Annotated in this window: 52 protein-coding genes and 1 riboswitch (2 of these 53 running past the window's edge); of the genes, 28 read left to right on the top strand and 24 right to left on the bottom strand. The window is 74.4% G+C overall.

The window, feature by feature from the left end:
- Positions 1–119 carry the 3' portion of a nucleosidase gene (locus tag ACIQD7_RS25520; RefSeq protein ID WP_402444526.1) on the top strand. The gene continues 466 nt to the left of window position 1, outside the view, so the window shows 119 of its 585 coding nt (coding positions 467–585); its start codon lies beyond the left edge, outside the window; the stop codon is at positions 117–119.
- Positions 120–150: 31 nt separating this feature from the next.
- Here ACIQD7_RS25520 and ACIQD7_RS25515 read toward each other — a convergent pair whose 3' ends face one another.
- Positions 151–1,332: an alpha/beta hydrolase family protein gene (locus ACIQD7_RS25515; RefSeq protein WP_402444524.1), complete on the bottom strand. Its 1,182-nt coding sequence runs from the start codon at positions 1,330–1,332 to the stop codon at positions 151–153.
- A gap of 688 nt (positions 1,333–2,020) precedes the next feature.
- On the opposite strand from ACIQD7_RS25515, the gene ACIQD7_RS25510 reads away from it, so the two are divergent.
- Together ACIQD7_RS25510 and ACIQD7_RS25505 are read left to right on the top strand one after the other, a co-directional pair.
- Positions 2,021–3,145, top strand: a complete 1,125-nt coding sequence (locus tag ACIQD7_RS25510; protein ID WP_402444522.1) for an LLM class flavin-dependent oxidoreductase — start codon at positions 2,021–2,023, stop codon at positions 3,143–3,145.
- Entirely contained in the window at positions 3,142–4,506 is a 1,365-nt protein-coding gene (locus ACIQD7_RS25505; protein ID WP_402444520.1) for an NtaA/DmoA family FMN-dependent monooxygenase, read from the top strand. The genes ACIQD7_RS25510 and ACIQD7_RS25505 overlap by 4 nt, the downstream gene beginning before the upstream one ends.
- 9 nt (positions 4,507–4,515) lie before the next feature.
- On the opposite strand, the gene ACIQD7_RS25500 is transcribed toward ACIQD7_RS25505, so the two are convergent.
- The 3 genes from ACIQD7_RS25500 to ACIQD7_RS25490 are packed head-to-tail and all read right to left on the bottom strand — an operon-like array spanning position 4,516 to position 7,995.
- On the bottom strand, positions 4,516–5,628 hold the full coding sequence (locus tag ACIQD7_RS25500) for a PP2C family protein-serine/threonine phosphatase (protein WP_402444519.1): 1,113 nt from the start codon (positions 5,626–5,628) through the stop codon (positions 4,516–4,518).
- A 1-nt stretch (position 5,629) separates the two neighbouring features.
- Complete coding sequence (locus ACIQD7_RS25495; protein WP_402444517.1) at positions 5,630–7,291, bottom strand: MFS transporter; 1,662 nt, start codon at positions 7,289–7,291, stop codon at positions 5,630–5,632.
- Positions 7,288–7,995 carry a TetR/AcrR family transcriptional regulator gene (locus ACIQD7_RS25490; protein WP_402444516.1) on the bottom strand — a complete coding sequence of 236 codons (708 nt, stop codon included), beginning with the start codon at positions 7,993–7,995 and terminating at the stop codon, positions 7,288–7,290. Before ACIQD7_RS25490 ends, ACIQD7_RS25495 begins: the two co-directional genes overlap by 4 nt.
- 297 nt (positions 7,996–8,292) lie before the next feature.
- Between ACIQD7_RS25490 and ACIQD7_RS25485 the strand changes: the two genes are divergently transcribed.
- The 6 genes from ACIQD7_RS25485 (at position 8,293) to ACIQD7_RS25460 (ending at position 14,823) form a co-directional block, all read left to right on the top strand.
- Positions 8,293–8,877 carry a TMEM165/GDT1 family protein gene (locus ACIQD7_RS25485; RefSeq protein WP_402444515.1) on the top strand — a complete coding sequence of 195 codons (585 nt, stop codon included), beginning with the start codon at positions 8,293–8,295 and terminating at the stop codon, positions 8,875–8,877.
- A 144-nt stretch (positions 8,878–9,021) separates the two neighbouring features.
- On the top strand, positions 9,022–10,359 hold the full coding sequence (locus ACIQD7_RS25480) for a S1 RNA-binding domain-containing protein (RefSeq protein ID WP_402444513.1): 1,338 nt from the start codon (positions 9,022–9,024) through the stop codon (positions 10,357–10,359).
- A gap of 46 nt (positions 10,360–10,405) precedes the next feature.
- A complete protein-coding gene (locus ACIQD7_RS25475; RefSeq protein ID WP_402444511.1) occupies positions 10,406–11,023 on the top strand; it encodes a TetR/AcrR family transcriptional regulator in 618 nt (205 codons plus the stop codon).
- Complete coding sequence (locus ACIQD7_RS25470; RefSeq protein WP_402444509.1) at positions 11,007–12,656, top strand: acyl-CoA dehydrogenase family protein; 1,650 nt, start codon at positions 11,007–11,009, stop codon at positions 12,654–12,656. Before ACIQD7_RS25475 ends, ACIQD7_RS25470 begins: the two co-directional genes overlap by 17 nt.
- 153 nt (positions 12,657–12,809) lie before the next feature.
- Positions 12,810–13,343: a VOC family protein gene (locus ACIQD7_RS25465; protein WP_402444507.1), complete on the top strand. Its 534-nt coding sequence runs from the start codon at positions 12,810–12,812 to the stop codon at positions 13,341–13,343.
- A 133-nt stretch (positions 13,344–13,476) separates the two neighbouring features.
- Positions 13,477–14,823 carry a M20 family metallopeptidase gene (locus tag ACIQD7_RS25460; protein WP_402444505.1) on the top strand — a complete coding sequence of 449 codons (1,347 nt, stop codon included), beginning with the start codon at positions 13,477–13,479 and terminating at the stop codon, positions 14,821–14,823.
- On the opposite strand, the gene ACIQD7_RS25455 is transcribed toward ACIQD7_RS25460, so the two are convergent.
- Positions 14,753–15,682: a LysR family transcriptional regulator gene (locus ACIQD7_RS25455; protein WP_402444503.1), complete on the bottom strand. Its 930-nt coding sequence runs from the start codon at positions 15,680–15,682 to the stop codon at positions 14,753–14,755. The two genes, ACIQD7_RS25460 and ACIQD7_RS25455, sit on opposite strands and share 71 nt — an antisense overlap.
- Before the next feature lie 229 nt (positions 15,683–15,911).
- On the opposite strand from ACIQD7_RS25455, the gene ACIQD7_RS25450 reads away from it, so the two are divergent.
- Together ACIQD7_RS25450 and ACIQD7_RS25445 are read left to right on the top strand one after the other, a co-directional pair.
- Positions 15,912–17,171 (top strand): MFS transporter, encoded by a 1,260-nt coding sequence (locus tag ACIQD7_RS25450; protein WP_402444501.1) that lies wholly within the window; start codon positions 15,912–15,914, stop codon positions 17,169–17,171.
- On the top strand, positions 17,168–17,488 hold the full coding sequence (locus tag ACIQD7_RS25445) for a cupin (RefSeq protein WP_383403420.1): 321 nt from the start codon (positions 17,168–17,170) through the stop codon (positions 17,486–17,488). The genes ACIQD7_RS25450 and ACIQD7_RS25445 overlap by 4 nt, the downstream gene beginning before the upstream one ends.
- 21 nt (positions 17,489–17,509) lie before the next feature.
- On the opposite strand, the gene ACIQD7_RS25440 is transcribed toward ACIQD7_RS25445, so the two are convergent.
- Positions 17,510–18,019: a tetratricopeptide repeat protein gene (locus ACIQD7_RS25440; RefSeq protein ID WP_402444499.1), complete on the bottom strand. Its 510-nt coding sequence runs from the start codon at positions 18,017–18,019 to the stop codon at positions 17,510–17,512.
- 169 nt (positions 18,020–18,188) lie between these two features.
- On the opposite strand from ACIQD7_RS25440, the gene ACIQD7_RS25435 reads away from it, so the two are divergent.
- Entirely contained in the window at positions 18,189–19,799 is a 1,611-nt protein-coding gene (locus tag ACIQD7_RS25435; protein ID WP_402444498.1) for a poly(3-hydroxybutyrate) depolymerase, read from the top strand.
- A gap of 93 nt (positions 19,800–19,892) precedes the next feature.
- On the opposite strand, the gene ACIQD7_RS25430 is transcribed toward ACIQD7_RS25435, so the two are convergent.
- The gene (locus tag ACIQD7_RS25430; protein WP_402444495.1) at positions 19,893–21,308 is read right to left on the bottom strand and encodes an Ig-like domain-containing protein; all 1,416 of its coding nucleotides are present in this window, start codon (positions 21,306–21,308) and stop codon (positions 19,893–19,895) included.
- A gap of 136 nt (positions 21,309–21,444) precedes the next feature.
- Positions 21,445–21,930: an SRPBCC family protein gene (locus ACIQD7_RS25425; RefSeq protein ID WP_121828516.1), complete on the bottom strand. Its 486-nt coding sequence runs from the start codon at positions 21,928–21,930 to the stop codon at positions 21,445–21,447.
- A 229-nt stretch (positions 21,931–22,159) separates the two neighbouring features.
- Here ACIQD7_RS25425 and ACIQD7_RS25420 point away from each other — a divergent pair, with 229 nt between their 5' ends.
- The 6 genes from ACIQD7_RS25420 to ACIQD7_RS25395 all read left to right on the top strand — a co-directional run bounded on the left by ACIQD7_RS25420 (position 22,160) and on the right by ACIQD7_RS25395 (position 26,596).
- Positions 22,160–22,771, top strand: coding sequence for a PadR family transcriptional regulator (locus ACIQD7_RS25420; RefSeq protein ID WP_402444493.1), 612 nt, complete (start codon positions 22,160–22,162; stop codon positions 22,769–22,771).
- Positions 22,772–22,873: 102 nt separating this feature from the next.
- Positions 22,874–23,323 carry a peroxiredoxin gene (locus ACIQD7_RS25415; RefSeq protein WP_121828514.1) on the top strand — a complete coding sequence of 150 codons (450 nt, stop codon included), beginning with the start codon at positions 22,874–22,876 and terminating at the stop codon, positions 23,321–23,323.
- Positions 23,324–23,416: 93 nt separating this feature from the next.
- The gene (locus ACIQD7_RS25410) at positions 23,417–23,815 is read left to right on the top strand and encodes an SHOCT domain-containing protein (RefSeq protein ID WP_402444490.1); all 399 of its coding nucleotides are present in this window, start codon (positions 23,417–23,419) and stop codon (positions 23,813–23,815) included.
- Positions 23,816–23,952: 137 nt separating this feature from the next.
- A complete protein-coding gene (locus ACIQD7_RS25405) occupies positions 23,953–24,396 on the top strand; it encodes an RrF2 family transcriptional regulator (RefSeq protein WP_402444488.1) in 444 nt (147 codons plus the stop codon).
- 87 nt (positions 24,397–24,483) lie between these two features.
- On the top strand, positions 24,484–25,671 hold the full coding sequence (locus ACIQD7_RS25400; RefSeq protein WP_402444486.1) for a globin domain-containing protein: 1,188 nt from the start codon (positions 24,484–24,486) through the stop codon (positions 25,669–25,671).
- A 157-nt stretch (positions 25,672–25,828) separates the two neighbouring features.
- On the top strand, positions 25,829–26,596 hold the full coding sequence (locus tag ACIQD7_RS25395; RefSeq protein ID WP_121828510.1) for a rod shape-determining protein: 768 nt from the start codon (positions 25,829–25,831) through the stop codon (positions 26,594–26,596).
- A gap of 115 nt (positions 26,597–26,711) precedes the next feature.
- Here ACIQD7_RS25395 and ACIQD7_RS25390 read toward each other — a convergent pair whose 3' ends face one another.
- The 6 genes from ACIQD7_RS25390 to ACIQD7_RS25365 form a co-directional block, all read right to left on the bottom strand.
- Positions 26,712–27,083 (bottom strand): peptidase inhibitor family I36 protein, encoded by a 372-nt coding sequence (locus tag ACIQD7_RS25390; RefSeq protein WP_121828509.1) that lies wholly within the window; start codon positions 27,081–27,083, stop codon positions 26,712–26,714.
- Positions 27,080–27,802, bottom strand: a complete 723-nt coding sequence (locus ACIQD7_RS25385) for a hypothetical protein (protein WP_402444484.1) — start codon at positions 27,800–27,802, stop codon at positions 27,080–27,082. The genes ACIQD7_RS25390 and ACIQD7_RS25385 overlap by 4 nt, the downstream gene beginning before the upstream one ends.
- 471 nt (positions 27,803–28,273) lie before the next feature.
- Entirely contained in the window at positions 28,274–29,059 is a 786-nt protein-coding gene (locus tag ACIQD7_RS25380) for a polysaccharide deacetylase family protein (protein ID WP_402444482.1), read from the bottom strand.
- 255 nt (positions 29,060–29,314) lie between these two features.
- Positions 29,315–29,692 (bottom strand): hypothetical protein, encoded by a 378-nt coding sequence (locus ACIQD7_RS25375; RefSeq protein ID WP_383410126.1) that lies wholly within the window; start codon positions 29,690–29,692, stop codon positions 29,315–29,317.
- 182 nt (positions 29,693–29,874) lie between these two features.
- Positions 29,875–31,092, bottom strand: a complete 1,218-nt coding sequence (locus ACIQD7_RS25370; RefSeq protein ID WP_402444598.1) for a DUF6397 family protein — start codon at positions 31,090–31,092, stop codon at positions 29,875–29,877.
- Positions 31,093–31,267: 175 nt separating this feature from the next.
- The gene (locus tag ACIQD7_RS25365) at positions 31,268–31,681 is read right to left on the bottom strand and encodes a roadblock/LC7 domain-containing protein (protein WP_402444479.1); all 414 of its coding nucleotides are present in this window, start codon (positions 31,679–31,681) and stop codon (positions 31,268–31,270) included.
- Positions 31,682–31,833: 152 nt separating this feature from the next.
- On the opposite strand from ACIQD7_RS25365, the gene ACIQD7_RS25360 reads away from it, so the two are divergent.
- Entirely contained in the window at positions 31,834–32,259 is a 426-nt protein-coding gene (locus ACIQD7_RS25360; protein WP_402444477.1) for a PPOX class F420-dependent oxidoreductase, read from the top strand.
- A gap of 30 nt (positions 32,260–32,289) precedes the next feature.
- On the opposite strand, the gene ACIQD7_RS25355 is transcribed toward ACIQD7_RS25360, so the two are convergent.
- The 5 genes from ACIQD7_RS25355 to ACIQD7_RS25335 form a co-directional block, all read right to left on the bottom strand.
- Positions 32,290–32,907, bottom strand: a complete 618-nt coding sequence (locus tag ACIQD7_RS25355) for an ATP/GTP-binding protein (RefSeq protein ID WP_053641109.1) — start codon at positions 32,905–32,907, stop codon at positions 32,290–32,292.
- On the bottom strand, positions 32,888–33,304 hold the full coding sequence (locus tag ACIQD7_RS25350) for a DUF742 domain-containing protein (protein ID WP_390756369.1): 417 nt from the start codon (positions 33,302–33,304) through the stop codon (positions 32,888–32,890). Before ACIQD7_RS25350 ends, ACIQD7_RS25355 begins: the two co-directional genes overlap by 20 nt.
- A gap of 13 nt (positions 33,305–33,317) precedes the next feature.
- Entirely contained in the window at positions 33,318–33,752 is a 435-nt protein-coding gene (locus ACIQD7_RS25345; RefSeq protein ID WP_121828501.1) for a roadblock/LC7 domain-containing protein, read from the bottom strand.
- Positions 33,749–36,763: a nitrate- and nitrite sensing domain-containing protein gene (locus tag ACIQD7_RS25340; protein ID WP_402444474.1), complete on the bottom strand. Its 3,015-nt coding sequence runs from the start codon at positions 36,761–36,763 to the stop codon at positions 33,749–33,751. The genes ACIQD7_RS25345 and ACIQD7_RS25340 overlap by 4 nt, the downstream gene beginning before the upstream one ends.
- Positions 36,764–36,840: 77 nt before the next feature.
- A complete protein-coding gene (locus ACIQD7_RS25335) occupies positions 36,841–37,680 on the bottom strand; it encodes an MHYT domain-containing protein (RefSeq protein WP_402444472.1) in 840 nt (279 codons plus the stop codon).
- A 196-nt stretch (positions 37,681–37,876) separates the two neighbouring features.
- On the opposite strand from ACIQD7_RS25335, the gene ACIQD7_RS25330 reads away from it, so the two are divergent.
- The 3 genes from ACIQD7_RS25330 to ACIQD7_RS25320 all read left to right on the top strand — a co-directional run bounded on the left by ACIQD7_RS25330 (position 37,877) and on the right by ACIQD7_RS25320 (position 39,923).
- Positions 37,877–38,482, top strand: coding sequence for a class I SAM-dependent methyltransferase (locus tag ACIQD7_RS25330; protein ID WP_402444470.1), 606 nt, complete (start codon positions 37,877–37,879; stop codon positions 38,480–38,482).
- Positions 38,483–38,602: 120 nt separating this feature from the next.
- Positions 38,603–38,914, top strand: a complete 312-nt coding sequence (locus tag ACIQD7_RS25325; protein WP_121833375.1) for a hypothetical protein — start codon at positions 38,603–38,605, stop codon at positions 38,912–38,914.
- A gap of 172 nt (positions 38,915–39,086) precedes the next feature.
- Positions 39,087–39,923: a hypothetical protein gene (locus ACIQD7_RS25320; RefSeq protein WP_402444467.1), complete on the top strand. Its 837-nt coding sequence runs from the start codon at positions 39,087–39,089 to the stop codon at positions 39,921–39,923.
- Positions 39,924–39,954: 31 nt separating this feature from the next.
- On the opposite strand, the gene ACIQD7_RS25315 is transcribed toward ACIQD7_RS25320, so the two are convergent.
- Entirely contained in the window at positions 39,955–40,551 is a 597-nt protein-coding gene (locus tag ACIQD7_RS25315) for an HD domain-containing protein (RefSeq protein WP_402444465.1), read from the bottom strand.
- A gap of 172 nt (positions 40,552–40,723) precedes the next feature.
- On the opposite strand from ACIQD7_RS25315, the gene ACIQD7_RS25310 reads away from it, so the two are divergent.
- Positions 40,724–42,100, top strand: coding sequence for a tannase/feruloyl esterase family alpha/beta hydrolase (locus ACIQD7_RS25310; protein WP_402444463.1), 1,377 nt, complete (start codon positions 40,724–40,726; stop codon positions 42,098–42,100).
- Between the two features lie 55 nt (positions 42,101–42,155).
- Here ACIQD7_RS25310 and ACIQD7_RS25305 read toward each other — a convergent pair whose 3' ends face one another.
- A complete protein-coding gene (locus ACIQD7_RS25305; RefSeq protein ID WP_402444461.1) occupies positions 42,156–43,232 on the bottom strand; it encodes an acyl-CoA desaturase in 1,077 nt (358 codons plus the stop codon).
- 252 nt (positions 43,233–43,484) lie between these two features.
- On the opposite strand from ACIQD7_RS25305, the gene ACIQD7_RS25300 reads away from it, so the two are divergent.
- Both ACIQD7_RS25300 and ACIQD7_RS25295 read left to right on the top strand, forming a co-directional pair.
- Positions 43,485–46,481 (top strand): SNF2-related protein, encoded by a 2,997-nt coding sequence (locus ACIQD7_RS25300; RefSeq protein ID WP_402444459.1) that lies wholly within the window; start codon positions 43,485–43,487, stop codon positions 46,479–46,481.
- Positions 46,478–47,803 carry an SWF or SNF family helicase gene (locus ACIQD7_RS25295; RefSeq protein WP_402444457.1) on the top strand — a complete coding sequence of 442 codons (1,326 nt, stop codon included), beginning with the start codon at positions 46,478–46,480 and terminating at the stop codon, positions 47,801–47,803. Before ACIQD7_RS25300 ends, ACIQD7_RS25295 begins: the two co-directional genes overlap by 4 nt.
- A gap of 54 nt (positions 47,804–47,857) precedes the next feature.
- Here the strand turns inward: ACIQD7_RS25295 and ACIQD7_RS25290 are convergent, their stop codons facing one another.
- Both ACIQD7_RS25290 and ACIQD7_RS25285 read right to left on the bottom strand, forming a co-directional pair.
- A complete protein-coding gene (locus ACIQD7_RS25290) occupies positions 47,858–48,760 on the bottom strand; it encodes a hypothetical protein (protein WP_402444455.1) in 903 nt (300 codons plus the stop codon).
- Between the two features lie 7 nt (positions 48,761–48,767).
- Positions 48,768–49,622 carry a bifunctional 5,10-methylenetetrahydrofolate dehydrogenase/5,10-methenyltetrahydrofolate cyclohydrolase gene (locus ACIQD7_RS25285; protein WP_402444453.1) on the bottom strand — a complete coding sequence of 285 codons (855 nt, stop codon included), beginning with the start codon at positions 49,620–49,622 and terminating at the stop codon, positions 48,768–48,770.
- 28 nt (positions 49,623–49,650) lie between these two features.
- A riboswitch (ZMP/ZTP riboswitch) is annotated at positions 49,651–49,758 on the bottom strand.
- A gap of 272 nt (positions 49,759–50,030) precedes the next feature.
- On the opposite strand from ACIQD7_RS25285, the gene ACIQD7_RS25280 reads away from it, so the two are divergent.
- The gene (locus ACIQD7_RS25280; RefSeq protein WP_402444451.1) at positions 50,031–50,969 is read left to right on the top strand and encodes a terpene cyclase; all 939 of its coding nucleotides are present in this window, start codon (positions 50,031–50,033) and stop codon (positions 50,967–50,969) included.
- A gap of 48 nt (positions 50,970–51,017) precedes the next feature.
- On the opposite strand, the gene ACIQD7_RS25275 is transcribed toward ACIQD7_RS25280, so the two are convergent.
- Positions 51,018–51,848, bottom strand: a complete 831-nt coding sequence (locus ACIQD7_RS25275) for a DUF1206 domain-containing protein (protein ID WP_402444449.1) — start codon at positions 51,846–51,848, stop codon at positions 51,018–51,020.
- A 176-nt stretch (positions 51,849–52,024) separates the two neighbouring features.
- Between ACIQD7_RS25275 and ACIQD7_RS25270 the strand changes: the two genes are divergently transcribed.
- Both ACIQD7_RS25270 and ACIQD7_RS25265 read left to right on the top strand, forming a co-directional pair.
- Positions 52,025–52,834 carry an alpha/beta fold hydrolase gene (locus tag ACIQD7_RS25270; protein ID WP_402444447.1) on the top strand — a complete coding sequence of 270 codons (810 nt, stop codon included), beginning with the start codon at positions 52,025–52,027 and terminating at the stop codon, positions 52,832–52,834.
- A 40-nt stretch (positions 52,835–52,874) separates the two neighbouring features.
- On the top strand, positions 52,875–53,838 hold the 5' portion of the coding sequence (locus ACIQD7_RS25265; protein WP_402444445.1) for a glutathione S-transferase family protein. It continues 29 nt past the right edge of the window; the window shows 964 of its 993 coding nt (coding positions 1–964); its start codon is at positions 52,875–52,877; its stop codon lies beyond the right edge, outside the window.

The raw sequence follows: 53,838 nt of genomic DNA, 5'->3' as shown, positions 1-53,838 counted from the left end.
TGAAGCACGTCAGCGACGAGGCCGGCGAGGGTGCCGCGCGCACCTGGCGGGAATCGGTCGCCGGGTGCGCGCGGGTCCTGGCCGACTGGGCGTCGGCGAACGTCCCGTACCGCTCCTGAGGGTTACCGCATCTGAGGGTTCCGGCCCCGGTCAGGGGTTCTGGAAGTGGGCCTCCGGGTTGGCCGTGGTCGGGCCGTTCAGGACCGGTCGCGGAAGTCCGCGCAGGTGCCGGTCGAAGAAGGCGGAGACGTACGTCCGGGTGAGGGCGACGGCGCGGTCGGCGGGCAGCTGCGGCTCGGGCAGGCCGAAGTGACGTGAGATCACGGGGCCGTCCGAGAAGGAGAAGTGGTCGGATCCGGCCAGTGTGATCCAGCGCTTCCAGCCGTCGAGCGCGGTCCACGTCCGGTCCCAGCTGGTGTCGATCCCGCCTGGCAGGTGCATCTCGTCGTGGGTGCCGAGCATCATGAACGGACGGCCCCGCAGGCCCTCCGCCGGAAGCTCCTCCCAGAAGGCGCCGTCCATGTTGATCCCGGCGTCGATGCGCCGGTCGGCCGCCATCGCGGTGGCCGCGCTCGCCCCTCCGATGGAGTGGCCCGCCATGCCGATCCGGCGCGCGTCGATCACGTCGGCGTACCGCCAGACGGACCGGGGGCCGACGAGCCGGTCCAGGACGTACCGCATGTCGGCGGCCCGGGTCGAGGTGACAACGCTCCCGTGCACCCCGTCCTCGTCCAGGGCCTTGCAGGCGACACAGGTGAGGGTGCGGCCGCCGGGGAGGCTGATCCCGAACGACTCGTAGGCGTGGTCGACGGAGGCGACGACGTAGCCGCGCGAGGCGAGGTCCTCGGCGAGGGCGGTGAGCGTCCAGCGGGAGACGCTGAAGCCCGGCGAAAGCAGCACCAGGGGGCGGTGACCCGGCGCGGGCCGGACGTCGGCCCTGCTGTGGGTGCGCGTCCGGGCGAGCACGTCGCCGGAGACCCCGGGCCCGAGCTGCTCGGCGAGCAGCCGCGCCTCCTCCCGGGTGGCGTACGGGGCGGGGCTGCCGCCGCCGGAGCGCGCGGCCGGATAGTGGAGCGTGACCATGAGCGCCCGCCCGTCGGCGGTGGGCACCCAGGGGTCGGTGCGGGACCGGTCGACCAGCGGCAGGACCGTGCTGCCGACGGAATGCGGTCCGGTGGGCGCGGGGAGGACGGCGGGCCGCGCCGGCTGTGCGACCGCCGTGCTCGCGCCGGGGACGGGGGTGTCGGGGGCGGCCGCGGTGGCGACTCCTGCCGTTAAGGCGAGGGAACAGGCGAGAACGGTGGCCGCGACGGCTCTGGTGAGTCGAGTCATGCGGGCACGGTAGGCGCCCCGGACGGTCCCGCGCGTCCGTCCGTGGGCTCACTTTCGATCAACCTCGGGTCTGAGACGGCTCCTTGCCCCGGTCCGCCCAAGGAGCATCCGTACCGCCGCTCATGGGTTCCGACGTCCGGCGCCCACAGGTTCCGACGTCTGGCGCCCACAGGTTCCGGCGCCCGCTGCCCACGGATTCCGGTGCCCGGCGCCCACGGGCACGCTCAACTCGGCTCCCCCGCACCCGTCCTGACGTACCGGCCGACCAGGGGAATCCGCGGGGAATCCATGGGGAATCCGGGCGGCAAGACGACCTTGACAGCGTGGAAGGCCGCCTGCCTATGGTGAGGAGACCCCGCCCGCGTCCGGGCGGGTCCGGGACCCGGGGGAGGCGCACGTGCTCGCAGTGACCACCGCGCCGTACGCCCCGGTCCGGGCGGGTGCCCGGCTCGTCTGCCGTCGGCACGTCGACTTCTGCCGCACCGCCTCGGCCATCTGTCCTTCCCTTCGCGCCTGACCCCGCCCCACGGGTCCGCGCGTCCCGTGCCCGTCCGGCGCGGGGCTTCGCGGCGCTCCCCGTGCCGCCCGGGTCCGCGCGCCTCGTGACGTCCCGTCGCCCGGTCCCGCGCAGCCGTGCCCCGCACCGCTGCCGTGCCGCCGTGCGCCCCCGCCGTTCGGAAGGACTCCCATGCCCCGCCCCGCCCTGCACCTGGCCGTCGAGATCGACGGCGACGGTGCCCATCCCGCCGCGTGGCGCCGTGCCGCGCACGCTCCCGGAGAGCTGCTGAGCCCGCGCCGGCTCGCCCGGACCGCAGCCGCCGCCGAGAACGCCGGGTTCACCCTGGTCACCCTGGAGGACTCGATCCTGCCGCCCGGTTCCGCCGACGGCACCGGCCCGGTGGGCCGGATCGGCGCGGTGGAACGGGCCGCGTTCGTGGCCGCGTCGACGAGTGTCCTCGGCGTCGCCCCCGTCCTCGCGACCACGTACGCCGAGCCGTTCCACGTCTCCTCGCAGATCGCCTCGCTCGACCACGTCTCGACCGGCCGGGCCGGCTGGGTGGTGGGGACCGAGGAGGACCCGGCCGCCGCGCGCGCCTGGGGCCGGGCGGTCGTCGAGGGCGCCGACGCGATCGCCCGCGAGGCCCGCGACGGGGTCCGGGTCGTACGGGACCTGTGGGACTCGTGGGAGGACGACGCGGTGATCCGGTCGGTGGCCACCAGCCGCTACCTGGACCGGTCGCGGCTGCACTACGTGGACTTCGAGGGCGAGACGTACACGGTGAAGGGGCCGTCGATCGTGCCGCGTCCGCCGCAGGGCCGGCCCGTGGTCCTGGCCCCCGCCGGTCTCGTCCCGGCGGAGCTGACCGACGTGGCGCTCGTCGGCGGGCCGACTCCGGCCGAGGTCGGCGCGGCGGGCGCGGCCGCCGGTGCGCCGCTCGCCTTCGCCGAGGTCGAGGTGGCCCTCGACACCCCGCGCGAGACGGCCCGGGAGCGGATCGCCGACCTGGAGCGGTACGCGCCGTGGGAGGAGCGCCCCGACCGGCTGCGGTACACCGGCCCGGCCGCCGGTCTGGTGGAGCTGCTCACGGAGCTCGGCGGGCACGTCGACGGGGTGCGGCTGCGGCCGCTCGTCCTCGACGAGGACCTCTCCGTGCTCTCCCGGCTCGTCCTGCCCGAGCTGTTCGTGCGGCGGCTCGCGGCCCGGCCGCTGCCGGGCACCACCCTCCGCACCTCCCTGGGCCTCCCCCGGCCCCTCAGCCGCTTCACGACCGCCGGCGCCGCCGCCACGCCCGTTCCGGAGGAGACCCGATGACCCGCACCGATCCGCACGACGTCCCGCGCCCGGACGCGCAGCTGCACTTCGGGGTGTTCTTCCAGGGGGTCAACCACTGGACGATCTGGTCGGACCCGTCCAGCGGCTCCCAGATCGACCCGGCCACCTTCCTGCGGGTGGCCAGGACCGCCGAACGCGGGCTCTTCGACGCCTTCTTCCTCGGCGACGGCCTGCGGCTGCGCGAGTCGGCGGGAGGCGTCCACGAGCTGGACGTGGCGGGCCGGCCCGACTCGATCACCCAGCTGTCGGCGCTCGCCGCCGCGACCGAGCGGATCGGGCTCGTCTCCACCTCCAACACCACCTACAACGAGCCGGGCGACCTCGCCCGGCGGCTCGCCGGCCTCGACCTGCTCTCCGGCGGCCGGGCCGGCTGGAACGTGGTGACCACGCACAACGCCTGGACCGGCGAGAACTTCCGGCGCGGCGGGTTCCTCGACCACGCCGACCGTTACCGGCGCGCCGAGGAGTTCCTGTCCGTCGCGCGGGCCGTGTGGAACGGCTGGGCGGAGGGCGCGGTGGCGGATTCCGCCGAGGCCCGTTCCTGGTCGGTGCCGGGGACGGTGGGGCGCGTACGGGTGGAGGGCTCCCAGTTCGACGTCGACCTGGTGCCGACCCTGCCGCGCAGCGCCCAGGGGCATCCGGTGATCTTCCAGGCGGGCGACTCGGGGACCGGCCGGGACTTCGCGGCCCGCAACGTGGACGTCATCTTCTCCGCGCACGGTACGGACTTCGACGACGCGCTCGCCTTCGCCGAGGACATCCGGGGCCGGTTGCGGGCGGTGGGCCGGGCCGAGGACGCGCTGCGGATCCTGCCGGGCACGGAGATCGTGATCGGGGCGACCGAGAAGGAGGCGGAGGAGAAGTCCCGCTGGGTGCGCCTGGAACAGGTCACTCCCGCGGTGGCGCTCGGCATCGCGAGCCGGCTGTGGGGGTTCGACCTGTCCGGCCGTGACGCCGACGGTCCGCTGCCCGCCGAGGATCCGGTGGTCGCCGAGGACAAGGGGAAGTTCGGGACGCGCTGGGTGGACGACCCGCGGGCGGTGGTGGCCGAGTGGCGGGCGAAGGCCGAGGCCAACGGCTGGTCGCTGCGCGAGACGGTGATCGAGCTGGGTCCGCAGCGCGGGCACGTGGGGACGCCCGCCGGGCTCGCCGAGAAGTTCGCGCGGTTCGTCCGGCACGGGGCCCTGGACGGTTTCAACGTCTCGCCGTATCTGGTGCCGGACGGCCTCGACGACATCGTGGAGCTGCTCGTGCCGGAGCTCCAGGAGCGGGGCGTGTACCGGACGGCGTACACGGGGACGACGCTCCGGGAGCACCTGGGACTCGCCCCCGTGGTGTGATCCCGGCGGTCAGGGGGCGTCGGGCGGGCGGACCACCAGGAGGGCGGCCACGTCGTCGTCGGGTCCTTTGCCGCCGTAGGCCGTGAGGTCGCGGTGGAGGAGTTCCAGGAGGCCGTCGGAGGGTTCCCGGCCCCACCCGCGCAGCCGCGCCTCCAGCGGGTAGAAGGTGCCCGTCCGGTCGCGGGTCTCGCTGACGCCGTCGGTGTAGAGGAGCAGCCGGTCCCCCGGGCCGAAGGGGACCTCCTCGATCCGGTGGCGGTTGTCGGCGAGGCCCGCGAGGTTGACGGGGAGCGAGGGGTCGGCGAAGCGCACCGGCGCGACCCCGGGCCCGTGCTGGAGGAGCGGGGCGGGGTGGCCACAGCTGAGGAGGCGTGCGACGTCGCGGTCGTCGGGGAGTTCCACGAGGACGACGGTGGCGAAGCGTTCGGCGGCGTCGGAGTCCGGGTCCCAGGCGCCGTACCGGGCGAGGCCCTCGTCGAGCCGGTCCGCGAGGACGGCCAGGTCCTCGGCGTCGTGGACGGCCGCGCGGAACGCGCCGAGCAGGACGGAGGCGGTCTCGACGGCACCGAGGCCCTTGCCCTGGACGTCGCCGAGCATGACGCGCACGGCCCCGGGGACCTTGACGGCCTCGTAGAAGTCGCCGCCGATCCTGGCCTTGGCGGCGGCCGCGACGTACAGCAGGTGGAGTTCGAACCGGCCGAGGCGCCGGGGCAGGGGGCGCAGCACGACCCGCTGGACGACCTCGGCGACGGCGGTGAGTTCGCGCAGGTCGCGCTCGTAGCGGGTGCGGACCCGGCTGATCCAGGCCGCGGCGGCGGTCACGCAGGCGATGACGGTCTCGCTGGTGAGGAGTTCGGGCAGGGGGTCCCCGCCCCGGTCGAAGCTGAGCAGCACGCGGACCGCCATGGTGAGCAGTCCGATGCCGAGGGTCCCGCGCACGCTCCAGGTGACGGCGGCGAGCGCGGGTGCGGCGACGAGGAGGCGGTCGAAGCGTTCCTGGTCGGAGGTGAGCAGGTCGGCGAGGGCCGTCAGGAACAGGACCAGGAAGGGCAGGGCGCGACCGATGTTGAGCTGGGTGCGCGTCGCCGTGCCTGGGCTGCTGCGGGGACCGGCTGCGGGCATTTCATGATCGTACGCAGGGCTCTCGGCCGGGCCGGGGTGGGGCCGGCTCCGGGCGTGTCCTCCGGCGGGCGCCGCCGGGCAGGGCGAGGGCGGCGGGCAGCGCGAGGGCGGCGATCGCCGCCAGGGCCGGGAGCGCGGCGCCCCGGGCCGGTACGAACCCTCCGTCCGGTACGAGGGCGAGCAGGAGGGTCGCGGTGGCGACGCCGAGCACCGGGCCGACGTTCATCGCGGTCTGCTGGAGTCCCCCGGCGACTCCGGCGTGGGCCTCGGGCGCGCGGTGCACGACGACGGAGGTCGCGGTGACCATGAGCGTGACGAAGCCTGCGCCGAGGAGGCCGGAGCAGACGCCGACGGGGAGGGCGCCGGCCGTGGTGTCCAGGCGGGAGAACAGCAGGACGCCGAGCGCGAGCAGGACGGCACCGGCCGTCGCCGTGCAACGGGGCCCGAAACGGCGCTGGAGGGGCGGGCAGAGCGGTGCGCCGAGGACCATGAGGAGGGCTAGCGGCAGGAAGCGCAGCGCGCAGGCGAGGGGGTCGAGCCGCTGGACGTCCTGGAGGAAGTACGTCGCCACGAACAGCGAGCCGAAGAGGGCGGCCGAGGCGGCGAGGAGCACGGCGATCCCGGCGACGACGGGCCCGCTCCGGAGCAGTTCGGGAGGCAGCAGGGGGCGTGCGGCGCGGCGTTCGTGCCAGGCGAGGACGATCCCGGCGACGACGACCCCGACGCACGCGAACGCCCCGGTCCGGGCACCGCCGGGGCGGGCGGCCTCGACGAGCCCGTGGACCAGCAGGCCCAGGGTTATGGCGAGCAGGAGGGCACCGAGGGGGTCGAGCGCGGTGAGGGCGGGGGTGGTGCGGGGCGGAGGGTCGGTGCGGCCGGGGACGGGGCGGTCGGGGACGGTCCGGCCGGAGGCCGTTCGGCCAGGGACGGTCTGGTCGGAGACGTCCGGGCCTGGGGCCGTTCGGCCAGGGACGGCCCGGTCAGGAGTGGTCCGGCCAGCAGCGGATCGGCCGGGGACGGGGCGGTCAGGAATAGTCCGGCCAGCAGCGGATCGGCCGGGGACGGGGCGGCTGGGTACGGGTCGGTCAGAGGCCCCCGTTTCCCATGGGCGCGACTCCCGGGTCGTCAGGGCCAGGAGGCCGATGGCGAGGGTCGGGGGGACGCTCAGGAGGAAGACCGAGCGCCAGCCGTACGCGGAGACCAGCGCGCCGCCCACGAGCGGTCCGGCGGCGGCCGCGAGGCCGATGACGGCGGTGCGGACGGCGATCGGGGTCGCGAGCCGGTCGGGCGGGAAGGCCGTGCGCAACATGCCGAGGGTGGCGGGCTGGAGGAGCGCCCCGCACACCCCCTGGAGCACGCGCAGCGCGATCACGGCCCCGATGCCGGGGGCCAGGGCGATGCCCGCGGAGGCGGCGGCGAACCCGAGGGCGCCGACGGCGAAGACCCGGAGGTGGCCGTGGCGGTCGCCGAGGCGGCCCGCGAAGACCAGGAGGCTCGCGACGGCCACGAGGTAGCCGGTGCTGGTCCACTGGACCTGGCCGACGTCGGCGTGCAGGTCGCGTTGGAGGGCGGGTTGGGCGACGGTCAGGACCGTGCCGTCGAGGGCGACGACGGCGGCTCCGACGACGCTGCAGGCGAGGACGGGGACGCGGCGCCGGTTCACGGGGCCGGCTCCGCGGGCCCGAGGTGGGCGTCGAGGGCGGCCGCGAGCAGCGGGGCGGGATCGGCACCGCCGGTCGCGAGCCGGAGGCTGCCCCAGTGCCAGAGCTGGGCGATGCCGTGCAGGTTGGCCCAGAGGGCGCCCGCGACGACGACGGGGTCGGCGCCGGGGCGGACGCGGGCGACCAGCTCGGTGAGCCGAGCGAAGAGCGGCAGGCTCGTCTCGCGAAGCCCGAGCCGCCCGCTCTCCAAGAGGTCGTGCCGGAACATCAGCTCGTACATGCCGCGCCGCGACCCGGCGTAGTCGAGGTAGACGCGGGCGAGGAGCGCGATCCGCTCGCGCGGCCCCGCCTCCTCCCGGTCCTCGGCGGCGACGCGGGCGGCCAGTTCGGCGAAGCCCTGCCGGGCGATGGCCGACAGGAGGTCGAGGTGGGTGGGGAAGTGACGGCGGGGAGCGCCGTGGGAGACGCCGGCGCGGCGGGCGATCTCGCGCAGCGAGAGGGCCTGGGCGCCCTCGGCGTTCACGAGCCCGACGCCGACCCGGACGAGCCGCCCGCGCAGCCCGTCGTCGCCGTGGTCGTCGCGCGGCCCGCCGAGCCGCCCGTCGCCCTCGCCCTCGCAGTCGTCACGCGATCCGTCGTCCCCCTGTTCGTATAGCTCCTGATCCTGTCCCTCGTGACTCTCGCGACTCTCGTGATCTCTCCGCATAGACACTGTCTACCAAGTCCGAGTAGACAGTGTCTACCCACTCCCGCGCCCTGGTCCGTTACACTGGACGGCAGCGAAGGGGAGTAGCCCTGCGAACCGGTCGTCGACACACTGGAACCCCCGGGTTCCCGGTGACCGGGTCCACGGACGACGTGGACGGGCGAGACCTTCGGCCAGGCATCAACCGTGTCCGCGCATCCGTGGGCGCGGTCCGTCATGCCGGGCCGAGTGGTCCTCCCGTCGCCACCGAGGTGTCGTGCGGGGCCCGGCGGCCCGGACCGAGCAGAGAGCCCCGGTATGCACCTCGACCCCTTGGCGATCCTTACCGCCTTCGGGCTGATCTTCCTCGCCGAGCTTCCCGACAAGACGATGTTCGCGTCCCTCGCCATGGGCACGCGTATGCGTCCCCTGTACGTGTGGTTCGGCACCTCCACCGCCTTCCTGGCGCACGTCGCCATCGCGGTGGGCGCCGGCAGTCTGCTCGGGCTGCTGCCGGGCTGGATCGTCAAACTCGTCTCGGCGCTCCTGTTCGGCTTCGGCGCCTTCATGCTGCTGCGCGGCGGGGGCGACGACGAGAACGACGACACGGGCGGCCGGACGGTCACCGGCTTCTGGCCCGTCTTCTCGACCGCCTTCACGGCCGTGTTCATCAGCGAGTGGGGCGACCTGACCCAGATCACCACCGCCAACCTGGCCGCCACCAACGGCACCTGGTCGACGGCGATCGGTTCGTTCGCCGCCCTGACGAGCGTCTCCGCCCTCGCCCTGGTCGCGGGCCGCTTCATCGCGAAGCGCGTCCCCCTCAAGACCGTTCAGCGCATCGGCGGCGTGTGCATGGCGGGGCTCGCGATCTGGTCCCTGACCGAGGTCTTCACCGGCTGACGCCGCCCCGCCGCTCCTCTCGTCCCACGGCTCCTCCCGCCCCGTCGCCCCGAAGGGCGGCGGGGCAATTCGTTTGCCCCCGGACGATCACGGAGGAGAGGCTCGCCGGGCGGCGAGGCCTCGTCGCAGACCCCAGGGAGCAGAGTGCCGTCCTTCACCTACCGGATCACCAAGTACGACCCCGCCGACCGCGACGAGCACGGTTCCTACGTCGGCGCCGAGGACACCGTCAGCGACCACGGCCCGGTGGAGGCGGCCTATCTGGCGGCCGTGACCGCCTTCGCGGAGGCGACGGGGGTCGACCGCCTGGACGTTCGCGAACCGCAGGTCGCCGGCCCCGTCTCCTTCGGCCGGGAGCCGGCGGTCGAGGGCGACGGCCTGGCCGGGCTGTTCCCGCCCGACCTCGAAGGCTTCCACGACGGAGCCACGGTCCCCCTGGCCGTGGCGCTGGAGCTGATCCGGGCCATGCTGCGCGACAACGGCGTCTGGTGCCGTCTGGAGGTGGAGGACGCGTTCACCGTGCACGTCGGATGGGACCAGTACCTCTACGTCGGCAGCGACCGCCCCTGCGAAGAGGCCCTCACGCGCACGCGTGCGCTCGGCCTCTTCCCCGAGCGCCTGCCGGTGTCGCCCTACGCGGCGGAGCTCGACGAGGAGCCCGGCGAACAGCGTCCCGCCGACGGCGACTTCTGGGAGCTCGTGCGCCGGCGCGTCGGCGAAGGCCGGGCGGCCCTCCTGGAGGAGCGCCACGTCGCCAACGCGTCCCGGTGGCACCGACTCAGGGAGCACAACCTCGACGAGGTGCGCGCCCGGCTCGCTCCCCGCGCCTGTGTGGCGGTGTGGCCGGACCTGTTGACCGACATCGACTCGGTTCTCGCCGATCTGCCGGACGAAGGCCTGGTGGAGTTCGTACGGGAAGACGGGAAGGACGAGGGCGGGAGGATCACCAGCGCGATCGCCGACGCATCGGAGTACGAAGCCGCGGCCGCGTGGCTCGCGGGCGCCCGGGCAGCCGCCGCCCTGCGCCCGTACGAGGACGGCGACCAGCCCCTCCTCACCGCCGTCCTGCCCGACGCCGACGGCGTCCTGCGGGCCCGGTGGAGGACCGAGCAGACGCCCGGCGACCGGGACTGGGCCTTCCTCAAGAAGCTCCGGCGCGGCCAGGTCGTCACCGGAACCGTCGCGCACATCGCCTCCTTCGGCGTCACGTTCGTGGACATCGGCGGCTTCACCGCGATGATCAACCTTCCCGAACTCTCCCGCGACCACGTCGACTACCCGTCCGACGTGGTCGCGGTCGGCCAGGAGGTCACGGCCGTGATCCTCGACGTCGACATGAGCCGCGAGCGCGTGTCGCTGTCCCTGAAGGCCCTGGAGGAGCCGGTGGAGGCCCGAGAGGAACCGGTGGAGGCCCTGGAGGAACCGGTGAAGACCACGGAAGACCCGGCGGAAGCTCCGGAGGACCCGACAGGGACCCGGTGACGTCCAGGCTCTTGATGAAGGAGTGAATCACTGCTTCACTCCTTCCATGCCCTACCGCCGCACCCCCGCCGTCCAGGCCCGCCTCGACGCACAGCGCGCCTCCGTCGTCGAGGCGGCGCTCGGGCTGCTCGCCGAGCAGGGCTACGCGGGGTGCACTGTGGCGGCCGTCGCCGCCCGGGCCGGGATCGCCACGGGCAGCGTGTACCGCCACTTCGACGGCAAGTCCGAGCTCGCCGTCGAGCTCTTCCGGACCGTGGTGGGCCGGGAGGTCGCGGCCGTCTCCGAGGCGGCCGGGCACCCCGGGCACCGTACGGCCGCCGAGCGGGTCGTCGCCGTCATCGAGACCTTCGCCCTGCGCGCCCTGAAGTCGCCGCGCCTCGCCTACGCGCTGCTCGCCGAGCCCGTCGACCCGGCCGTGGACGCGGAGCGGCTCGTCTTCCGGCGGGCGTTCCGGGACGTGTTCGCCGCCCGCGTCGAGGAGGGCGTCCGCTCGGGCGAACTGCCGCCCCAGGACCCCGTCCTGACGGCCTCGGCACTGGTCGGGGCGGGCGCCGAGGCGCTCGTCGGCCCGCTGGCGGAGGGTTCCGTCGGGCCGGACACCGTCCCCGCACTCGTCACCTTCACCCTGCGAGCACTGGGAGTCCCCGATGCCGACCACGCATGAGGTCACCAACCAGGTCCCCCCGCTGACCGGTCACGACGTCTCCGCCGACCCCGCCCTCCTGGAGGCCCTGCGCCGGGAGGGCGCCGGCTGGGCCGAGGCGGAGGTCCGCGAGCTGGGCGTACGGGCCGGTGGCGCCGAGGCGCAGGAGTGGGGGCGGCTGGCCGAGCGCCACTCCCCCGTCCTGCACACCCACGACCGGTACGGCCACCGGATCGACGAGGTCGAGTTCCACCCGTACTGGCACTCCCTGATGGACGTGGCCGTACGGCACGGACTGCACGGCGCGCCCTGGCGCGACGAGCGGCCCGGCGCCCACGTGGCACGCGCGGCGAAGGTGTTCGTGTGGGGGCAGGCCGACGCCGGTCATCTGTGCCCGGTCTCGATGACGTACGCCGCCGTGCCCGCGCTGCGCGCCCAGCCGGAGCTCGCCGAGGTGTACGAGCCGCTGCTCGCCTCCCCGTCGTACGACTTCGGGCTGCGGGTGCCGACGGAGAAGCGCGGGATCATCGCCGGGATGTCGATGACCGAGAAGCAGGGCGGTTCGGACGTCCGGGCGAACACGACCCGGGCAGTCCCGGCGGGCGAGCCCGGTCTGTACGCGCTGACCGGCCACAAGTGGTTCACCTCGGCCCCCATGTCGGACGTCTTCCTCACCCTCGCGCAGGCGCCCGGCGGGCTCTCCTGCTTCCTGGTGCCGCGCGTCCTGCCGGACGGCACACGCAACGCGATCCGCCTCCAACGCCTGAAGGACAAGCTGGGGAACCGGTCGAACGCCTCCTCCGAGATCGAGTACGAGGGCGCCCTCGGCCGGCTGGTCGGCGAGGAGGGGCGCGGGGTGGCGACCATCATCCGGATGGTCAACATGACGCGGCTCGACTGCGCGATCAGCTCCGCGTCCGGGATGCGCCTCGTGCTCGTGCACGCGGTCCACCACGCCACGCACCGGAGCGCGTTCGGGGCGCGGCTCGTCGACCAGCCGCTGATGCGGAACGTCCTGGCCGACCTGGCGGTGGAGGCGGAGGCGGCCACGCTCGCGGCGCTGCGGCTCGCCGGGGCGGTGGACCGGGCGGCGCGCGGCGACGCGGAGGAGGAACAGCTGCGGCGGCTCGGCCTCGCGGTCACCAAGTACTGGGTGTGCAAGCGGGCGCCCGCGCACGCGGCCGAGGCCCTGGAGTGCCTGGGCGGCAACGGTTACGTGGAGGACTCGGGCCTGCCGAGGCTCTACCGGGAGGCGCCGCTGCCCTCGATCTGGGAGGGGTCGGGGAACGTGGCCGCGCTCGACGTGCTGCGGGCGATGGCCCGTCAGCCGCAGGCGGTGGAGGCGTTCTTCGCCGAGGTCGACCGGGGGGCGGGTGCCGACCGGCGCCTGGACGCGGCGGTCGCCGGGCTCCGCAAGGAGCTGGCGGGGCTCGGCGATCCGGACGCGGTGGCGTACGGGGCGCGGCGGCTCGTGGAGCGGCTCGCGCTCGTGCTCCAGGGCTCGCTGCTGGTCCGGCACGGGAGTCCGGCGGTGGCGGACGCGTTCTGCGCCTCGCGGCTCGACGGCGACCGGGGCCTGGCCTTCGGCACGCTTCCGGCGGGCCTGGACACGGCGTCGATCATCGAGCGGAGCGGGCCGGACGCGGCGGTCTGAGGGAGGAGTCCGGCGGAGTGCCCCGCGCCACGCGGTTCTCCCCCGACGCGCATTCCCTCCGCCCGCCTTCAAGGCGGACGGGATCCGTCCTACTTCGCGCCTACCGTCACCGGAGCGTCCCGACCGGGGGCGCGCCGACGGAAGGACCGTGAGATGGACGAGCAGACCGGTGCGGCGCCGAAGGGCTACACCAGCGTGGCGCCCTGGGTCGTCACCGAAGACACCGGGGCCTTCCTCGACTTCGTCGCCGAGGTGTTCGGGGGCGAGGAGCTGGCGCGCGTGTTCACCGAGGACGGCTCGATCGGCCACGGCGAGATCCGGATCGGGGACACCGTCGTCCTGGCCTTCGACCGGCGCCCGGACTGGCCCGTGACGCCCGGTCTGCTGCGCGTGTTCGTCGCCGACGCGGACGCCGCGTTCGCCCGGGCCGTCGCGGCGGGCTGCCGTGTCGTCACGCCCCTGTCCGACAGCGCCTTCGGGCAGCGGGGCGGGCGCGTCCGGGACCCCTTCGGCACCCTCTGGTGGGTGACGAGCCACGTCGAGGACGTCTCCGGGGAGGAGATGTGGAAGCGGCTCCGGGAGCCGATGTACGCGGAGGGGATGCGGGTGGCGCAGGCGACGCTCGACGCCGAGCTGAGCGGCCGGAAGCGGGGGCGCAGCAGTGCCCCGGTCGGGCCGGCCTCCTGACTCCGGCACGCGCCCGGCGGGCCGGGGCCCTGCCGTGCCTCCCCGGCCTCCCGGTGGCAGGCTGAGGGGGGCACGTTCCCGGGGGCGGGTCTCCCGGGCGCGGTGTTCGCCGGAGCGCGAGTGAGGAGTCCCGTTGGACGGCGAGGCGACGCACGAGGAACTGGACGCGCGGGCGGCCGGGGTGGCGGAGCGGGTGGTGGCCTGGCGGCACCATCTGCACCGGCATCCGGAGCTGTCCAACCGGGAGGTGAACACGGCCCGGCTGGTGGCGGACCACCTGCGCGCGCTCGGGCTCGACGAGGTCCGCACGGGCATCGCGGGCCACGGGGTCGTGGGGGTCCTGCGCGGTGGGACTGCGGGCGAGCGGGTCGTGGCGCTGCGGGCGGATACGGACGCGCTGCCGGTGCGGGACCTGTGCGGGGCTGACTTCGCCTCCGAGGTGGTGGACGCCGACTATCCGGGCGGCCCGTTCCCGGTGTCGCACGCCTGCGGCCACGACTGCCACACGGCGATGCTGCTCGCCGCGGCGACGGTCCTCTCGGAGGTCCGCGACCGGCTGCCGGGGACCGTCCTGTTCGTCTTCCAGCCCGCCGAGGAGGGCCCGCCGGTGACCGAGGAGGGCGGGGCGCGGGCGATGGTCGAGGCCGGCGCCTTCGCCGGTCCGGTGCCGACGATGGTCTTCGGGATGCACGTGACGCCGTACCCGAAGGGGTACGTGGGGTACCGGATCGGCAACCAGTACGGCGCGTCCGTGCTCGTCCGGATCGTCGTCACCGGCCGGCAGACGCACGGCTCCACGCCCTGGCAGGGCGTCGACCCGATGCCGGCGGCCGGCGCGATCCTGACGGGCATCGGTCAGCTGTACCGGCAGGTCTCGGCCTTCGATCCGGTCACGGTGTCCATCGGGCACGTGGAGGACGTGGGCCGCTTCAACATCGTCGGGGAGACGGTGACGCTGTGGGGCACGATCCGCACCGCCGTCGAGTCGGACATGGCGGAGGTGCGGCGGCGGCTCACGACGCTCGTGGAGCACTCTGCGGCGGCGTACGGGGCGACGGCCGCCGCCGAGTACCTCCAGCCCGTGCCGCCCGTGCACAACAGCGGGCCGTGGGTGGCGGCCGGGCTCCCGACCTTCCGCCGGGTGGCCGGCGAGGAGCACGTGGTGGAGACGGGCGGGACGCTCGGGTACGACGACGTCTCCGAGTTCGTACGGAGGTTCGGCGGCCTGTACGTGACGCTCGGCGTCCAGGACGCGGCCTTGGACGCGTCGGGCCGGCCGGTCCCCGTGGAGGGCGGGCGCGGTCTGGTGACCAACCACAATCCCGGCTTCTACGCCGACGACTCCGCCCTCGTCACCGGTGTCCGGCTCCACGCGCACGTGGCGTACGACCATCTGAGGGGAGCGCTCGTCACCCGGGAGGAGACTCCCGACGCGGGCGGGACGCTTCCGGTGCGGCGACCGCCGTCACGAAGGCCCTGAGTAGTGCGGAGTCGGCGGCGGTGGCGGTGGCGGTGGCCCATACCAGGGCGTATTCGAGGGGCGGGACGTCGCGCAGGGGCACGTAGGCGATGCCCGGTCGGGGGTGGTAGCGGGCGCCGCGTGCCGCTCCCGGGGCGACGCCCCGGCCCGTGGTCACGTGGGAGAGGACCTCCTGCCAGGTGCCGGCGACCGGGCCCCGGCCGACGGGGGCTCCGGAGGGGGTGCGCCCGGGGTAGTGGTGGTCGAGCCAGTACCGGGGGTGGTCGCCCCCGGGGGTGACCAGGGGCAGTCCGGCGAGGTCGTCCGGGCCGAGCGAGGGGCGGCCGGCCAGGGGGTGGGCGGCGGGAAGCAGCAGGACCCGGTCGTCGCGCAGGACGACGGGGCCGGTGGTGAGTCCCGGCTCGCGGACGGGGAGGGCGGCGAGCTGGACGTCGAGCGTGCCGTCGAGGAGGGCCCGGACCCCGCCGTCGAGGGGGACCTCGCGGACGGTGACCTCGCAGCCGGGGTGGGCCGCGAGCAGGGCGTCCGCGGCGGACGTGAGGAGTTCGCCGCCCCAGGGGGTGACGAACCCGGCGCGCAGCACGCCGAGGACGCCGCGTCCGGCGGCGGTGGCCCGCTCCACGGCGGCGCACAGCTGCCGGTGGGCGGGCAGGAGGTCCTCGTACAGGCTCCGGCCGACGGGGGTGAGCCGGACGCTGCGGCTGGTCCGGGCGAAGAGCGGGGTGCCGACGCGCCGTTCCAGCTTCTTGACGGTCTGGCTGATCCTGCCGGTGGAGACGCCGAGGCGTTCGGCGGTGCGGCCGAAGTGGAGTTCCTCGGCGAGCGTGAGGAACGCCTCCAGTTCGTACCGTTCGAGCACCGGCCCCTCCTCCGTCGGACGCCACCGCCGTTCGCCGTCTCGCCCGACCGGACGCCACCGCCGCCGGCCGTCTTCCCCGACCGGACGTCACCGTCGTTCACTGTTCGACCCGATCGGGCGTCGCGATCGTTGAGCGAGACTCAACGCCGCTTCCATGATGACAGCTTGTTCCGCCGGGCCGGCACGGGGGAGCCTGAGGGTCTCCCCCTCCCCCTACGGAAGAGGTTCCGTGGCTCCGCGCCCCCTCGCACCGGCTCCGAACGTGCCGCTCCTCGCCGTGGCGGGGGCGGTCGCCGTCGCCAACCTCTACTTCCCGCAGCCGCTGCTCGCCGCCGTGGCGCGCGGCCTGGAGGTTCCGGAGCCGACGGCGGGCCTGATCGCCCCGGCCGCGCAGTTCGGGTACGCGCTCGGCATCCTGCTGCTCGTGCCGCCGGCCGACACCGCGCGGCTGCGCCGCCTCACCTCGGTGCTGCTCGCCCTGACCAGCGCGGCGCTGCTCGTCGCCGCCGCCGCGCCCGGCATCGTCACCCTCGCGCTCGCGACGCTCGCGCTCTCCACGACGACGGTGCTGCCGCAGATCCTCACCCCGGTGGCGGCGGCGCTCGCGGACCCCGGGCGGCGGGGCCGGGCCGTGGGTCTGGTGGGCCTCGGCCTCACCCTGGGATCCACCCTGTCCCGTACGGTCTCGGGGGCCGTCACCGACGCGACCGGCACGTGGCGGACGGCCTACGTGGTCGCGGCCGTGGCGACGGCCGCGCTGCTGTGCGTGCTGCCGCGCCGGCTGCCCGAGAGGCTGGGCCCGCCCGGCGAGCGCGGCGCCGGAGCGTACGCGAGGCTCCTGGCCGGGCTCCCCCGGCTGCTGGCGGCCCACCGGGAGCTGAGGATCTCGGCGCTGCTCGGGGCCTGCGTCTTCGCCGCGTTCAGCGTCTTCTGGGCCGTCCTCGCCTTCCACCTGGCGTCCCCGCCGCTCGGGTACGGGCCGGGGGCCGCCGGTCTCTTCGGAGTCCTGACCCTGCCGGCGGCGCTGCTCTCGGCGGCGGCCGGGCCCCTCACGGACCGGTGCGGGGCGACGGTCGTGAGCGCCGGGGGTCTGGGGTGCGCGGGGCTCGGCCTCGCGGTGGCGGGTCTGCTGCCGTACTCCCCGGTGGCCCTGGCGGTCGGGGCGAACCTGCTCGTGGTGGGGGTCGGCTCGTGCCAGGTGGCGAACCAGGCCCGGATCTTCGGGATCGGCCGGGCGGTGGCGGCCCGGGTCAACACCGTCTTCATGCTGGCCACCTTCGGCGGCGGGGCGGCCGGCTCCCTCGCCGGGACGTGGCTGTACGCGGCGTACGGCTGGCGGGCCGCGCTGCTCGCGGCGGGGGCGTGCGTCACCGTCGGCGGGCTCGTCCCGGCCGTGGTCCGGGCGCGCCGGCGGTCCCGACTTGCGTCTCCGTCGTCACACGAGAGGCTGGGGGATATCCGCCCGCGCACCCCGCAGGGAGAGACATGATCCTGGACCTGACCGCCCTCGCCGACGAGCACCTGGCCGCGGCCCGCACCGCGCCGCACGGGCGGAGCGCCCATCTGGTGATGCACGACGGGGTGCTCCGGCAGACCGTCATCGCCCTGACGGCGGGCACGTCCCTGGACGAGCACAACGCGCCGCCCGCCGCGAGCCTCCAGGTGCTGCGGGGCCGGGTGAACCTCACGGCGGCCGACCGGGCGGAGGAGCTGCGGGCGGGCGCGCTCCGCATGATCCCCAAGGAGCGGCACGGTCTGACCGCCCTGGAGGACGCGGTGGTCCTCCTGACCGCCGTGAACGACTGACCCGGCCCTTCCCGCGTCCGGTCACCCGATCGCGTCGAGGTCCTCCGCGTAGTGCTCGATGGCCCGGCGGTACGCGCGGACGGACGGGTCCTCACTGGTCCGGGCGAGCAGGCGCAGCAGCAGGGCGACCGCGTCGTGGTGCCTGCCGGTGTTGTGGAGGGCCATCGCGAGGAAGGCGCGCAGGGAGCCGTCCTCGGGGAACTCGTCGGCGGCGCGGGTCAGGAGGGCGACCGCCTCCTCGTACCGGCCGAGCACCCGGTACGTGCTGCCGAGGCCGAGGAGCGCGCCGCGCCGGTCGTCGGGCGCGAGCCGACCGGTGGGGTCGCCGAGGGCCCGTTCGTAGTACGGCACGGCCTCCGCCTCCAGGCCCAGGACGTCGTGCGCCCAGGCCGTCTGATAGGCGATCTCGGCGTCGTCCGGCCAGCGGGCGGCGAGCACGACGAGCCGCTCGCGGGCCTCCTCCCGCTCGCCCCGTTCGCGCAGCGCGACCGCCTCGGCCAGCAGGCCGTCCCTCTCCTCGTGATGCTCCATGGCGCCATCCTCGCAGCTCGCGGCGGACGGGCCCGCGCGGGCTGCCAGGTGACGGGCCGCCATAGCGGGCGGGCCGGATTGTGGCGTCCTCACCCATGGAGGGCGGCTCCGGGGAGGCCGTAGCGTCCCGGCCGATCCCCCGTCAGGAACGAGCCGCCCGGGAGCCCCCATGCGTCCACCCCGTCCCACCCGCTCGCGCGGGCCACGCCGTCTCGCCGCGCTGCTGCTGTGTGCCGCCGCGGCCCTCTTCCCGACCGCGAGCCCCGCCGGGGCCGCCGCTCCCCCGCCCGTGCCCGGCACGCTCCAGGGGTACGACATCGGCTCCGTGTTCAGCGCGGGCGTCTCGTCCGGCGGGTACATGGCCACGCAGCTGCACGTGGCGTACTCGGGGACGTTCGAGGGCTCGGCGGTGTTCGCCTCGGGGCCGTACGACTGTGCCCGCGGGCAGCTCGCCACGGCGCTCAACGCCTGCATGGACACCACGCAGAACCTCCAGCTCGCCGCCCTGGAGCAGGCCACCCGCGACCGGTCCGCGCAGGGGCAGATCGATCCGGTGGCGAACCTGGCGGGCGACCCGGTGTACGCCTTCAGCGGGTCGGCGGACACGACGGTGAAGCGGCCGGTGGTGGACGCGCTCTCCGACTACTACGGGCGGTTCGGCGCCCGGGTCCGCTACGACCGGTCCACGGCGGCGGGGCACGCCTGGATCACCCCGCTCGGCCCCAACTCCTGCGGGGTGACGCAGACCCCGTTCCTGAACAAGTGCGGGACCGACGCGGAGGGGGCGCTGCTCGGACACCTCTTCGGATCGGTGGCGGCGCCCGGTTCCGGGACGGGCGGCTCGCTGATCCGCTTCGACCAGAACGCGTACGCGCCCGGCGGTTCGGCCCCGGCGATCTCGATGGGTGCGGAGGGCTTCGCGTACGTGCCGAAGTCCTGCTCCGACGGGGCGCGCTGCCGGCTGCTCGTGGCGCTGCACGGCTGCAAGCAGGGCTACACGTACCAGGGGTTCGGGACCCGGTTCGTCGAGGGCGCCTACCTCAACGAGTACGCCGACACCAACGACATGATCGTGCTGTATCCGCAGGCGGCGGCCACGGGGACCCTGGAGAACCCGAACGGCTGCTGGAACTGGTGGGGTTACCTCGGTGACACGGCCTACGCCCGGCACGGCGGGAAGCAGATCGAGGCGATCATGGGCATGGTGCGGGCGCTGCGCGGCACCGGGACGCCGCCGCCCTCGTCCGACCGGACCGTCCTGTCCAGCACGGACGCCGAGGACGGGTACGTGAAGGCGGCCGCCGACGGTTCGGGGGCGGTGGTCGGCACCCTGGAGGACGTGTCCGGGCTGGCGCTCGGCCGGGGCACGGACGGGAAGGCGAACCGTACGGTGGTCTCCTTCGACACCTCGCGGATCCCGGCCGGCAAGGAGATCGCACGGGCCTGGCTGACCGTCACGCGGTCGAGCGGCTCGGGCGACCCCTGGGCCTCGCCCGCCGGGAACCGGCTCCTGGTGGACGTGCGGACGGGCTGCTTCGGCGGGTGCGCGGTCGAGCCGGCGGACTGGTCGGCGCCGGCCTCGGTGGCGGGCGGGGCGCGGATCGACGCGTTCTCGTCCGGGAGCGCGGTGTCGACGGACCTGTCGGCGGAGGCGGTCGCGGCCCTGAACCGGGGCGGGACCACGCAGTTCCGCCTGGGCTTCGCGTCGGCGCCGACCGGCACGGCGTACCTCTTCGTGAACCGGGACGCGCCGGTGACGCTGACGGTCGAGTACCGGTAACCGACGGGGGTCCGGCGTCGGGGTCCGGCGTCGAGGGCTGGGATCGGGGTCCGGTGTCGGGTCCCGACGCCGGGTCTCGACGCCGGGGGCCGTTCAGAGAGCCGGGTCGAGGCCGCCCGCCGCAGGGCCGGGATCCGCGGCGGGGCGGGGGACGCCCGGTCCGAAGGCGCTGCCCCGCAGCCACTCGGCCCAGCCGAGGTTCCAGTCGCCGAAGCCGTTGCCGAAGGGGGACATGGGCTCCCCGTACCCGTTGACCACCCGGACGAGGTCCCCCTCGCGCACGGTGCGGAACAGCCAGGCGGCGTCCTCGGTGCTCATGCCGGTGCAGCCGTGGCTGACGTCCTCGCTGCCCTGCGCGTCGAGGGACCAGGGGGCGGCGTGCAGGTACTCGCCGCTCCAGGTCACCCGAGTGGCCCAGCGGACCTCGAGGTCGTAGAAGTCGTCGCTGCCCCGGGCGATGCCGATGGAGTCGCCGCGCATACGCACCACGGGTTCCTTCCCCAGGACGACTTTGGTGCCGCTCCGGGTGCGGTATCCGGCCTTGCCGGTGGTGACCGGAAGGGTACGGAGCAGCCGTCCGTCGCGGTACACGCGCATCCGGTGGGCGGCGACGTCGGTGACGGCCTCGATCCGGGCGCCGGTGGTGAAGGCGAGGGGGCGTGAGGGGCCGCCGTACAGGTCGTCGGTGATCCGGGTTCCGTCCAGGCCGCTGTGGACCCGGACGGTGGCGCGGGCGGGCCAGTAGCCCCGGGGCCGGTAGTGGAGCGTGGTGGCGTCGATCCAGTACCAGGAGCCTTCGACGTGGGGCTCGGCCCGTACGTCGAGGGCGCGTTCGACGGCCCGGCGGGCCCGGGGGTCGTCCGCCGGCACGGGATGGCTGAGTTCGGCGGTGACCGGGTGGCCGACCCCGTACGTACCGCCGTCGTCCGGTCCGAAGGAGACGGTGAGCCGGTCCCCCGCGGGCACCCCGGCGGTGCGGAAGTCCAGGCGGGCGTGGGCGCGGCGGGGGCCGTCGGCTCCGGCCCGCTCGACCACGAGGCGGGCGGCGTAGCGGCCTCCCGCCGGGAGCGGGGCGGAGCTGGTCCAGCGGGTGCCGTCCTCGCCGGTCGCTCCGGCGATCCGGCGGCCACGCCGGTCGGTGACGGTCACGTCGGCCAGTACTCCCCCGGTGCGCAGCGCCAGCTCCACCGGTCCGGAGGCCTTCGCGTCGAGCGTGAACGGCGTTCCCGTGAGAACGGGTACGGAGCCGGGCCCGGATTCGCCTCCGTCGTCCGCGCGCAGCGGGACCGTGCGGCGGAGTCCGGCGCACGGGCCTCCGCTCCCGGGGCAGCCGTCCACCGAGACGACGGCGGGAGGAACGGCGTCCGGGACCGAGGCGGCCGGTACGTCCCGGTCGGCGTCCCCGGCCGCGTCCGGCCCCGCGGGGGACGGGGCCGCCGTACCGGCGAGGACGGCGCCGACCGCGAGGGACAGCGCGCTCCACCCCCGCGCGTATCTGCGTGACGACACGTCGGACACCCTCTCCTTCCACGCGGTGGCGTCGGCGGACGAGGCCGACCCCGGCATCACATCCGATGAAAGGAGGAAAAGATGATCAAGGCGTCGGGCGTGGCGGCGGAGTCGGGCGCGAGACGACTCGAATGGGTCAGCGGGGCGGCTCCGGGAGCTCCTCGCCGGTCTCCAGGAGGGACTTGAGGCTGGAGACCAGCGCGGGCCAGCCCTCGCCGACCAGCTCCTTGATGGTGCCGTCGGCCGCCAGGTCGCCGTGGGTGACCGTCAGCCTGACGGTGTCGCCCGACGGTTCGATCGCGAAGGTCACCCGGGAACGGGGCTCCGCGACGAGGCGTTCGTACGCGTCGTGGCCGAGGCCGACGGCGTCCGCCCAGGCTGGGGTGAAGGTGTGCCAGGTGTACGAGAGGAGGCGGCCGGGCTCGGCCGCGAGGACCACCTGCTCGGGGTCGGCGGTCCTGCGGCCGCCCTCCTCCCAGACCATGGGGGCGCCGGGGGACCAGTCCGTCTCGAAGGCCACGCCCCAGTAGCGGCGGGTGAGCTCCGGGTCGGTGAGCGCCTTCCAGAGCGCGTCGGGGGTGGTCCGGATGTAGGTGGTGTAGACGAACGTGTCGCTGCCCATCGCGCTGCCCTCGGATCTGCTCCCCCGCGGCTTCCCCTCCCCTCCAGCCTAGGCGGGCGCCGGAGGTACGTGCCAGCGATGGGCGGCCGGCGGGGGCCTCTGCGGCCGTTCCTTGCCGGGCCTCGCCGAGTCCACGTCCGGTCCGCGTGCGGCTCTCGCCGGTGCGATGATCCTTCTTCCGTTGAATAGGTGCGGAAGAAACTATTCAACGGACTGCTAGCGTGTCCGGATGTCCCTCAAGCACGCCGTCCTCGCAGCTCTCCTGGAGGGCGAGGCCTCCGGATACGACCTGGCGAAGATCTTCGACGTGTCCGTCGCCAACTTCTGGGCCGCCACCCCGCAGCAGCTCTACCGCGAGCTCGACCGGCTGGCGGAGGCCGATCTGATCACGGCCCGGGTGGTGGAGCAGGAACGGCGTCCCAACAAGCGGATGTTCAGCCTCACGGAGGCGGGCAGGCGGGATCTGGCCGCCTACACGTCGACGCCTCCGCGCCCGAGCGCCGTCCGCGACGAGCTGCTGGTCCAGGTGCAGGCCTGCGACGAGGGGGACACCGCGGCCGTCCGTGCGTTCGTGGCCCGGCGGATGGAGACGGCCCGGACGAAGCTCGCCCGCTACGACCGGCTGCGGGAGCGGATGCTCGACGGCCGGGACGAGGAGACGTATCTCGGCGAGGCGGAACGCATCGGGCCGTATCTCACCCTGATGCGGGGCCGGTTCTTCGAGGAGGAGAACCTGCGCTGGGGCGCCCGTGCCCTCGCCGTGCTCGACCGGCGCGCCGCCGCGGAAGCCGTGGAGGGGGAGACGGGGAAGAGCACGGCCGAGGCGACGCGGGGCGCGTGACGGGTCCGGAGGGATGACCGGGGGTCCTACTCTGCGGTAACGTCACCGGCCGGCCGCCGGAGGCTCCGGCGGCGCATCGGGACGGATCGGGGACGGACCTCCATGAACGTCGGTGACCTCGTCGAGGACTTCAGCCTGCCGGACGAGACGGGCGCTCCGCGCTCCCTGACCGGGCTGCTGGCCGAAGGGCCGGTCGTCCTCTTCTTCTACCCGGCGGCGCTCACTCCGGGCTGCACCGCCGAGGCCTGCCACTTCCGCGATCTGGCGGCCGAGTTCCGCGCCGTCGGCGCGCTGCCCGTCGGGATCAGCTCGGACGGGGTGGAACGGCAGCAGGAGTTCGCCGAGCGGCACTCCCTCGGGTATCCCCTGCTGTCCGACGCCGACGGTGCCGTGCGGGAGCGGTTCGGCGTCAAGCGCGGGTTCTCGATCGCTCCGACGAAGCGGGTCACGTTCGTGATCGGCCAGGACCGGCGGGTGCGGGAGGTCGTGCGCAGCGAGCTGCGGATGAACGCGCACGCGGACCGCGCGCTGGCCGCCCTGCGCGGCGCCTGAACCGCCACGACGTGCGGAGGCGCGGCACCTGGGTGAGACTCGCTGCAAACGCCCGGCCTCTCCCCGGTCGGCGCCGGAACGGAGCGTGCGGCAATGGACGACTACCCTCTCCTCAACCTCTTCTGGACCATGCTGTGGTTCTTCCTCTGGATCATGTGGTTGTTCCTGCTGTTCAAGGTGGTCACCGACATCTTCCGGGACCACGAGCTGAACGGCTGGGCCAAGGCGGGCTGGTTGATCTTCTGCATCCTGCTCCCGTACCTCGGGGTGCTGGTCTACGTCATCGCCCGCGGCAAGGGCATGAGCCGGCGTGACGCCAAACAGATGAAGGACAGCGAGGCCGCGTTCCAGGACTACATCCGCAAGGCGGCCGGGACCCAGGGCGGCGGTACGAGCGCCACGGACGAGCTGGCGCGGCTCGCGGACCTGAAGGACAAGGGCGCCATCACGGCGGAGGAGTTCGAGAAGGCGAAGACCAAGGTCTTGTCCTGAGGTGCCGAAAGGGTAGGGGCGGCGCGCCCCGTCGGGCCCGTGGAGTCTCCCCTGGAGATCCACGGGCCCGACGGTTTTCGTGGCGAGAACACAACCCTGAATACGAATCTGAAATGCCACTTTGATACGGTCGGATCGTGAAGCTGACCAAGTTCACCGACCTGGCGCTCCGCGCCGTGATGCGCCTGGCGGTCACCGCACCGGAGGAGTCCGTCACCACCCGCGAGGTGGCGGAGTCGATGGACGTGCCGTACGCCCACATGGCGAAGGTGATCACCCGGCTCCAGCACCTCGGCGTGGTCGAGGCCCGGCGCGGACGCGGCGGCGGGCTCGCCCTGACGGAACTGGGCCGGCGCTCGTCGGTGGGCTGGCTGACCCGCACCCTGGAGGGCGAGGAGGAGGTCGTCGCCTGTGAGGGCGATCCGCCCTGCCCGCTCAGATCCGCCTGTCGACTCCGGGGGGCGCTCCGCGAGGCACAGGAGGCGTTCTACCGCGTGCTCGATCCACTGACCGTGGCGGAGCTCGTATCCTCGCCGACCGGTCCGCTCCTCCTCTCCCTCTCCCCCCGCCCCACTCCCTGACCGCCCCTCCCCCGACCGCACGCGCCGCAGGGCGTGCGCTTCTCTCCACCCTTAAATAGGTAGATGATCTACCAGTTTGGAGTTCCCATGTTGTCCGAGCAGGCCGTCCCGGTCGTCCGCGCCACCCTGCCCGCCGTCGGCGGCGCCCTGGACCGGATCACCGAGCGCTTCTACGGGCGGCTCTTCGCCGCCCACCCCGAGCTCCTGCGCGACCTGTTCAACCGGGGCAACCAGGCCAACGGCGAGCAGCGGAAGGCGCTCGCGGGCTCCATAGCGGCCTTCGCCACGACCCTCCTGGAGCACCCGGACCGGCGCCCCGACGCGATGCTGTCGCGGATCGCGCACAAGCACGCCTCGCTCGGGGTGACCTCGGAGCAGTACAAGGTCGTGCACGAGCACCTGTTCGCCGCGATCGTGGAGGTCCTCGGCGACGCGGTGACGCCCGAGGTCGCACGCGCCTGGGACGAGGTGTACTGGCTGATGGCCAACGCCCTGATCGCCGTGGAGGCCCGGCTGTACCAGGAGTCCGGCGTCACCGAGGGTCAGGTCTGGCGGCCGATGGAGATCGCCGAGCGGCGGGAGGAGACGGCCGACACGGTCTCGTTCGTCCTGCGCCACGCGGACGGGAGCCCCGCCGCCGCGTTCCGGCCGGGTCAGTACGTGAGCGTCCGGGTCGCCCTGCCCGACGACGCCCGGCAGATCCGCCAGTACAGCCTCTCCTCCGCCCCGGGGCGCCCGCGCTGGCGGATCACCGTGAAGCGGGTCGACGGCGACCCGGCGGGCGAGGTCTCCTCCTGGCTGCACGCCCATGCCCGCGAGGGGGACACGGTGGAGGTGTCGGCCCCGTTCGGCGACCTGGTCCTGCCCGGGGGCGACGGCCCCCTGCTGCTCGCCTCCGCCGGGATCGGCAGCACCCCGATGCTGGCGATGCTCGACCACCTCGTGAACACCGGATCGGCCCGCCCCGTCGTGGTCGTGCACGCCGATCGCGCTCCCGCGACCCACGCGCACGCCGCCGAGCTGCGGCGCCTCGTGGACGCGCTGCCGCAGGGGACCCTGCACCTCTGGTACGAGGAGCCGGGCGACTCCGGTGCCCGGCCGGGCCGCGCGGACGTCACCGCGCTCGACCTGCCGGCGGGCACGACCGCGTACCTCTGCGGGCCGCTGCCCTTCCTGCGCGCCGTGCGCGGCGACCTCCTCGGCCGGGGCACCGCCGCGGCCGACATCCACTACGAGGTCTTCGGCCCCGACCTGTGGCTGGGCACCGAGGGCTGACCCGGCCGCTCCCCTCCGGGCTTCCTTCAAACTCTCTCCCCTTCTCCTTCGATCTCCAAGCAGCATGGCGTTGCCGCTGTGGATACTGCATAGTGAGGTGCCATGTCGGCCTCGCATTCAGCGGGTCCGCGAGGAACGGACGGAAGCGGCGGAGACGATGGGATCGTTCGGGTCAGCAGACGGTGGTCGCGGTGCCGGGCGGCCGGTGCGCGGGATCGCCCTCGACATCGGCAGCTCCCGGACCCGCGCCTGGGCCCCGGGGGCGGGCGTCTTCGCGGACGTGCCGAGCGGTCCGGTGCGGCGCGGCCGCGTGACCGACGCGGACTCCCAGCTCCGGCTGCTGCGGCGCCTGACGGCCGCGGCACCGGGCGGCGACGGGCACGACACCGTCGTGATGCTGACCCACCCGGTGCTCGCCGGCCGGGAGGAACGGGAGGCGGTGAAGCGGGTGGTCGACGGCCTCGGCGCGGTACGGGTCTTCGCCGTGGACAGCGCCCGCGCCGCGGCGGCCTACGCCGCCCCGCCCGGTGACGGCCCGCTGCTCGTGGTCGACCTCGGCGCGCAGTTGACCGAGGTCACGCTCGTCGTGGACGGCCTCGTCGTGGACGCCCGGCTCGCCGAGGTCGGTCTCGACGACCTTCCGGAGTCGGGGAGCGCCCCGGACTCGGTCGCCGGGACGGCCGCCGACCTGGTGAGCGACCTGTGGCGGCGCGACCGCACGGGCGCCGTGCGCGGGGCGCTGCGCCGGGGCGTCCTGGTGACGGGCGGCGGCGCCCTCCGTCTCGACGTGACCGGGCGACTGGCCCATGTCCTCCGGGCCCGTCTCCGCCTGGCCAACGACCCGTCGACCAGCGTCGTCCGCGGCGCGGGCCTGATGCTCGCCTCCGCCCTCCGCCATCCGACCGCCTCCCCCGCCCGGATCTGACGCCGATCGGAGCGGGGCGGGGGCGGAAACGGCCGAGGCGAGACGGCCCGGGGTGAGGCGTCCCGGGGCGAGACGGCCGACCCGGACGAGACGTCCCGGGGCGAGGCGGGCGGGGTCAGCAGCCGGTCGCCCAGATGTGGGAGTCGCCGCGGTCGTTGGCCGCGCCGCTGTAGCCGACCTCCTGACCGGGGGCGAGACAGATGGTCATGCCGCCGCCCTGCCAGGCGTTCTCGTAGACGCGGACGTGGTCCTTGATGCCGGGGCCGGAGATGCCGTGGTTGGCCCAGGAGGAGTCGGTGTCGGAGATCCAGCTCTCCCACCAGCCGTCGTCCCCGCTCCAGTTGGCGCGCTGGCCGCCGAAGTTGGCCTCCTGCCAGACGCAGAAGTTGCCGCTGGGGCATTCGGCGGCTCCGGCGGAGGAGGCGAGGGCGAGACCGGTGGTGGCGGCGAGCAGGGTCGCGGCGGCGGTGGCGAGGATTCGCTTCACGGGAGGATGTGGCCTTTCTGCGGGTGGGACGGGTGCGTGGACGCGGGCAGTTCGGCTGCCCGCCGCAGCGCGCGGTCACGCAGCTGCCGGTATGCGGTGAGTTCGTCGCGGTGCAGGGCGCGCACGGTGACCAGCTCGGCGGCCTCAAGGCGTGCGCGTACGGCGTCGAGGCCGGTCTCGCGGGCGCAACGGGCGGCGAGAGCCGGGTCGGGGCGGTCGGGACGGGGTCGGTCCGGCGGGGCCGCGCACGCGGTCCAGCGGGCGAGGGCCGCACGATGGGCGGGGTCGGCGCGCATCCGGTCCTGGGCCTCGGCACGGAGGTTGTCGACGGTGACCTGGGCGCGGAACCAGCGGTGCTGGTCGCCGTAGAGCCGGTGGCGGGCGGTGGCGAGGCAGCCGTCCGTGTGGGCGGTGACGGTGGCGCCCGTCGCGAGGGTCACGGAGAGTTCACGGGGTCCGGTGCCGAAGAGCGCCGCCCGGAAGGCGCGGTCCTCGTCCGGGGCGCGGGGCCTGGCCGTGGGGGCGAGGCCCCGGGCGCCCAGGCAGTCGGCGACGAGGCGGCGCTCGGCGGCGCCGAGGAGGGCGTCCCGGGCCGCCTCGGTGGTCGGGGTGCCGGGCGCCCCGGGTGTTCCGGCGTCGACGGTGGCGCAGCCGGCGAGCAGGAGGGAGGCGATGGTCGCCACGAGGGCGTGGCGGGTATGCGAGGCAGCGCGGAGCATGGGGTCCCCCTTGGATCGTCCCTGGTCGGAGGGCTGGCGGGTGGTCGTGTCGCCGGCTCGGGGTGATGATTTCCCGGGGCTACGGCCGCCATTCCGAGGCTCACTCGAACGAGTCGAACGCGCCGGTGCGTGCGCCCCTCGGGCGCCCGCCGGGCGCCTCCCGGGCACCCTGGGACACCCGTCCGGATGCCCTCGGACGCCCTCGGATACCTGGGCGTGCGGCAAGCGGAGAGGGGCGGAAGAAAGGGCGGGAACGACAAAGCCCCGGTTGGACGGGGGATTCCAACCGGGGCCGATCGCCGTGACGGGCGAAGGGCGGTCACCTCTGGGGGGGAACCTGGGGACCGGACCCCTTCGCCGTCACATACATATGAACGGTAAACCTTTCCCGAATGTTCCGAGAGTTCCCGAGTGGGCGATGTGAGTCACCTCACCCCATTTCGGTGAAGCCCCCACCCCCGCCGGGACCCGTCAATCCTTCTCGGGGCGGTAGACGGTCCCGGGCTCCGCCTTCCCGGGGGCGAGGAGTTCTGGCACGGTCACGAAGGTGAAGCCCCGCCGCTTGAGCTCGTCGATGATCGGGGGAACGGCCGGGACCGTGCCGTCGTAGATGTCGTGGAGCAGGATGATCCCGTCGCCGTGCGCCTGGTCGAGGACGCGCTGCCGGATGAGGGCCGAGTCGTCGGTCGAGTAGTCCTTAGCCGTGATGCTCCACAGGATCTGGGCGAGTCCGAGTTCCCGGCTGACCTCGGACACGGTGTCGTCGGTACGGCCCTGCGGCGGACGCATCAGAGTGGGTTTCCGGCCCGTGATCTTCTCGACGGCGTCCTGGGTGCGCTCCAGCTCCTCGCGGACCTCGGCGGCGTCGAGGTCCGTCAGGATCCGGTGCGTCCAGGTGTGGTTGGCGACCTCGTGCCCCTCGTCGGCTATGCGCTTGACCACCTTCGGGTAGCGGTCGACGTGCTTGCTGCCGAGCAGGAAGAAGGTGGCGGGGACCTGCTTCTCCTTGAGGATGTCGAGGAGTTTCGGCGTGTCCTTGCCCGGTCCCGCGTCGAAGGTCAGCGCGATGCACTTGACCTCCGCGCAGTCGACGCGGCGGCCCGCTCCGCCCGGCTTGTCGTCCGATCCGGCCCCCTCCCGCGCCTCCTGCGGGGTGAGCGGGTCGACGCCGCAGCCGCTCAGCGTCACCATCAGCGACGCGGCGGCCAGCAGGGCGACGGCCGTTCCCCCTCGTCGGCGCAGCCTGGATCGGAACATGGTGGAACCCGCTTTCCCCGGTGATGTTCGGCAGGGTCGCGGCCGTCGCCTGGTCAGGGCGGGCCGCGCGACCGAACATGCACACTACACAGGGTGTATACCGGGGGGTGACAGCGGGGTCGGAGGCCCGTTCGCGGGCGCACGAGAGCCCCGGGAGCGCCCGTCCGCGTCTCCCGGGGCGGTCCTGGCGATGGCGTCGGCGTCTCTTACGGCGGCGCCTCCCGCTGAGCGGCGGCGTCCTGCGGTGCCCGCCGCTCAGCGGGAGGCGAGCAGCAGGCGCGCCTCCGTCTCCTGGTCGCCGGAGACGGTGTGCCGGGACTGGACGTCGAAGCCGGTGGCCAGGACCTTCTCGACCTCGTCGACGGCGTGGTAGCCGCCGGTGAGCGTGACGCCGACCAGGGCGGACAGATGGGCGGGAGACACCTCTTGGTGTTCCCCTCCGGCCGTGTCGTACGTGGCGGCCCAGACGGTGGGGGACGGATCCGTCGCCGCCTGCGGGCCGGGCGTCGCGATGTCCTCCAGCCGGTAGACCCCGTCGAGGACGTCGAAGACGGCCTGGGCGTCCTCCCTGCCGCAGTCACTCAACTGGACGGTGACGTCGGTGTCGATGTGCGGGTCGTACACGTCGCTCATCTCCTCACGGCCCCCCGGTCGCCAGTGACGCCTCGCACTCCTCGTGCCCGGACTCGTCGCGCCACCTCTCCAGCATCCCTCCGAGGCCGCCGCACCGCGAGGGCCACCGCCGGGCACGCGACGACGCCCGGCGATCTCCGCGACGGCCTACCGGGCCGTCCCTCCCCCGGCCGGGGCCGGCATCAGGGCCACGACACCGGGCGCTTCCGGCGACGGGCACGCGCCTCACCGCTCGCCCGCCCCCACTGGAACCGGTCGAGGAACCGGGTGCGGGCCGGACGGGAGGCCGAGCGGGAGATCGGGCGGGAGGCAGGACGGTCGGTCACGACCTCCGGCCGTCCGGCGGGGGCCGCTGCCGCCGGAAGCGGGACCGGGGCGGCCTCCTGCGGTGCCGGGACCACCGGTGGCCCCGCGGGCAGGGGCGGCGTCAGGAAAGGTGGTGCCGTCGGCAGAGACCGCGCAGACAGGGCCCTCGGGCCGCCGCGTACCGTCACCGTCGCGGCCCACGGATCCGGGGCCCCGGCCAGTACGGAAGGCGCGGGAGCCGGTCGTACCGCAGACACGGCATCGACCCTCCGGGCAACCGGGACGGTCGGCGCGGCCCCGGCGGTCTCCCCCGGGTGCGGGGCCGGGTACGCGGCCCGCGCCTCGTCCAGGGCGAGCGCCAGGCTCAGCCGGTGCCAGAGGATCTCGTCCGGGTCGTCGGCGCGCGTGAGCCGCTCGGCGAGCTCGCGCGCGGCGGCGGGTACCGGCATTCCCTGTGGCGGCGGCGGGCGCAGCCGGTCGAGGTGGGCGCGCTCGTACGGGTCGTCCACGACCTCGGCGACGTGGAGCGGGTCGAGCAGGGAGGCGATGGCCGAGGCCCGCGCCCACGGGTCGTCGGTGGCGCGGAGCAGCAGGGCGAGCCGTCGTGCCCGCCAGTTCCTCGGCCGCAGGTCCTCGCGCGCGGCGAGGCGTTCGCGGAGTTCCAGCGGCAGCCGTCCCGTGAGCAGTGTCGGGCAGGTGCGGCCGAAGTCGGCGACCTCCTCGGCCAGATACGTCCACACCACCGCCCGGTAGCGGTTCAGCGAGAACCGCACCGGACTGAGGTGCCCCGTCCGGACCAGCCTGGTGAACCGCTCCGGGGTGATCCCGAGGAGTGCGGCGGCCTCCCCGGTGCCCACCGCGCGCACCCGGTCGCGCAGGCCGGCGGGGAAGTCGGGCGCGGCCCTGAGTCGGTCGAGCTCGCCCTGCTCGACGCGCCGCCGTCCGCCCTCTCCGGCCGGTACGGTCCGCACCAGACCGAGCTGGACCGCGAGCCGGAACTCGTCGCGCTTCAGCTCCAGTTCCTGTGCGGCCCGCGCCGGTGTCACCGTGCGCGTCCTCTCGTCCGCCGTCCTGTCGTGGCCCTCCACCGTCATCACGCGGCCCTCCCCCGTGCGTTCGCATTCTCCGTGGCGCGGATCCGTCCGACCCACCGAAGAGAACGTAACGCAGAGTGACGAACCCCGCACCGTCTGTGGAAAACCGCCTGTGGAAAACCGTTCGTGAACCACGTGTGGCGGAACCTCGCGGTGGAATGTCGGCAGAGGGCCGTCAGAGCGGTCCGCCACCCGGGTAGCCGGGCTGTCGCGCCTCCACGCCGAGGTGCTCGCCGACGCGGTTGACCAGCAGGGTCATCTCGTACGCCACCTGGCCGACGTCGGCCTCCGCCGCGCTCAGGACGCACAGGCAGCTGCCTTCGCCCGCGGCGGTCACGAAGAGCAACGCCTCGTCGAACTCCACCATCGTCTGCCGCGCCCGGCCCGCGTTGAAGTGCCGGCCCGAGCCCCGGGCCAGGCTGTGCAGGCCGGAGGAGACGGCGGCCAGGTGCTCGGCGTCCTCGCGCACCAGCCCGCTGCTCGCGCCCGTCACCAGGCCGTCGTTCGACAGCACCAGCGCGTGCCGTATGTGTCCGACCCGCTGCGTCAGGTCGTCCAGGAGCCAGTCCAGTGCCTTGTCCAACGCCATCAGTGGTCCTCCCCCTGCGTGGTGCGTCCCCGTCGACCCGGATTCCCGTGCTCCCCGTGTCACCGTGGTCCGCGTGTCGGCGCAAGCCTTACGCACTGTCGTGGACAGGGCAAGCACTGCACCACGCCCGCGTGTGCCGCAGGATGGGAAGCATGACGAGGATGACCGAGGAGCAGTGGCGGACCTTCGTGTCCGCGGGCACCCGCACCGGCAAGCTGGCGACCGTTCGCGACGACGGCAGTCCCCACGTCGTGCCGGTCTGGTTCGTGCTCGACGGCGACGCCTTCGTGTTCAACACCGGCAAGACCACGGTGAAGGGCCGGAACCTCGCCCGCGACGGGCGGGTCTCCCTGTGCGTGGACGACGACACCCCGCCGTTCTCCTTCGTCTCGCTGTTCGGGCGCGCCGAACTCAGCGAGGAACCGGACGCGTTGCGCCACTGGGCCACCCGCATCGGCGCCCGCTACATGGGTGAGGACCGGGCGGAGGAGTTCGGCGAGCGCAACGCCGTTCCCGGCGAACTCCTCGTCCGGGTGAGGATCGACAAGGTGATCGCCGAGGCCGGTCTCGCGGACTGAGGCGCCCGGCCGGGCGGATCCGGCCGTGGTTCAGCCGACGGTGTCGAGGAGCCGGGCGGTGTGCATCCGTCCGGCGTACTCGACCAGGCGGATCAGCACCTCCTTCCCCGAGTCCCGGTCGCGCGCGTCGCACAGGACGACGGGCGTGCCCCGGTCCAGGTCGAGCGCGCGGGAGACGTCGTGCGCGCCGTAGGCACGCGCGCCCGTGAAGCAGTTGACGGCGACCACGAAGGGGATCCGCCGGTGCTCGAAGTAGTCGACCGCCGGGAAGCAGTCCTCCAGACGCCGGGTGTCGGCGAGGACGACCGCCCCCAGCGCGCCCTGGGCCAGCTCGTCCCACAGGAACCAGAACCGGTCCTGGCCGGGGGTGCCGAAGAGGTAGAGGGAGAGACCGGAGCGGATCGTGATGCGGCCGAAGTCCATGGCGACGGTCGTGGTGGTCTTCCGGTCCACGCCGCCGGTGTCGTCGACGAGTTCCCCGGCCCGGCTGAGCCGTTCCTCGGTGCGCAGGGGGCGGATCTCGCTGACCGCGCCGACGAGGGTGGTCTTGCCGACGCCGAATCCTCCGGCGACGAGGATCTTCAGGGCGAGCGCGGTGGTGTCCGCGTCGTCGTCCGCGCCGGTGCTCTCAGAGCGCTCGTAGGCCATCGATTACTTCCCTCAGGATTCTTTCGTCGGGGAGCCGCGCGGGCGGCACGGGTCGGCTGACGCGGACGAAGCCGGATTCGAGGAGGTCGCCGAGGAGCACCCGGACGACTCCGACGGGCAGGTCGGCGTCGGCGGCGAGTTCGGCCACCGACTGGGTCTCGGCCCGGCACAGGGCGAGCAGGGACCGGTGCTCGGGGCCGAGGAGGGACTCCTCGGCCGGTCCGGGCGGATCGTCGTCCACGACGACGAGGGCGATGAGGTCGAACCGCACGTGGCCGGGTCCCGGTTTCGTCCGGCCGCCGGTCATCGCGTACGGGCGGACGAGCGGGCCGGCGTCGGAGTCGTACCACCGGCCGCCCGGCACGGACGGGCCGCCGCCGGTGCTGTCCTGGTTCATGGGGTCCTCCGGGTCAGCCCGCGGCCGGCGGGGTCACCGTGAGGCGGGGCGGGGTGTGCAGGTGCTCGCCGACGCGCTTGACGAGCCGGGCCATCTCGTAGGCGACGAGGCCGATGTCGGCGCTCGCGGAGCTGAGGACGGCGAGGCAGGAGCCGTCCCCGGCCGCTGCCACGAAGAGGAAGCCGTCGTCCATCTCGACCATCGTCTGGCGGACCCCGCCGGTGCGGAACTGGCGGCCCGCGCCCTTGGCGAGGCTGTGGAAGCCGGAGGCGATGGCGGCGAGGTGTTCGGCGTCCTCGCGACCGAGGCCGCTGGAGGCCCCGACGGCGAGTCCGTCGCCGGAGAGCACCACGCTGTGGCGGACCTCGCGGACCCTCGCCACGAGGTCGTCGAGGAGCCAGTCGAGTTCGCCGGAGCGGTGGTGGGAGACCCTCTCGTGGTCGATCATGCGTCGTCTCCTTCGGGGTGAGGGGCGTGCGGGGAGGTGGGTCCGGGGCGCGCGGCGTCGTGGCCCGCGCCGGTGCCGAGCGGGCGCCTGCCGCCCGGGGCCGGACCGCCGCCCCGCCGCCAGCCGTCCTGGTAGGCCGTCATCCGTTCCCGGACCCGCTCCGGGGTGCGGGCGTCCGCGCCGGGCGCGGGGGTCTGCTCGTGAACCGGCGCCTCGCGCAACTGCGGGACGAGGCTCGCCTGTCGTACGCGGCGGGGCAGTTCTCCCTCGGAGTCGCCAGGGGCGCCGGGGCCACCGGTCGGTGCCCCGGGCGGCTGCTCCCCCTGCTCGGGCGTCGGCGGTGGTACGGAGGAGCCTCGGGGGCGCAGGGCGGTGACCCCGACGGGTGCCGGTCCGGGTTCCGGACGTGCCGTGAGCGCGGGGACGGCGGTCGGGCGCGGCAGCGGCTGCGGACGGGAGGGAGCCGGGATCCAGGGGGACGGCGGCCGTGACCCGTCGGGCTGCTGCGGCGGGCTCCCGTGCCGTCCCCCGCTCCCCTGAGGCCGGGGGACGGTTCGGCGCGCGTCCTGGGAGGGGGCGGGGCCGGGCCGTTGCGAGGAGGAGCGGGGCGGCTGGACCCGGTCGAGACGGCGGACCTCGGCACCGGGCGCATCCTCGCGTTCCCGGTCCTCCTCGCGACCCCTGGTGTCCTCCCGGACTCGGGCCTGTTCGCGCTCCCGGGGGTCCGCTCCGCCCCGGGCGTTCCCGTGCTCCCGCGTCGTGCGCGGTTCGCCCGTACGCGGTTCGCCCGCGCGCGGTCCGTCGGTGCCCTCCGTGCCTTCGGCGCCGGAGACCCGCGCCCGCGTGCCTTCCTCGTACGGGGTTCCGGTACGGGGCGTCCCGGGGCCGTCCGCCGGTGTGCCGCGTCCCGGCGGGAGCGCGCCCTGGAGCACGTCGGTGGGGAGGAGGACGACGGCCGTCGTCCCGCCGTAGGGGGAGGGCCGCAGGTGGACCCTGATGTCGTGGCGGGAGGAAAGGCGACTGACCACGAAGAGGCCGAGCCGGTCGCTGTCGAAGAGGTCGAGGTCCTCGGCGCGGGCGATCCGGGCGTTGGCCTCGGCGAGGTTCTCCTTGCCCATGCCGAGCCCCCGGTCCTCGATCTCCAGGACGTAGCCGTTGCCGACGGGTTCGCCGCTGACGCGCACCTTGGTGTGGGGCGGGGAGAACTGGGTGGCGTTCTCGATGAGTTCGGCCAGGAGGTGGGTGAGGTCGGCGACGGCGCCGCCGACGACGGCCGTCTCGGGGAGCCTCGGCACCTCCACGCGCGCGTAGTCCTCGATTTCGGAGACGGCGGCCCGGACGACGTTGGTGAGGGGGACGGGCCTGCGCCAGGCGCGGCCGGGGGCGGCGCCGGAGAGGATGATCAGGCTCTCCGCGTGGCGCCGCATACGGGTGGTGAGGTGGTCGAGCCGGAAGAGGTCGTCGAGTTCACCGGGGTCGTCGGCGCGCCGTTCCATGGCGTCCAGGAGGTTGAGCTGGCGGTGGACGAGGACCTGGCTGCGGCGGGCGAGGTTGACGAAGACGCCGGAGATGCCGTCGGCGAGTTCGGCGCGTTCGACGGCGGCGGAGAGGGCCGCGCGGTGGACGGTGGCGAGGGCCTCCCCTACCTGGCCGATCTCGCCCTGGGAGTCGGGTCCGGCCGGGGCTTCGGCCCGGATGTCGATCTCCTCGCCCGCGCGCAGCCGGCGCATGGCGGCGGGGAGTTCGCGGCGCGCGATGCCGAGGGCGGTGTTGCGGAGGCCGACGAGTTCGACGACGAGGCCGCGCCCGATCCGTACGGAGACGAGGAGGGAGGTCACGACGGCCACGAGGCCGAAGGCCACCGCGGCACCGCCCGTGGTGAGGGCGCCGTCGGCGAAGGGGTCGGTGCGGTCGGCCGCCCCGGCGCGCGCGTCGGTCTCGATCGCGGCGAGTCCGTCGCGTACGGCGGCGAGGGGGGCGTCCCAGTCGGCGGAGGCGACCGCCTGGGCGGCGGGGCGGCCGGGGCTCGCGGCCCGGATCCGGTCCTCCGCGAGGGTGAGCCGGGGGTGGTCGGCGCCGGTGGCGAGCCGGGTCCACGCGGCGCGTTCGGCGGCGGGCAGGTCGGCGGTGGCCGAGGCGATGAGGGCGCGGCGGGTCTCGACGGCCCCGGAGAAGGCGCGCAGCCGGTCGGCGGTGAGCAGACCGGTGAGATGGGCGGAGCCGAGGAGGGCGTCCTCGCGGGACAGCATCTCGCCCGCCCGGCCGAATTCCAGGAGTACGCGCGCGTCGGCTCCCCGTTCGGCGTCCTGGACACCGGCGAGGGCGCCGCCGACGGCGAAGGCGGCGGAGATGGCCCCGGTGTACTCCGCGTAGACCTGGTCCCAGTCGGCCCGTCCGTCGGCCGCGGCGGTACGGAGCAGGGCGAGGCCCTCGGTCTTGCCGACGAACGCGCTCACCCGGTCGGCGACCTCGTCGGGCAGGTCCCCGGTGTCGCCGACGGTGTGGTGCGCGTCCAGGCGGAGCCGGTCGACGGCATCATCCGTGCGGCGCATCCGGTCCTTGAGTTCGGCGGCCCGGTTGGCTCCGGGGGCCGCGACCTGTCGTACGGCGGCGCGCCGTTCCGCCTGGAGCGCCGTGAGGGCGGCCGACACGGGCTCCCTGACCTCGGCGTCGAGGCGCTGGAGCTGACGGAGCCGGGCGACGTCCTGGGCGGTGGTGACGGTGGCGAAGCCCCACAGAGCGAGGAGCGAGACGACCGGAACCATCAGGAGCGAGACGATCTTGGCGCGGACCGTACGGGGGCGCAGGCCGGGGCGCGGGGCGGTCCGGACGCGGTCGTCGCCGGGGGCGGAGGATCCCGCCGGATCGGTGAGGTCCGGGAAGGCAGCGGCTCCCGCCGAAGCGTGCGGCTCCGCCTCGTCGGCGGGCGGGCCCGCGTGGGCGCGTCGTCCGCGCACGGCTGTCGGCGGTGCCGGTACCCCGGCGTCCTTGGTGCTGCGGGGAGTTCGCATGGCCTCCTCGTTCCGGCTGCGGCTGTCTCTGGTGCGGTGGGACGGGTGGGACGGGCCCGGCCGGCAGGGCCGCCGAATCAGTGCGTACGCGTGCGCGTGCGGGTCGCTTCGGCAGTGCGGGAGCCGTGGTGTTCGGCGTCCGCCGGATGCTCCTCCGGTTCGGTGGGGCGCCCCGCGGAGGCGTACGCGGCGCGTTCCCCGGCCGTCGGGGAGAGGGCGACGAAGGCGGCGGTGATGAAGAGGTACGAGCCGAGGCCGACGGCGAGCGGGAAGACGAACTGCATGACCGCGGCACCGGGCAGGGCGGCGGAAGAGGGGACGACCTCGACGCTCACCGCGAGCATTCCGGTGTAATGCATACTGCTGACCGCCGCGCCCATGACCAGCGAGGCGACGGCCACGGCCGCGGGCGCGTGGATGTGGAGGGCCGCCCACAGCGCCGCGGTGGCGGCGACGACGGCGATCAGGACGGAGAGGCCGACGAGCAGGGGGTCGTACCGGACCTGGCCGTGGAGCCGGAGGGCGGCCATGCCGAGGTAGTGCATACTCGCCACGCCGATGCCCGTGGTCAGTCCGCCGATCAGCAGGGAGCGGACCCGGTCGCGTCCGTGGCCGACGGCGAACACGCCGACGCCGACGACGGCCATCGCGACGACGAGGCTGAGGACGGTGAGCGGAACGTCGTAACGGATGTCGGTGCCGGTCACGCCGAATCCGAGCATCGCGACGAAGTGCATCGTCCAGATGCCGCTGCCGATCGCGGAGGCGGCGGTGAGCAGCCAGTTCCGCCGTGACCGGCCGGTCGCGTCGAGCGCCCGTACGGTGCAACGCAGTCCGAGGGCGGCGCCGATGCAGGCCATCGCGTACGACAGCACGGGGGTAAGCCAGCCGAAGGCGGCGTGGTCCAGGTGTCCCATGGCTCAGGGACGCTAGTGCGCATCGGGGGGCGCACCGGGGGCGCATTTCGAAAGCTGATGGAATGTGACAGAGAGCTGACCCCGAACGATCGCGCCGGGTTCGAACGCTCACCCAGAAAGCCCGCGCCGGACGTTCACCCCTGCGGGTGGCATGCGCGCCCGGCTTTCACCCCTCCGGGTACGAGATCATGGGCGCATGAGCGATGACCCCACACGCGTCCGAGAGTTCTTCGGTGCCCGTGCCGCCGACTGGGACAGCCGGTTCCCCGACGACGGCCCCGCGTACGCCGTCGCCGTGGCCGAGCTCGGCCTGCGTCCGGGCGACGCGGTCCTCGACGCGGGCTGCGGGACCGGCCGCGCGCTTCCGCCGCTCCGCGCCGCCGTCGGCCCCTCCGGCACCGTCATCGGGGCGGACCTCACCCCGGAGATGCTCGAACGGGCCGTCCGGGCGGGGCGCGACGGCGCGGACGGCGGGGCGCTGCTCCTCGCCGACGTCGGCCGGCTGCCCGTGCGCGGGGGCGCGCTCGACGCCGTCTTCGGCGCGGGGCTCGTCTCGCACCTCACGGATCCCGCCGCCGGTCTGCGGGAGCTCGCCCGTGTCGTACGGCCCGGCGGCCGGCTCGCGCTGTTCCACCCGATCGGGCGGGCCGCCCTGGCGGTACGGCACGGCCGCCCCCTCACGCCGGACGACCTGCGTGCCGAACCTCGGCTGCGTCCTCTGCTCGCCGAGACCGGCTGGCGGCTCGTCGACTACGTCGACGAGGACGCGCGGTACCTGGCCCTGGCCGTCCGCGAGGGCTGAGCCACCGTCGGCGTCCCTCCGGCAGGCCCCCCGGGCGCGCCCACGCGCCCTTCTGCACCGGCACTCCACTGTCTACGGTGGACCTGCCGGGCAAGCCGTGCCCGGGAAAGGCGGCGGGCCGTGACACAGGTACCGGAAAGACTCCGCAGACTCCTTCCCTTCGCCCGGAGGCCGCCCGGGGCCGCCGCGCCGGCGCGTCCCGCCCGGCAGGGGCACAACCTCTTCGAGGCTGCGGCGGTGTACGTGGCCGCGTGCGCCGAGGACGACCAGGGCCGGGCGGAGGAGGCCGCGAACCGCGTCTCCCCCGGCGCGCTCTCCTTCGGCGTGAACGAACTGGCCTGCCGGGCCCTCATCACCCTCGCCCGGGAACGGAACGAGCCGCCGCTCGCCGTGGCCCGCTCGCTGCTCGGCCTGCGGGACGAATCGGCGTGACGCCGGACGGACACGAGAACCGGGCGGACATGGATAGGGGCGGTATCCAGGAACGGCGTCGGGCCGACGAGCACGGCCCTCCCCGACGAGCACGGCCTTCCCCGGCGGGAACCCTCGACGCGTGGGTTACTCACTGGTTAAGGTGCGCCGACGACTGGATGGGGAGGCTGCCGTGGCTGGGACGGACCCGATCGCCGAGGGCGACGGCGACGCCGACGCGCTGTTCGTGCTGACCGCCGCGCTGCTGACGCCCGCGCGCTTCCCGAGCGTGCTCGGGGACGACTATCCGGCGGCCTGCGCGGCGCTGGGCCTCGGGCCGCACCCGGAGGGGTACGGGCTCGTCTTCGGCCAGGACGGTCTGGGGGCGCGGTGGACGGTGGTCGTCGACGACGTCTCCCTGGTCGCCGTGGCCATCTCCTCCTGGGACTGCGGGATGGCCTACGACCTGTCCCCGGACGAGAAGACCGTGGTCACCGGGCTGCCGGGCTGGCCGCTCCCCGTGGCCACCGCCGCCCCGGGGGTGCCGGCCCCGCACGACCCGGAGCCCGAGGAGGGCGACCCCGCTCCGCTGGTCCCGCCGTCGGGCGACGTGTGGGGACCGGCCCAGCGTCGTCTGGGCGCCGATCAGGTGGCGCTCCACTGGACCGCCTGGCGGTCCCGGATCGGCGACGACGGCACGTACGCGGAGAGTGCCGAGGGCACGGAGGCGGCGCCCGCCGGAGCCGCCGGGAGCGACCCGTACGACGGCGTCCGGAGGGTCCTGGACGAGCTGCACGCCTATCTGGAGGAGGCCCCGCCGCTGGGGCGGGTGCGGTCCGCCTCCGGCGCGGAGGCCGGTGCGCGGCTGCTGCGCGCGGACGGCCCCGGCTGGTCGTTCGTGGCGAAGGCCGACGACATGGCGTTCGTCCTGCTCGACGAGGTGCCGCGCGAGGTGCTGCCGGTGGCGCGGGGGGCGAGGCTCCCGGCGCTCCTCAAGGGCCTCGACGCGATGGCCGTGCGCCCGGCCTGATCCGGTACCGCTCCGCCGGAATTCCCGGGCCTCAGGTCAGGGCGTGTCCGTACGCGGCGGCCAGGCCGTCGAGCTCCGGGTCGCCGTACACCGTGCGCAGCGCCCCGAAGGCCGCGACCTTGTCCTGGCCGAACCGGGACACGGACACCGCGTAGGTCTCCGGGGACAGGAACCTCGGCGGTGTGCTCTTGCTGTGGAACTTGTCCGCGTACATGACGATCCGTTCCTCGGGCGTGACCGCGACGTAGTCGGCGGGCGGCAGCGGCAGCCCCTGCGTGAGCACGTCCTCCTTGGTCAGTCCGACGCCCGTGTGGCACGAGCAGAACCGGCACACGGTCTCCGGGAGGCCTTCGGCCGCCAGGAGCTCGTGGCCCAGGATCCCGTGCCGTATGTAGGTGCGGCCGTCCAGCCGTCCCTCGGCGTCGTACAGGCGGTACACCCCGATGTCGTGCAGCAGGCACCCCGCGCGCACGAGTTCCGGGTCGAGGTTCTCGCCCGAGCGCGGGAGCAGGCGTTCGGCGATCCGCCACACGATCTCGCAGTGGGTGAAGACGAGCTCGAACGCCTCCTCATGAGGAGCGTGTTTTCTGTGCAGCGCGCGGATCTCGTCGACCGAGGGAAGGTGCATCCCCGCAGCCTAACGAGCCGGGGACACGGCCGGTCCGGGGCGTGCCCTATAGGACGGTGGCCCGAGGTGTGGTCTCCGACCATGGTCCGGCGGAAGGGGCACGCCGCACGATGTGGCGCCGATCCCCCTTCTTTTCCCTTCGTTCTTTCCGCCGTCCCACCGGAGGCTCACCATGCGCCTGTTCCCGGGCGTCTCACTGTTCGCCGCGTTCCTGGCCGGGGTCACCGTCCTCGCCCCCGCGTCCCCCGCCGGGGCCGAGCCGGAGGCCGCCGCGCACTGCGCGGGCCGGCACGGGCTCCACGTGCCCGGCGCCGAGCACCAGCGGTCCGCCTGTCTGGAGGACCTGACGACCGCGGGGCTCGCGGGCACGCCGTACACCGACATGGCGGACCAGGCCGGTCTCGCCGCGAAGGGGACCCGCAACCCCTCGGGGGTGCCAGGCGTCCAGATCGACGGCTACTTCCCCGACGACTCGCGGCTCAACGCCACGCACGGCTGGGCCCACGACGCGCAGTTCGTGATCCGGCTGCCCGACCGCTGGAACGGCGGGCTCGTCGTCACCGGCGCGCCCGGCACCCGCCGTCAGTACGCGACGGACGCGCTCATCTCCGACCAGGTGCTCGCCCGGGGCTTCGCCTACGCCTCGACCGACAAGGGCAACACCGGACCGGACTTCTTCACCGACGGGCGGAGGCCCGGCGACGCGGTCGCCGAGTGGAACCGCCGGGTGACCGAGCTGACGCTCGCCGCGAAGAAGACCGTACGGCAGCGGTACGGGCGGGCCCCGGACCGCACGTACATGACCGGCATCTCCAACGCCGGCTACCTGACGCGCTGGCAGCTGGAGAACCGGCCCGAGCTGTACGACGGCGGGGTCGACTGGGAGGGCGTGCTGTGGACCGCGCGCGGCCCCAACCTGCTGACGAGCCTGCCCGTCACCGTGGCCCGCTCCCTGGGGCGGGCCACCGACGAGGACCTGATCGGGGCCGGTTTCGCGCCGGACTCGCGCTTCCTCTGGCCGTACCACGAGCAGGCGTACTGGGGGCTGACGCAGAAGGTCTTCCGGGCCGAGTTCGACCCTTCGTACGACCCGGCCTGCCCGGGTTCCACCGCCGGCCGGACCGTGGAGGAGATCTTCGCGCCCTGCGCCTCGGACGCGTCGTACGACTACGCCTCCCGGCCCGCGTCCGTCCACCGCGCCGTCGCGAAGGTCGCGCTCACCGGGCGGATCGGCAAGCCGCTCATCACGCTCCACGGCGACCTGGACACCCTGCTGCCCATCGCCACCGACTCCGACGTGTACGCGCGGATGGTCGACGACCGGGGGCGGGGCCGGCTGCACCGGTACTACACGGTGCAGGACGGAACGCACACCGACGGTCTGTACGACACCTACCCGGACCGGCTGCGGCCGATCCTGCCGTGCTACCGCTCGGCGTTCGACGCGCTGACGCGCTGGGTCGAGGAGGGCGTGAGGCCGCCCTCGGACCGCACGATCGCGCGGCCGGCGGGCGGTGACGTGGTCAACTCCTGCGCGCTGACGGGGTGAGCGCATCGGGTGCCGGAGGGCGGTACGGCCCTCCGGCACCCGGGACCGGTCCCGTTCAGCCGCGCAGGGACGCGCCCACCTCGTGCAGATGGCCGAGGGCCTGGCGGTACGAGTCCACGAAGCCGGTCTCCGTGTACGGCACGCCGAGCGCGGCGCAGTGGGCCCGTACGGCGGGCTGGGCGAGCCGGAGGTTCGGGCGCGGCATGCTGGGGAACAGGTGGTGCTCGACCTGGTAGTTGAGACCGCCGAGGAACCAGTCGGTCAGGGCGCCGCCACGGATGTTGCGCGAGGTGAGCACCTGACGGCGCAGATGGCCCCAGGTGTCGCCGTCCTCGTGCTCGTCCGGCCGGTCCATGCCCTTGTGGTTGGGGGCGAAGGCCATCCCCAGGTGGACGCCGAGGAGCATCTGGTGGAGCAGGGCGAAGACCAGGGCCTCCGCGGGCGCGAGCAGGGCGAGGAGCAGGGTCGCGTACCCGGCGAAGTGAGCGAGGAGCAGGCCGCCTTCGACGAGCCGTTCGCGCCGGGTGCGGCAGGGGCCGTCCTTCGCGAGCAGGGCCTGGATCCCGTACGCCTTGAGCGCGATGCCCTCCAGGGTCGTCAGGGGGAAGAACAGCTTGGCCTGGTGGCGGGTGAGGAAGCCGCGCAGGCCCGTGCGGCCCGCCGTCTGGTGTTCGGCGAAGACGAGGACGTCGGCCGCGACGTCCGGGTCCTTGTCGAGGTGGTTGGGGTTCGCGTGGTGACGGTTGTGCTTGTCGTTCCACCACTCCCGGCTCATGCCGAGGAGGAGGTTGGCGTGGACGAGCTGGACGGCGCGGCTCGCCCTGCGGTCGGCGGTGATCTGGGCGTGCCCGGCGTCGTGGGCGACGAAGGCGGCGCGTGCGGAGAGCAGGGCGAGGGGGGCGGCGAGCGGAAGCGTCCACCAGGAGGGGCCGGCGAGGGCGAGTCCGGCCACCACGGCGGCGATGCCGAGGAGGTTGAGGACGATGACGCGGGCGTACCAGCCGGGACGGTGTTCGAGGAGGCCCTGTTCCCTGACCGTCCGCAGGAGCGGGCTGAACTCGCTGCCGCCCCTGACACGGGCGGGCGCCGCGGAAGGTGCGGAGGCCGGGGGCAGGACGGTGACCTGGGGCATGGTGGGCTCCGGTTTCTGTCGGTCGAGGGGCGCCTGCCCGAACGTACGGACGCGCGACCCTCCGGAACCATGGCGTCACCACCCGTCCCGTGCGGGGGCGCTCCCGGGGGACCGGGGTGGGGAGAGCCCCACCTCATGAAGGAACGTTCACCTGTGACGCACCACACTCGAATCGAGTGCGCGTCGGGGATTGCGGTGGGGTAACATCTGCGACTCGGCCTCCAGTAGTCAAATTTGAGGAATGCGTTGTCGTTGCCGCACGGACCCGATGATTCGGCCCGCGAACCCGCCCGGAACCTCTCCCGCCACTCCGCAGTCTTCCTCCCCGCCGATCCGCCCCGCGCCGGACGGATCGCCTTCTGGTCCCCGGGCGGCGAGCCGCTGCCGGACCTTCCCGGCGCCTCGCTGCCGGACTCCCCCGACGCGTCCGTGGCCGTCTCCGAGCTGACGGTCGTGGACGGCGACACCCTCCGGCCCGTGACCGTCCCCGCCCGCGCCCTCTCCGTACGGGAGGCCCTGCCGCTGCTCGTGCGCGCCCGGTTCTCGGACGCGGCATCGCCCGCGGCCGCCTTCTGGGGCGCCGCCGCGCTGCTCGCCCTGGACCTCGTGGCGCGCGGTCTGCTCCTGCCCGGTCTCACGCCCGGCGACCACGACGCGTGGCGGGCCGGGCCGCTCGGCCCCGAGGAGCTGGGGCGGCTCCGTACGCTCGCCGCCTCGATGCCGCCCACGGCCCATGCCGTACCCCTCGCCGCGGCCTCTCCCGTCTCCACGGATTCCCCTGATGCCCCGGACGCCTCTGGTGAATCGCCGCTGCTGCCCGAACCGGAGGCGCTGCTCCGGGCCTTCGTCGACGCCGTCGCGGACACCCTGCCGCGCACTCCGGCGGCTCCGCAGGCGGCCGGTGGGCCCGCCTTCGCGGCCACGGAGCCGCAGGCGGTTCCCGAACAGCGGGCGTGGGCGGCCGACGTGGCCGCCGTGCACGACGCGGGCGTCCGGCTCTCGCTCCGCCTCGAACTGCCCGGCTTCACCGCCGAGTCGCGGGAGGCGCCCGACTTCCGGGCGGTGCTCCAGCTGCACGGCGTCGCCGATCCGACGCTGGTCGCGGACGCGGCCGAGGTGTGGTCGGGCTCCGGACCGGTCGGGGCGGCGTTCGGCCCCCGCGCCCGTATGGACGCCCTGCTCGCCCTCCGGCGCGCCGCCCGCGCCTGGCCCCCGCTCTCCCCGCTCCTGTCGGCAGCCGTGCCCGACACGGTCGAACTGGCCGACGAGGAGGTCACGGAACTCCTGGGCCCGGCGGCCGACGCCCTCGCGGCGCTCGGCGTCCAGGTCCACTGGCCGCGCGAACTCACCGACCGCCTGACGGCCCGGGCGGTGATCGGCCTGCCGGACGGAAGCTCGACGCACACCCCGGGCGCCCCGGGCACCCCGAACACCGACACCGATCACGACGCGGAGTCTTCCTCCCTGACCTCCGCCCTCCCCTCCCTCCTCTCCGCCGGTTCCCTCCTCGCCTTCAACTGGCGTTTCGCCGTCGGGGACCACGAGCTGTCCCGTACCGAGCTCGACCGGCTCGCCGAGACCGGGCGCCCTCTCGTGCGGCTGCGCGACCGGTGGGTCCTCGTGGATCCGGCCGAGGTGCGCCGCGCCAGGACCCACCAGGACCGCGAGGTCACGCCGGTGGACGCGCTCTCGGCCGTGCTCACCGGGACGACCGAGATCGACGGGCGGACCGTCGAGGTGGCGGCGACCGGCCCGCTGGAGCGGCTGCGGGAACGGCTCGCGCACCCCGAGGGCGACCAGCCCGAGGTGGCCCAGCCCGCCGCGCTCGCCGCGACCCTGCGCGACTACCAGCTGCGCGGACTCGACTGGCTGCACCGGATGACCTCGCTCGGTCTCGGCGGCTGCCTCGCCGACGACATGGGACTGGGCAAGACGATCACGGTCATCGCCCTGCATCTGCACCGGCAGACCGATCCGGCTTCGGCGGGCCCCACCCTCGTCGTCTGCCCGACCTCGCTCATGGGCAACTGGCAGCGGGAGATCGAGAAGTTCGCGCCCGGCACGCCGGTGCGCCGCTTCCACGGCGCCGCCCGCGACCTGGAGGAGCTTCCCGACGGCGGCTTCGTCCTGACCACGTACGGCACCATGCGGCTCGACGCCGAGCGGCTCGCCGCGCGGAACTGGGGGCTCGTCGTCGCGGACGAGGCGCAGCACGTCAAGAACCCGTACTCGGCGACGGCCCGCCGGCTGCGGACCATCGGGGCACGCGCACGCGTGGCGCTGTCCGGCACGCCGGTGGAGAACAACCTCTCCGAACTGTGGGCGATCCTCGACTGGACCACCCCGGGGCTGCTCGGCGGTCTGGGCGCCTTCCGCACCCGGTTCGCCGCCGCCGTCGAGGGCGGTCGCGACCCGGCCGCCGCCGCACGACTGTCCGCGCTCGTCCGGCCGTTCCTGCTGCGCCGCCGCAAGTCGGACCCCGGCATCGCGCCCGAGCTCCCGCCGAAGACGGAGACCGACCGGACCGTCTCGCTGACGCCCGAACAGGCCGGTCTGTACGAGGCGGTGGTGCGGGAGACCCTTGCGGCGATCTCCGAGGCCGACGGCATGGCGCGCCGCGGTCTCGTCGTGAAGCTCCTGACGGGGCTCAAGCAGATCTGCAACCACCCCGCCCAGTACCTCAAGGAGGAGCGGCCGGCGACCGCGGGGCGGTCGGGCAAGCTGGAGCTGCTCGACGAGCTCCTCGACACGATCGTCGCCGAGGGCGCGTGCACCCTGGTCTTCACCCAGTACGTGGGGATGGCCCGCATCCTGGAGGCACACCTCTCGGCGCGGGGCGTGCGGACGCAGTTCCTGCACGGCGGCACGCCGGTCGCGGAGCGGGAGGCGATGGTCGCCCGCTTCCAGAACGGCGAGGTCCCGGTCTTCCTGCTCTCCTTGAAGGCCGCGGGGACGGGGCTCAACCTCACCCGCGCCGAGCACGTCGTGCACTACGACCGCTGGTGGAACCCGGCGGTCGAGGCGCAGGCCACCGACCGCGCGTACCGGATCGGGCAGGACCGGCCGGTGCAGGTCCACCGGCTGATCGCGGAGGGCACGATCGAGGACCGGATCGCCGCGATGCTCGACCGCAAGCGGGAGCTGGCGGACTCCGTGCTCGGCACCGGCGGGGACATGCCGCCGGAGCTGACCGAACTGACCGATGCCGAACTGGCGGAGCTGGTGCGACTGCGAGGGGACGGACGATGAGCGGGTACGGACACGGGGACGAGCAGCGGACGTTCGCGGCGCTGCCGCCGGCTCCGGGCAGCACGGGCTTCACCCGGACCTGGTGGGGCCGGGAGTGGCTCAAGGCCCTGGAGGACACCGCGCTCGACGGTCAGCAGCTCAAGGCGGGGCGCCGCCACGCGCGCGCGGGGGCGGTGGGCGCCGTGTCGGTGCGGCCCGGCCGGATCACCGCGGTGGTCAAGGACCGGGACGGCACGGCGCACCGGAGCGACGTGCTGGTGCGGGAGTTCTCCGAGGAGGAGTGGGAGCGGCTGCTCGGCCTCGCGGTGGACAGCGCGGGCCACATCGCGGCGCTCCTCGACCGGGAGATGCCGCCGCACCTGGTGGAGGACGCGGCGGCGGCCGGGCTCGATCTGCTGCCGGGCATCGGCGACCTGGATCCGGAGTGCGGCTGCGAGGCCTGGGACCACTGTCCGCACACGGCGGCGCTCTGCTACCAGGTGGCGCGGCTCCTGGACGAGGACCCCTTCGTACTGCTCCTGATGCGCGGGCGCGGCGAGCGCACCCTGCTGGACCAGCTGCAGGAGCGCAGTGCCGCGCGTGCCGTCGCTCCTCCGGCGGGTGACGGGGACGGCGACGCGGACGGTGCCGGTGCTTCCGGGTCCGTCGGCGGGATGCCGAGCGTGTCGGCCGAGGAGGCGTACGCGTCGGCGTTCCTGCTGCCGCCGCTGCCCGCTCCCCCGGTCGCTCCCGCCGCGCCGGGCCGGGCACCGTCCCTGGACACGGACACCGAACCGGAGCCGGGGGCGGATCCGGCGGCCCTCGAATTCCTCGCGGCGGACGCGGCGGACCGCGCGCACCGACTGCTCGTCGAGGCGCTGGGCTCGGCCGGGGACGTGCCGGAGCTCGTGGAGGCGGGGCTGACGGGCGCTCAGGACGCGGTACGGCTCGCCGCGGGCTCCCCCGCTCCGTGGATCGCGGCGCGGCTCGCCGCCGGTTCGGGCAGGTCGCGGGCGGACATGGACCTCGCCACGCGCGCGTGGCGGTTCGGGGGCGCCGCCGCCCTCGCCGTACTGGAGGAGGAGTGGACGCCGGACGCCGAGGCGCTGGCCCGTGCCGGGGCGCGGCTCGCGGAGGCCTGGGAGGACGACGAGCGGCCGGTCCTGCGGCGTTCGGGCGGCGCGCGGTGGACGGCCGTGGGCGCGGAGGCGCAGCTGCGGCTCGGCGAGGACGGCCGCTGGTGGCCGTATCTGAAGGCCGGTGGGCGCTGGGCTCCGGCGGGTCCGGCGGACCGGGATCCGGCGGCGGCCCTGGCAACGGCCTTCGCGGCGGGTGCCGTCTGAGCGGGCGGTGCGACCCGGACCGCGAGAACGTCACCCGAGCTGAGCAGGTCAGCGCTATCCGAGCCGGTGGCTGATCCTGCCGCCGGTGGAGGAAGGGGCTGCCAGGCTGCAGGCGACGGTGTCCGAGCCGAGGAGGTGGCTCGTGCGGTACGGGTACTGGACGAAGGTCGTCCAGTGGGTGCCGAGCGGCTGTCGGGCGGCCTTGCGGCGCAGCGGCTCGCGGCAGAGCTCTGCGGCCGCCTCGCGCACCGCCCGGTCCGTGGCGTAGCGGCCGACCAGCCGGGGCCGGGCGACGAGTTCGGCGGAGTGCGGCGTGTCGCAGGGGCGCCGGACGGCGGTGCCCGGCGCGCCGCGGTCGATGTCGAAGCAGTCGCCCACGCGCAGCGCCTCGAAGGAGACGGGCCGCTCGGGGCGCCGTTCGCCCCTCGGTCCGCCGGAGGAGGCCGGGGCGGTCCTGGCGGGGGCGGTGTCCCTGGTCCTGGACGGCGCCGGTGACGTGCTCGTGCGCGGGGACCGGGCGTCGGGTTCCGTACGCGTCGGCGTGCCGCCCCGCGCGGCCCCGGCCGCCGGGGTGCCGCCCCGTGTCGTGCCGGGCGTCGGCGTGTCGGATGTCCCGGCGCCGGGCGTGCCGGTCGCACCGGGCGCGTCGGGCGAGCGGCCGCCGGTCGCGGGAGGAGCGGTGTCCGCGCCGGTGTCCTCGGTGGCGACGGGGGCCGGCGCACCCGCCGGGTTCCCGTCGTGCTCCCCGCCGCCCCGGACGGTCAGGAAGGCGGTCGCCACCAGGGCGGCCGTGAGCAGCGGGACGAGCGGCGTACCGAGCCGGCGGGCGCGCCGCGCCGCCGGTACCGGCCGGGACGCGGCGAGCCGTCCGGAGCGGCGGCGTTCGCGGTCGGCCGGGCCTCGTCCGTACGGCGTCGTGACGATTCCCGAACGCGCGCCCTGCCGTCCCTCCGTCATGGTCGTCCTACAGACCCAGCTGGCGCTCGGCGCCCTCGACCGTCTGGGCGAGGAGCACGGCGATGGTCATGGGGCCGACACCACCGGGGACGGGGGTGATCAGGGAGGCGCGCTCGGCGGCCGACGCGAAGTCGACGTCACCGATGTTGCCGGGGTTGTAGCCGGCGTCGACGACGACGGCGCCGGGCTTGATGTCCTCGCCCTTGATGAAGTTCGGCTTGCCGACGGCGGCGACGAGGACGTCGGCCTCGCGGACGACCGAGGAGAGGTCCCGGGTGCGGGAGTGGCAGTAGGTGACGGTGGCGTCGCGGCCGAGGAGGAGCAGGCCGGCCGGCTTGCCGAGGATGGCGCTGCGGCCCACCACGACGGCCCGCTTGCCGCCCAGTTCGACGTCGTACGCGTCGAGGAGGCGCATGATGCCGCCGGGCGTGCAGGAGACGAAGCCGGGGAGGCCGAAGCCCATGGCGGCGAAGGAGGCCGTGGTGACGCCGTCGACGTCCTTCTCCGGGGCGATGGCCTCGAAGGCGGCGCGCTCGTCGATGTGGGGGCCGACCGGGTGCTGGAGGAGGATGCCGTGGACCTCGGGGTCCAGGGAGAGCGCGGTGATCTCGGCGACGAGCTCCTCGGTCGTCGTGCTGGCGGGCAGCTCGACGTGACGGGAGCGGATCCCGACCTTCGCGCAGCGGTTCCGCTTCATCTTCACGTACGTCACGGAGGCCGGGTCCTCGCCGACCAGGACGGTCGCGAGACAGGGGGTGACGCCGGTGCGGCGGGTGACCTCGGCGGCGCGGGCGGCGGTCTCCTCGACCGTGCGGCGGGCGAGGGCCGTACCGTCCATGAGGGCGGCGGTGCTGGTGGACATGGCAACTCCTGGGCGTCGTCTCTGACCGGTGGTTCGCCCAGGCGCACGGCATTCGGCACGGTCGCGCCGGTGGGCGCGCCCCGCCGGGCCGCTCCCCGGTGGTGATCCACCTCAAGCGCCAGTCACGGCCCGGGCCCCACTCTACGTGAGGGGCCGGGGGCGAGTCTCGGACAGGTCGGGACCGGGCTCCGGCGGGCGGCGGGCGCCCGTCCGGGGCGAATCGTCGCTGACCACTTCCGGACGCCGCCGCGCCGGTTGTCGAACCGGTTCCCGGTTGTGTGGATCCGGAATCGATCCCCTTGTTATTCCTGGCAGTTAGTGATCAATTCAAGTACTCTTCGATCGCGCCGGGGGGCGTTGGGGGCACCCGGGCCCAATGCCCTGGGGGTGCACGTGTTCCATGCCGCAGTGCTCGATCTTCCGTTTCCGCCGCACAGCCATCCGGACCGGGAGCCCGCCGCCCTCCTCCACCGGGAGTGGCTGCGCCGCCACGAGGGGCTCGCCGGATCGGTCGACCGGGCGGTGTACGACCGGTGGGACGTGCCCCGGCTCGCGGCCTTCACCAGTCCCGACTGCGCCACCGGTGATCTCGCCCTCGCCGCGGACCTGCTCGGCTTCTACTTCCTCTTCGACGACGGGTTCGACACCGGTCTCGGCCGGGCCCCCGCGCGGGTGGCGGAGGTCTGCACCCGGTTGACGGCCCTCCTGCACGGGGGCGGTCCCGCGCCCGGCGCCCGCACCCCCGTCGAGCGGGCCTTCGCCGACCTCTGGGAGCGCAGTGCGCGCGGCATGTCCGCCCGGTGGCGGGCCCGGAGCGCCTACAACTGGGAGTGGTACTTCGCCTGCCACCCCGCCGAGGCCGCCGGACGTCTCTCCGGGCGGCTCCCGGACCGGGAGGACTATCTGGCGCTCCGCCGGGGAACGGCCGCCATGGAGACGCTCTTCGACATGGTCGAGCGGCTCAACCGGTTCGAGGTGCCGCAGGAGGTGCTGCACCATCCGACCTTCCGTCTGATGCGTCAACTGGCCGCCGACATACCGTCGTTCACCAACGACGTGCACTCGTACGCGCAGGAGCTCGCCCGGGGCGACGTCGCCAACATGGTGATGATCGTCCGCGCGGAGCGCGGCGGCAGCCCGGAGGAGGCGGCCGCCGAGGTGATGCGCGAGGCCCAGGCGATGGTCGACCGCTTCGTGGAGCTGTCCGGCCGGGTCCCCGGGATCTGCGACCTCCTCGGGCTCTCCCCGGCCGGGCGCGAGGCCGCCCGCCGGTACGTCGACGGCCTCGCGTCCTGGATCGCCGGCTACCACCGCTGGGAGGTCGACACCGGCCGCTACGGCGACTGAGCGGCCCGCACGCGTGCGCGTGCGGGCCGCTCAGTCGGGTCTCACGGGTCAGACGTCGCGCCACTTCGCCTGGCCGAAGGAGAACACGCCGAAAAGGACGAGTCCGAGGGCCACGAGGACCAACAGCCACGGTCCCGCGGGGGTCTGCGCGAACGAACGGATCGCGTCGTCCATGCCCTTGGCCTCGTCCGGGTCGAACTGGATGGCCGCCTTCAGGCCGAAGAAGCCGATCGCGGCGAAGACGAGCCCGCGCCCGACGCCGCCGACGATGCCGGTCACGTCCATGAAGCGCTGCTGCTTCTTGGACATCGCGGCCCACGTCAGGTGCTTGCGGTACTTCCGCATCACGGCACGGCCGGCCATCCACAGGCCCGCGCCCAGGAAGCCCACGGCCGCCGCGCCGACCAGCCACTGCCCGGCCGGCAGGTCCAGGAGACGGCCGGTGATGTCGTGGCTCTGCCGGTCGGTCGAGCCGGCGCCGCTGTTCCGGTTCCCCGTCGCGAAGGACAGGACGAAGAAGGCCGAGACGGCGTAGAAGACGAACCGGGCGGCGGACACGGCCCGCTTGGCCGGCTTGTCGCCCTTCGGGCCGGCGCTGCCGAACAGGGCCTCCGAGAGCCGCCACAGCGCCATGCCGACGAGTCCGATGCCGAGGGCCCAGAGGATCACGGCTCCGAACGGCGTCTCGGCGACCTGCGCGAGGGCGCCGCCCTTGTCGGCCTGCTCGCCCGTTCCGGTCAGTCCGATGCGTACGGCCAGGATCCCGATGAGCAGGTACAGGACTCCCCGTGCGACGAAGCCCGCCCGCGCACCCGCTCGTACCACGTCCCCACGGGCCGCTCTTCTCGCGACGGCCGTGGTCGACCCCCCTGCGCTCATGCCCATTCACCCCTTCTCTGATCGGAATGACCGGGTGCCCCGTCTTCTCCGTTCGAACCCCCGCGGCGCGTTCGAACGCCGACCGGTGTGCGGTGCGCGGGCCACCGTTTGCGGCCCTCCGGTGCCCGTCGGAGACTGGGCGGGGTCGGGGGACGAGCCGGAGAGGGCCTGGGCCGATGGGCGCATACGCTGACCTTCCTGGGGTCAGGACCTGGTACGAGACCGAGGGCGAGGGCGACCCGCTGGTCCTGCTGCACGGCGGCTTCTGCACCAACGAGACGTGGGGCGCCCAGCGCCCCGACCTCGCCGACGCGTACCGCCTCTTCCTGCCCGAGCGGCGCGCCCACGGGCACACCCCCGACGTAGCCGGGCCGCTGTCGTACCGGGACATGGCGGACGACACGGTGGCCTTCCTGGAACGGGTGGTCGGCGGCCCGGCGCATCTGGTCGGCTGGAGCGACGGGGGCGTCGTCGCGCTGCTCGTCGCCGCCGCCCGGCCCGACCTGGTCCGCCGGGTCGTGGCGATCGGGGCGAACTTCCGGCCCGGCACCGAGTGCTTCGTCGAACCGGCGATGCTCGACGGGATGACGCCCGACAGCCCGGACATGGAGTTCTTCCGCGAGATGTACGCGGCCGTCACGCCGGACGGCGCGGACCACTGGCCGGTGGTGGCGGCCAAGGTCGTCGACATGTGGCGGACCCAGCCGACGCTCACCCCCGGGGACCTGGGGCGGGTACGGGCGCCCACCCTGGTCGTGACCGGCGACGACGACCTGATGACGCTCGAACACACCGCCGCCCTCTACCGCGCGCTCCCGGACGCCCGGCTGGCCGTGGTGCCCGGCGCCTCCCACCTGGTGCCGCTGGAGCAGCCGGAGCGGATCAACCGGATGGTCCTCGACCATCTGGCGCGGGAAACCGCCGTCGAGACGATGATGCCGGTCCTGCGTGCGGCGCCCGGCGCTCCTGCCGGCGCTTCCGGCTGATCGCGGGCGGAGCCGCGCGGGGCGGGCTACGCTCGTGGTCATGGCTGGTGACGGTGAGTACGAGCGCGACCGGAACTACATCACGACGCGGATCACGGCCGACGGCCGGGACGGGTATCCCGTGGAGCCGGGGCGCTACCGGCTCGTCATCGCCCGCGCGTGCCCCTGGGCGAACCGGGCGGCGATCGTGCGGCGCCTCATGGGGCTGGAGGGCGTCCTGTCGATGGGCATCGCCGGGCCCGTGCACGACGAGCGCAGCTGGTCCTTCCACCTGGACCCGGACGGCAGGGACCCGGTCCTCGGCATCGAACGGCTCCAGGAGGCGTTCTTCCGAAGGGACCCCGAGTACGCGCGCGGGATCACCGTGCCGGCGATCGTCGACGTCCCCACCGGCGCGGTGGTGACCAACGACTTCGCGCAGATCACGCTCGACCTGGGCAGCCAGTGGACGGCCCATCAGCGGGCCGGCGCGCCGGAGCTCTATCCGGAGAAGTGGCGCGACGAGATCGACGACGTGGCGGAGAAGGTGTACCGGGACGTCAACAACGGTGTCTACAAGTGTGGTTTCGCGAGCGGGCAGGAAGCGTACGACAAGGCGTACCGGAGGTTGTGGGACCGGCTGGACTGGCTGGAGGAGCGGCTTGGAAACCGGCGCTATCTGGTCGGGGACACCCTTACGGAAGCCGATGTCCGTCTCTTCACGACCCTCGTGCGGTTCGACGCCGTCTACCACGGCCACTTCAAGTGCAACCGGCGGAAGCTGACCGAACTCCCCGCGCTGTGGGGCTACGCGCGGGACCTGTTCCAGACGCCCGGTTTCGGCGACACCATCGACTTCGAGCAGATCAAGACGCACTACTACGTCGTCCACCGCGACATCAATCCGACCGGGATCGTCCCCCTGGGCCCGGACACCCGGAACTGGCTCTCGGCGCACGGGCGGGAGGAGCTGGGCGGGCGGCCGTTCGGCGATGGCACTCCGCCCGGGCCGCCTCCGCCGTCCG

This window comes from Streptomyces sp. NPDC093071 (genome assembly GCF_044754545.1).
Classification (GTDB): domain Bacteria; phylum Actinomycetota; class Actinomycetes; order Streptomycetales; family Streptomycetaceae; genus Streptomyces.
This window is presented reverse-complemented; position numbering and strand designations above follow the sequence as displayed.

What these genes read in the sequence shown, in the direction of transcription:
- ACIQD7_RS25270 (WP_402444447.1), top strand. Translation starts at nt 52,025, where the DNA reads ATGGGCGCATACGCTGACCTTCCTGGGGTCAGGACCTGGTACGAGACC.
- ACIQD7_RS25315 (WP_402444465.1), bottom strand. Translation starts at nt 40,551, where the DNA reads ATGCACCTTCCCTCGGTCGACGAGATCCGCGCGCTGCACAGAAAACAC.
- ACIQD7_RS25290 (WP_402444455.1), bottom strand. Translation starts at nt 48,760, where the DNA reads ATGACGGAGGGACGGCAGGGCGCGCGTTCGGGAATCGTCACGACGCCG.
- ACIQD7_RS25470 (WP_402444509.1), top strand. Translation starts at nt 11,007, where the DNA reads ATGCCGACCACGCATGAGGTCACCAACCAGGTCCCCCCGCTGACCGGT.
- ACIQD7_RS25435 (WP_402444498.1), top strand. Translation starts at nt 18,189, where the DNA reads ATGCGTCCACCCCGTCCCACCCGCTCGCGCGGGCCACGCCGTCTCGCC.
- ACIQD7_RS25515 (WP_402444524.1), bottom strand. Translation starts at nt 1,332, where the DNA reads ATGACTCGACTCACCAGAGCCGTCGCGGCCACCGTTCTCGCCTGTTCC.
- ACIQD7_RS25340 (WP_402444474.1), bottom strand. Translation starts at nt 36,763, where the DNA reads ATGCGAACTCCCCGCAGCACCAAGGACGCCGGGGTACCGGCACCGCCG.
- ACIQD7_RS25305 (WP_402444461.1), bottom strand. Translation starts at nt 43,232, where the DNA reads ATGCCCCAGGTCACCGTCCTGCCCCCGGCCTCCGCACCTTCCGCGGCG.
- ACIQD7_RS25505 (WP_402444520.1), top strand. Translation starts at nt 3,142, where the DNA reads ATGACCCGCACCGATCCGCACGACGTCCCGCGCCCGGACGCGCAGCTG.
- ACIQD7_RS25395 (WP_121828510.1), top strand. Translation starts at nt 25,829, where the DNA reads ATGGGATCGTTCGGGTCAGCAGACGGTGGTCGCGGTGCCGGGCGGCCG.
- ACIQD7_RS25370 (WP_402444598.1), bottom strand. Translation starts at nt 31,092, where the DNA reads ATGACGGTGGAGGGCCACGACAGGACGGCGGACGAGAGGACGCGCACG.
- ACIQD7_RS25345 (WP_121828501.1), bottom strand. Translation starts at nt 33,752, where the DNA reads ATGATCGACCACGAGAGGGTCTCCCACCACCGCTCCGGCGAACTCGAC.
- ACIQD7_RS25440 (WP_402444499.1), bottom strand. Translation starts at nt 18,019, where the DNA reads ATGGAGCATCACGAGGAGAGGGACGGCCTGCTGGCCGAGGCGGTCGCG.
- ACIQD7_RS25400 (WP_402444486.1), top strand. Translation starts at nt 24,484, where the DNA reads ATGTTGTCCGAGCAGGCCGTCCCGGTCGTCCGCGCCACCCTGCCCGCC.
- ACIQD7_RS25465 (WP_402444507.1), top strand. Translation starts at nt 12,810, where the DNA reads ATGGACGAGCAGACCGGTGCGGCGCCGAAGGGCTACACCAGCGTGGCG.
- ACIQD7_RS25425 (WP_121828516.1), bottom strand. Translation starts at nt 21,930, where the DNA reads ATGGGCAGCGACACGTTCGTCTACACCACCTACATCCGGACCACCCCC.
- ACIQD7_RS25475 (WP_402444511.1), top strand. Translation starts at nt 10,406, where the DNA reads ATGCCCTACCGCCGCACCCCCGCCGTCCAGGCCCGCCTCGACGCACAG.
- ACIQD7_RS25420 (WP_402444493.1), top strand. Translation starts at nt 22,160, where the DNA reads ATGTCCCTCAAGCACGCCGTCCTCGCAGCTCTCCTGGAGGGCGAGGCC.
- ACIQD7_RS25360 (WP_402444477.1), top strand. Translation starts at nt 31,834, where the DNA reads ATGACGAGGATGACCGAGGAGCAGTGGCGGACCTTCGTGTCCGCGGGC.
- ACIQD7_RS25275 (WP_402444449.1), bottom strand. Translation starts at nt 51,848, where the DNA reads ATGAGCGCAGGGGGGTCGACCACGGCCGTCGCGAGAAGAGCGGCCCGT.
- ACIQD7_RS25415 (WP_121828514.1), top strand. Translation starts at nt 22,874, where the DNA reads ATGAACGTCGGTGACCTCGTCGAGGACTTCAGCCTGCCGGACGAGACG.
- ACIQD7_RS25380 (WP_402444482.1), bottom strand. Translation starts at nt 29,059, where the DNA reads ATGTTCCGATCCAGGCTGCGCCGACGAGGGGGAACGGCCGTCGCCCTG.
- ACIQD7_RS25295 (WP_402444457.1), top strand. Translation starts at nt 46,478, where the DNA reads ATGAGCGGGTACGGACACGGGGACGAGCAGCGGACGTTCGCGGCGCTG.
- ACIQD7_RS25375 (WP_383410126.1), bottom strand. Translation starts at nt 29,692, where the DNA reads ATGAGCGACGTGTACGACCCGCACATCGACACCGACGTCACCGTCCAG.
- ACIQD7_RS25310 (WP_402444463.1), top strand. Translation starts at nt 40,724, where the DNA reads ATGCGCCTGTTCCCGGGCGTCTCACTGTTCGCCGCGTTCCTGGCCGGG.
- ACIQD7_RS25335 (WP_402444472.1), bottom strand. Translation starts at nt 37,680, where the DNA reads ATGGGACACCTGGACCACGCCGCCTTCGGCTGGCTTACCCCCGTGCTG.
- ACIQD7_RS25490 (WP_402444516.1), bottom strand. Translation starts at nt 7,995, where the DNA reads ATGCGGAGAGATCACGAGAGTCGCGAGAGTCACGAGGGACAGGATCAG.
- ACIQD7_RS25510 (WP_402444522.1), top strand. Translation starts at nt 2,021, where the DNA reads ATGCCCCGCCCCGCCCTGCACCTGGCCGTCGAGATCGACGGCGACGGT.
- ACIQD7_RS25355 (WP_053641109.1), bottom strand. Translation starts at nt 32,907, where the DNA reads ATGGCCTACGAGCGCTCTGAGAGCACCGGCGCGGACGACGACGCGGAC.
- ACIQD7_RS25410 (WP_402444490.1), top strand. Translation starts at nt 23,417, where the DNA reads ATGGACGACTACCCTCTCCTCAACCTCTTCTGGACCATGCTGTGGTTC.
- ACIQD7_RS25385 (WP_402444484.1), bottom strand. Translation starts at nt 27,802, where the DNA reads ATGCTCCGCGCTGCCTCGCATACCCGCCACGCCCTCGTGGCGACCATC.
- ACIQD7_RS25365 (WP_402444479.1), bottom strand. Translation starts at nt 31,681, where the DNA reads ATGGCGTTGGACAAGGCACTGGACTGGCTCCTGGACGACCTGACGCAG.
- ACIQD7_RS25285 (WP_402444453.1), bottom strand. Translation starts at nt 49,622, where the DNA reads ATGTCCACCAGCACCGCCGCCCTCATGGACGGTACGGCCCTCGCCCGC.
- ACIQD7_RS25500 (WP_402444519.1), bottom strand. Translation starts at nt 5,628, where the DNA reads ATGCCCGCAGCCGGTCCCCGCAGCAGCCCAGGCACGGCGACGCGCACC.
- ACIQD7_RS25445 (WP_383403420.1), top strand. Translation starts at nt 17,168, where the DNA reads ATGATCCTGGACCTGACCGCCCTCGCCGACGAGCACCTGGCCGCGGCC.
- ACIQD7_RS25485 (WP_402444515.1), top strand. Translation starts at nt 8,293, where the DNA reads ATGCACCTCGACCCCTTGGCGATCCTTACCGCCTTCGGGCTGATCTTC.
- ACIQD7_RS25330 (WP_402444470.1), top strand. Translation starts at nt 37,877, where the DNA reads ATGAGCGATGACCCCACACGCGTCCGAGAGTTCTTCGGTGCCCGTGCC.
- ACIQD7_RS25350 (WP_390756369.1), bottom strand. Translation starts at nt 33,304, where the DNA reads ATGAACCAGGACAGCACCGGCGGCGGCCCGTCCGTGCCGGGCGGCCGG.